This is a genomic window from Actinomadura sp. 3N508, from assembly GCF_044326375.1.
Lineage (GTDB): Bacteria > Actinomycetota > Actinomycetes > Streptosporangiales > Streptosporangiaceae > Spirillospora.
Genome location: NZ_JBIRAX010000007.1, coordinates 343185 through 398780, shown reverse-complemented (window position 1 = coordinate 398780; position 55596 = coordinate 343185). Strand labels below are relative to the sequence as shown.

The window sequence follows — 55596 nt, the reverse complement described above, 5'->3', positions numbered from 1 at the left end:
TGCTCGATCAGCGTGCTGCGTCCCGCCGCCGCGTCGGATCTGGTCATCGGGGCTCCTCGGGCTCCTTGACGTGCGCTCTTGACGTAGAAGACATCAGTCATATCATATCTGTCGTAATACCAGTTGTCCCAAGGGAGGGGTGCACATGGCCGGTTCGGCCGCGTCCGATGAGATCGCCCGCGGGCTCGCGGCGCGCGCGGCGGAGGCGGGGCTGGACGCCGTCGTCTGCCTGTCCCCGGAGAACGTCGCCTACGCCGCCGGGTTCGTCGTCCCGTCCCAGCCCCTCATGCGCTGGCGGCACGCGGCGCACGTCGTCACCACCGACGGCCGCGAGGCGATGGTCTGCGTCGACATGGAGGAGTCGACGGTCCGGGCCGCCCGCCCCGACCTGGAGGTCCGGGTCTGGGCCGAGTTCACCGGCGACCCGATGGCCGCGCTCGCCGGGCTGCTCCGCGACCTCGGCCTGTCCGCCGGGACGGTCGGCATCGAGCTCGGCTACCTCTCGGTGACCGACCACGGCGCCCTCTCCCGCGCGCTCCCCGGCACCACGCTGCGGGCCGCCGACGACCTGATCGCCCGCGCCCGGCAGATCAAGACGGCCCGGGAGCGGGAGCTGCTGACCCGGCTGTCGCGCATCTCCGACCGGGCCATCGGCGACGCGCTGCGCGCCGTGCGGGCGGGCGACACCGAGATGGACATCGCCGCCGCCCTCACCCGCTCCGTCTACGAGCAGGGCGCGCAGCAGTTCAAGCTGATGATCGTCGCCACCGGGGAGCGCAGCCAGCTGCCGAACGTCGGCCCGACCGACCGCGTCCTCAAGCCCGGCGACGTGTGCCGCGTCGAGATCTTCTCCGTCCTGGACGGCTACCAGGCGGGCGTCTGCCGCACCGCCGTGGTGGGCGACCCGCCGCCCGAGGCCGAGCGGATCTACCGGAACCTCGTCCGGTGCAAGTACCTCGTCCGCGAGTCGATCAAGCCCGGTGCCATCGCCCGCGACGTGTACGCGACGTTCCTCGCCGAGTTCGAGCAGCTCGGCATGCCGCCGATCGGCTTCGTCGGGCACGGCATCGGCGTCAACCTGCACGAGCGCCCCTACCTCGGCCCGTACGGCGACGAGCCGCTGCGGGCCGGGATGGTCCTCGGCATGGAGCCGCTCGTCTACCGCAGCGGACATGGCTTCGGCATGCAGATCAAGGACATGGTCGCCGTTGAGGACGCCGGATGCCGCCTGCTGTCGGACGTCACCGGCACCGACGAGCTCTTCAGGATCGAGGCGTGATGACCGAGACCATCCAGGGCGAGGACGTGGAGGACGTCGACGTCGAGAAGCTGAGCCGGGTCCGGAAGGTCATCGCCGCCCGGATGCAGCAGAGCCTCGCCGGGTCCGCGCAGCTCACGAGTGCCGTCGAGGTGGACTTCGGGCCGGTGATGGCCGCGCGGGCCGCGCACGGGGAGCGGTTCCGCGCCGTGCACGGCGTCTCGCTGTCGCCGCTCGCGGTGGTCGCGGCGGCCGTCTGCCGCGCGCTGCCCGAGCACCGGATGCTGAACGCCACCATCGACGTGGACGCGGGCACCGCCGCCTACCACCGCCGCGTCAACCTCGGCTTCGCGGTCGACACCGGCGCCGGGCTCATGGTGCCCAACGTCAAGGACGCCCACCTGCTGACCGTCGCGGGCCTGGCGCGCGGCATCGCCGACATCGCCGGGCGCGCCCGCGACCGGAAGCTGCGGCCGTCCGACGTGCAGGGCGGGACGTTCACCATCACCAACACCGGATCGCGCGGCTCCCTGCTGGACACCCCGATCCTCAACGCGCCCGAGACCGGGATCCTCGCGGTCGGCAAGGTCGAGCGCCGTCCCGTCGCCGTCGGGTCCGGGGCGGACGAGCGCGTCGAGATCCGCGACATGGCCTACCTGTGCCTGACCTACGACCACCGCCTCGTCGACGGCGCCGACGCCGCCCGGTTCCTCACCGCGGTGAAGGACGTCCTGGAGAGCCGCCCGATCTGGGCCGCCGACCTGGAGATCGGCGATGGCTGACCGGAGGGTCCTGGACCACGTCGGCATGTCCGTGCCCGACCTGGACGCCGCCGTCGCGTTCTTCACCGCGCACTTCGCGGCCCGGGAGGTGTTCCGGCTGCCGCGCGTCGACGGCGGCGCCGGACGGCTCGGCGCCCCGGACGACGCCGCGTTCGCCCTGGCCATGCTCGACATCGGCGGCGCCAGGGTCGAGCTGATCCAGTGGTGGTCGGTGGACGCGGCTGGGGTGCCTCCACGGGCGGATCTCCCGGGCGGCACCCATCTCGGCATCGAGGTGGACGACCTGCCCGGCACGCTCGCCGTGCTCGCCGCCGTCCCTGGCGTCGGCGTCGTGGGGCGGCCCGTCACGTTCGCGGAAGGGCCGACCCCCGGGATGTCCAACGCGTTCATCACCACTCCCTGGGGCGGGCTGATCGAACTGCTCGCGTGGGGACCGGGCTCGTAGTCACCATTCGATGAGGAGCCGCTGGGGCGCGCGGAAGGCGATGTTCGGGACGAACTCGAACCGCTGCGGATCGACCAGCCGCGCGTCCGGAAGGCGCCGGGTGAGGACCTTCAGCACCGTCCGGGCCTCCAGCCGCGCCAGCGGCGCGCCCAGGCAGAAATGGATGCCGCGGCCGAAGCTGAGGTGGTCCGAGGCGTTCTCGCGGTGGATGTCGAACGCGTCCGGGGCGTCGAACGTCCCGGGGTCGCGGTTGGCGGCGCCGAGCAGGAGCAGGAGCTGCGCCCCGGCCGGGACGGTGACGCCGCCGACCGTGACGTCGCGCAGCGCCCGCCGCCGCCACGCGACGACCGAGCTGTCGAACCGCAGGACCTCCTCCACGGCGCCGTCGATCAGGTCCGGGTCGGCGTGCAGCGCCCGCCAGGTCCCCGGCTGCTCCAGCAGCCGCCGCACCCCGTTCGTGATCAGGCTGGAGGTGGTCTCGTGCCCGGCGGTGAGGAACGCGAACAGCACGCTGCAGATCTCGTCGAGCGTGAACACCTCGTCGTCGCCGTCGCGGACCGCGAGGAGCGCGCTGGTCAGGTCGTCCTGCGGCGCCGCCAGCCGGTCGTCGACGAACGCCCGCAGGTAGTCCCAGAACCGCACCATCGCGGCGGCGAGATCCTCCTGCTCGGCGGCGGTGAGCCGGCCCCAGATGAACCGCACCCGGTTGCGCGCCCCTTCCCGGACGGTCGCGACGCCGTCCTCGGGGATGCCGAGCAGGTGCAGGATGACCCGCGCCGGCAGATCCTCCAGGAACGCGCCGACGAGGTCGTCGCCGGGACGGAGCCCCGCCACGGCGGCCTCCGCGCTCGCCGCGACGAACGGTTCGAGCCGCGCCACCCGCCGCGGCGTGAACGCCTTGCCGACGTTCCGCCGGAACCGGGTGTGACCGGGCCGGTCTTTGTTCCCGAGGGCGGGCACGAGCCCCCAGCCGCCCTCGGCCAGCACGCGCCGCGCGCCCTCGCTCAGCTCGGTGATCGGCTGGATCGTGTTGCCCGCCGAGTACGCGCCGGGCGCCAGGAAGATCGCCAGGATGTCCTCCCGCCTGCTCACCACCCAGTGGTCGATCAGCGCGGAGTGGAACACCGGGGCCGTCTCGCGGGCGAGCGCGAAGAACCCGTACGGGTCGTCCAGCATCGCGCCCGCGAACGGGTCGTAACCGGGGTCGGCATGGGCCTCGATCGCATGCATCAGCGGGCTCTCCAATCAGAAGGGAATGTCATGACGGAATTCGCGGGACAGGTCGCGGTGGTCACCGGCGGCGCGGGCGCGCTCGGCCGGTGCACGGCCCGGCGGCTCGCCGGGCTGGGCGCGACCGTGGCCCTGCTGGACGTCGCCGACCCGGCCGCCGCGGTCGAGGAGACCGGGGCGGCGTTCGGCGCCGTCGCCGACCTGTGCGACGAGGCCCAGGTGGACGGCGCGATCGGCGAGGTGCTGTCCAGGTACGGGCGCGTCGACGTCCTGGTCAACAACGCCGGGCTGCACGTCGGGGTGGACCGCGTGCCGTTCTGGGAGATCGGCGCGGACACCTGGGACCGGGTGGTGGAGAGCAACGTCCGTTCGGCCTTCCTGTGCGCGAAGGCGGTCGCGGCCCCGATGCGGGAGGCGCGGCGCGGGCGGATCGTGAACCTCAGCTCCGACACCGCCGTGTTCGGGATGGCGAACTTCCTGCACTACGTGACCGCCAAGGCGGCGATCGTGGGCATGACGCGGGCGCTCGCCCGCGAGCTAGGGCCGGCCGGGATCCCGGTGAACGCGGTCGCGCCCGGCGCCGTCCAGACCCCGGACGTCCTGGCGGCGCTCGGCCAGGACGGCTGGGACCACGTCGTCGGCGGCCAGTGCCTGACCGAGCCGATCACCAGCGAGGACGTCGCGCAGGCCATCTGCTACCTGTGCGGCCCGGCCGCGCGGATCGTGACCGGGCAGACCCTGCTGGTCAACGGCGGCGCCAACATGGGCGCCTTCTGAGGCGAGGTGGTTCCGGCGGCCCCGGCGTCCGTGCTCGGACCGCCGGGGCCGCCGGGGCTCAACCCGCGGGCAGGTACTGCGTCGTGAACGCCTTGGTGTAGTCGAAGTCCTTCGGGACGACGCCCGCCGACCCGAGCTGGTCGCGCAGGGTCTTCCACCGCTCGTCGGTCATCGACCCCGGGCTGGCGCCCAGGTAGCCGCCCTCCTTGATGGTCTTCGCGCCGAAGTCGAAGGTGGTGGGGTCGGTGTCCGGGTTGGTCTTCTGGATCAGCGCCTTCGCCTTGCCGGGATCGGCGGTGAAGTTCTTCCAGCCCTGGACGACCGCGGCGACCACCTGCTTCACCAGCTCCGGGTTCTCCTTGATCACCCGTTCGGTGGTGTAGAGCAGGTTGCCGTAGGGGTTGTAGCCGCCGTCCTTGGCGACGCTGAGCATCGCGAAGTCCTTCACGCCCTCCTTGCGCGCCACATGCGGCTCGGACGTGACGAAGCACTGCTGGACGAACCCCCGCTGCCGCTTGTAGTCGGCCAGCGAACCGGTGTTGTTGATCTCCTCGACCTTGTTCAGGTTGAACCGGTGCTTGAGGTAGTCCCAGTAGGGGCTGGGCGTGCGGGCGACCATGTGGCCGTTGAGGTCCTCGAACTTCTTGATGCCCGCGGGCTTGTGGAACATCATGCACTGCAGGTTGGTGTCGAAGCCCGCGGCGACGGCCACGATCGGCAGGCCGTTCTTGCGCGCGACGAGCACCTCGTCGGCGTTGCCCACACCGAACGTCGCCTGCCCGGAGGTGACCTGCGGGATCGTCTGGATGCCCGGCCCGCCCTGCTTGACGTTGATGGTGACGCCCGCGCCCTTGGCGGGCTGGTCGACGGCGGCCTGCCAGTACCCGCCCTGCTCCGCCTGCGCGAACCAGTTGGTCAGGATGACGGGGTCCTTGGTCGCCCCGCCGCCCGCGGCCTTCCCGGCGCATCCGGCGGACGCGGCCAGCAGCATCACCGCCGCGGCGGCCTTGATACCGATCTTTTTCATGAGAGTCCCTTTCGTTGTCGGCTCGGGTCTCCGGCTCGGGTGTCCGGCTCAGGTGTCGTCGCGCATGGCGGACTCGTGCCAGGAGCGCAGCAGCCGGTTGCCGAGGACGGACACGGTGAAGAAGAACGCGAAGCCCAGCAGCGTCGCCGCCAGCACCTCGGCGAACAGCAGGTCGGTGGCCAGCCGTGACTGCGCGAAGATGACCTTCACGCCGAGGCCGCCCTCCTGGCCGCCGGAGCCGATGATGAACTCGCCGACGATCGCGCCGATCACCGACAGCCCGGCCGAGACGCGCAGCCCGGCGAAGATGTTCGGCAGGGCGCCCGGCAGCCGCAGCTTGAGGAACTGCACCCGGCGCGGTGCCGTGTGCATCCGGAACAGGTCGAGGTGGTTGCGGTCGGCCGACAGCAGCCCGAGCAGCGTGTTGCTGAGGATCGGGAACACCGAGATCATGAACGAGATCACGATCACCGATGTCTGGTTGTAGCCGAACCACAGCACGATCACCGGCGCCACCGCGACGATCGGGACGGTCTGCAGCAGCACCGCGTACGGGTAGAAGCTGCGCTCCAGCGGTTTGGCCAGGCTCATCACGATCGCGCCGAACATCCCGACGACGATCGCGAGCAGGAACCCGGCCGCCGCCTCCACGAACGTGATCCGCAGGCCGGACAGCAGCGTTTCGGCGTTGTCGACGGCGGCCTGGTACACCGCGTTCGGGCGCGGCAGCAGGTAGTTGGTGGAGCCGTACACGGTCGCCGACAGCAGCCACCAGCCGCCGATGACCAGCACGAACACCAGCGCCGGCGGGCCGGCGGTGCGCAGCAGCCTGCCGCTCGACGAGCCTTTTCCGTTCGATGAGCCCTTACCGATCGACGAGCCCTTGCCGTTCAACGGGAGACCTCCCTCAGACAGGCGGCGACCTCGGCGCCGAGCGCCGAGAACTCCGGGGTTTCGCGCAGGGTGGGGGACCGCGGGTACTCGAAGGGGATCTCGAAGATCCGCGCGATCCGGCCGGGGCGCGGCGACATCACGACCACCCGGTGCGAGAGGTAGATCGCCTCGTAGAGGTTGTGGGTGACGAACACCGAGGTGAAGCCCTCGGCGCCCCAGATGCTCAGCAGCTCGTCCTGGAGGGTCTCGCGGGTGATCTCGTCGAGCGCCGAGAACGGCTCGTCCATCAGGAAGAACTTCGGGCGCAGCGCGAGCGCCCTGGCCAGCGACAGCCGCATCCGCATGCCGCCGGACAGGTTGCGCGGGTAGGACTTCTCGAAGCCGGCGAGGCCGACCATCTTCAGCGCCGCCGCGGCGCGCTCGACCCGCTCCTCCTTCGGGACGCCTTCAAGTTCGAGCAGCAGCCGGGCGTTGCGCTCCACGGTCCGCCACGGCAGCAGCGTGGGGTCCTGGAACACGAACGCCCGGCGGTGCTCGTCGGGGAGTTCGACCGTTCCCGCGCTGGGCTCGGTCAGCCCGGCGATGATGCGCAGCAGGGTCGACTTGCCGCAGCCGGACGGGCCGAGCAGGCTCACGAACTCGCCGCCGGCCATGTCGAGATCGACCGGGGCGAGCGCCTCGGTCCCGTTCGGGAAGGTCTTGGCCACCGCGCGCACGCGGAGCCGTGCGGCTGCGGACACCGCGGCCGGGGGCGGGGAAGCCTCCTGATGGGCCATGAGCCGTACACCGCCTTTCTGGAGTTGATCTCCTGTTACGGGTGGGACATCGGACGCGACCGCCCCGCGCGGGGGCGGCCACGTCCGGCGGTTCACTGGGACGGCAGGAACTTGGTCGTGAAGGCCCCCTTGACGTCGGTGGAGCCGGGCACGAGCCCGGCCTCGGCGACCTGGTCGCGGATCTTCAGCCACTGGGTTTCGGTCATGGCGCCGGGCGGGGTGGAGACCCAGCGCCCGGACCGCATCACCTGCGCGGCGAAGTCGACGACGCCGGGGTCGGTGTCCTTGTTGGCGGCGACGATCGCCTGCTTGCCGACCGCCGGGTCGGCGCGGAACGCGTCCCAGCCGCGCGCGACGCGCGCCACCACCGACTTGACCAGCTCCGGGTCGCGCTTGATGGTCTGCTCGGTGGTGAACAGCACGTTGCTGTAGGCGGCGTAGCCGCCCTGGTCGGAGATCGACAGCGTGGTGACCGGGACGCCGTCGCGCTTGAGGTAGAACGGCTCGGACGTCACGTAGCACTGCTGGACGAGCCCCTTGTCCTTCTTGAAGGCCGCCAGCGAGCCGGTGTAGTTGATCTCCTGGACGCGGTCGAGCTTGTAGTGCCGCTTGAGGTACTCCCACCAGGGGCGGCTCTGCACCCGCGCGACCTTGCGTCCGTCCAGGTCGGCGAAGCCCTTCACGCCCGCGCTCGCGTGCGCGGTCAGGCAGGTGATGTTGGCCCGGAACGGCGCGAACACCGCCACGATCGGCAGGCCCTCGCGGCGCGCGACGAGCAGGTCGTCCGCGCCGGTGGCCACCCCGAACACGGCCTTGCCCGCGGCGACCTGCGGGATCGTCTGGATGCCGGGGCCGCCGGGCAGCACCTTGATGGCGCGTTCCTCCGCCCCCTTGCCGGGCTTCTGCTCGGCCGCCTGGAAGTAGCCGCCCAGCTCGGCCTGGGGGAACCAGTTGGCGAGGATCGTGACCGGCCCGGACCCCTCCGCCGCGTCACGGGCGCAGCTCGCGGCCATGGGCGCGAAGAGCATCAGCGCCGCCACGGCGGCGGTCAGCCTCCGGCGGGCCGGATCGGGCGGTCGTCTCGGAGTGGTGGTCGGGGTCGGGGTCGGGCTCGGGGTGGTCGGGATCAGCGGCGGCTTGCTGGGACGCGGGAAGGCCATGCTTCCTCTCTCCGGCCGGCGGCACGGGAGACATCGGACGTCTCCACGGCGACTGGTATGACATGTACCACTGGCCTGATGTGTGATATGCATTGTCTAGGTCAGCAACCACTCCTTCGCAACCCCTCAAGGCATCGTTAACAAAGCCGTTACGGACGGTCCTGAATCCGCCCGGAAGGGATCAGCCCATGTCCGAAACCCGTCATCGCCCGGACTGGACCCCGCTTCGGCTCCCCGCCGCGGACCACTCCTTCTTCCGCGCCGGCGGCCCGGAACTGGTCACCACCGACCCGACGACCGGCGAGACGGTCGCGGTGCTGGCGACGTCCACGCCCGCCGACGTCGAAGAGCTGGTCGGGCGCGCCCGCGACGCGTTCCGCACCGCCAGGTGGCGCAACGACGGCGCGATCCGCGCCCGGGTCCTGTTCCGCTACGCCGAAGCGCTGCGCGCCGACGTCGACCGGCTCGCGACCCTGCTCACCCGCGAGCAGGGCAAGACGATCGGCGAGGCCCGCAACGAGGTGCTCGGCTCGGCCGAGATGGTCGAGTTCTACGCGGGCATGGCCCGTACCCTCTACGGCCGCTCGATCGCGCTCGGCGACCACGCCCACGGCGTGGTGCTGCGCGAGCCGATCGGCGTCGTCGGGATCATCACGCCCTGGAACTGGCCGCTCGTGCTGCTGGTGCGGGCCCTCGCCCCGGCCCTCGCCGCCGGGAACGCCTGCGTCGTGAAGCCCGCCAGCCTCACCCCGGCCGTCACCGTCGAGGCGCTGGCGCCGCTCGCCGCCGACCCCGACCTGCCGGACGGGATCCTCGGCTGCGCGGTCGGCTCGGGCGGCGTCACCGGCGACGCGCTCGTCGGCCACCCCGACGTCCACATGATCGCGTTCACCGGCGAGACCGGCACGGGCGTGGGCGTGATGAAGCGCGCGGCCGACGACCTGCGCAAGGTCTCGCTGGAGCTGGGCGGCAAGTCGCCGAACATCGTCTTCGCCGACGCCCGCATGGACAAGGCCATCGAAGGGGCCCTCAACGCCGTCTTCACCACCACCGGCCAGATCTGCACGGCGGGCAGCCGGTTGCTGGTCGAGGAGTCGGTGCGGGAGGAGTTCGTCGGACGTCTCGCCGAGCGGACGCGCGCGCTACGGCTCGGCGACCCGCTGGACCCGTCCACCCAGATAGGCCCGGTGGTGTCGCTCGGCCAGCAGCGCGAGGTCAACGAGTACATCGAGCTGGGCCGCAAGGAGGGCGACATCCTCGCCTCCGCGGAACTGCCCGGCGGCCTGCCCGAGGGCGCGTTCGTCGCGCCGACGCTGGTCGGCGGGCTGGCGCGCGACTCGCGGCTCGTCCAGGAGGAGATCTTCGGGCCGGTGCTGACCGTCCAGGGCTTCGCCGACGAGGACGAGGCCATCACGCTCGCCGAGGACACCGAGTTCGGGCTCGCCGCCGGGATCTGGACCACCGACCTCGACCGCGCCTGGCGGGTCGGCCGCGCGGTCAGCGCGGGCACCGTGTGGATCAACACCTACCACCACTTCTACGGCGAGGCCGAGGTCGGCGGGTTCAAGAAGTCGGGCCTCGGCCGCCAGCAGGGCGTCGAGGGGATCGCCGAATTCACCGAGACCAAGCACCTGAACTTCGACTCCAGCCCGACCCTCTGGTAACCACCCCGACCTTCCGGCAACCCGAGACTTAGAAGGAGAACGCCGATGCCGTTCGTCACCGTGCACCTGTGGGAGGGGCGCACCGTCGACCAGAAACGCGCGCTGACCAAGGCCATCACCGACGCGATGGTCGAGCACGTGGGGGCGCGCCCGGACGGGCTGCACGTGGCCATCCAGGAGTACCCGAAGGAGAACTGGGCCCGCGCGGGCGTCCTGGGCACCGACAGGACCGACGCATGAGCGGCGCGCACGTGCTCGACGCGCTGATCCCCGACAACACGGCGCTGCTCCTGATCGACATGCAGAACGCGTTCGTCCACGACGAGGGGACGCTCGGCGTCTCCGGTGTGGACGTCAAACCCGCGCAGGCGACGATCGAGCCGGTCAGGCGGCTGGCGGAGGCGTTCCGCGCGGCGGGGCTGCCGGTGATCTGGACGAAGCAGGTCCACCTCGAAGCCGACGCCGCGCGGGCCCGCAAGGTGCTGCCGTCCCACACCAGCAAGCGCAAGCGCGTGTCGGCGGTGTCCGGCTCCTGGGACGCCGCGTTCATCGACGAGCTGGCCGACCTCGCCGACGACCCGACCTACGTCGTCACCAAGCACAGGTTCGGCGCGTTCTACGAGACCCGGCTCCAGTCGCTGCTGGACATGCTCGGCGTCCAGGGCCTCTTCGTGGCGGGCGTGACCGCCAACGCCTGCGTGGAGACGACGCTGCGCGAGGCGTACCTGCGCGACTACGACGTCGTCGCCGTCACCGACGGGATCGCCGCCGTCCGGCCCGAGTGGACCGCCACGGCCGAGGCCGTGTGGGCGCAGTATCTCGGCGTCCTCGCCACCAGCGACGAGGTCGCCTCCTGGCTGGAGCGGGCCGCGACGCCGCGCGCGCTCCAGGTCCACCACCTGCTGCTGGAGGCGGTCGACCTGGACGCCTCCGTCGACTTCTACACCAACGTGCTGGGCTTCACCGTCCGCAAGCGCGAGGACTTCCGCGACGGGCGCCGCCTCGTCGTCACCCATCAGGGGCTCGGCCTCACCGAGGGCGGCACCGGCGCGGGCGGCACGCTGCAGCACCTGTGCTTCTCCGCGCGCGACGTCGACGGGATCGCCGAGCGCGCCCGCGCCGCCGGGCACCGCATCGTGCGCGGCCCGGGTCCCGGCCCGTACGGACACACCGTCTACGTCGCCGACCCCGACGGCCATGAGATCGAGCTCGCCGAAGTCGAACCGTCCACGCCCTGACCCCGGGGAGACCCCTTGAAGATCAACGACATCCAGGTCCACCTGGTGCGGCTGCCCGCCCGCCGCGACCACAACTGGGCCTCGAAGATGAACACGCCCATCGGGCACCACGCGATCATCGAGCTGACCACCGACGAGGGCGTCACCGGCTGGGGCGAGGCGCCCGCCGGCGGCACCTGGGGCGGCGCGCACATGCGGTACTACGGCGAGACGCCGGAGACCGTCCGGCACATCGTCCTGGACCACCTGCGGCACGCGGTCGTCGGCCTCGACCCCGCCGACATCGGCGTGCTGCACGCCCGCATGGACAAGGTGATCAAGGGCCACCCGTACGCGAAGGCCGCTATCGACGTCGCCTGTTACGACGCGGCGGGCAAGGCGCTCGGCGTCCCGGTGTCGACGATGCTCGGCGGGCGGCACCGCGACGGCATCGAGGTCGCGCACTCGCTCGGCATCATGGACCTGGACCGCTGCTACGCCGAGGCCGAGCAGGCCGTCGCCGAGGGCGCGAAGACCATCAAGTGCAAGACCGGCCTCGACCCCGACCGCGACGTCACGCTGGTGCGCGAGCTGCGCCGCCGACTGGGCGACGAGGTCAAGATCCGGGTGGACGGGAACGAGGGCTACGCCTCCGTCCACCAGGCGATCGAGGTGACCCGGCGGCAGGAGGAGCACGGCATCCTGCTGTGCGAGCAGCCCCTCGCGGGCGCCCGCGACCTGGCCCGGGTGGCGTCCGGCATCGGCAGCCCGGTCATGGCGGACGAGTCGGCCTGGACCGTCCACGACATCCTTGAGCTGCACGAGCTCGACGCGGCGGCGTGCTTCTCCTGCTACGTCACCAAGCCCGGCGGCCTGTACCGGGCGCGGCGGCAGGCCGAGATCGCCGAAGACCTCGGCATGTACTGCGACATCGGCGGCTCCATCGAGACCGGCATCGGCAACGCCGCCAACCTCCAGCTCGGCACCGCGCTGCGCATCGCGACGCTGCCGAGCGTCTGCCCGGTGTCCAGGCCCGCCGGGTCGGACGGCCCGGACATCGCCGGGATCTACTACCTCGACGACCTCATCACCGAGCCGTTCCGGTTCGTGGACGGGCAGGTCATGGCCCCCGACGGCCCCGGCCTCGGCATCGAGGTCGACCGCGCGAAGATCGACAAGTACCGGGTATGAGGGTCGCGGTGCTCGGGGCCGGGGCGGGCGGGCTCGCGGCCACCGCCGAGCTCACCCTCGCCGGGCATGACGTACGGCTGTGGAACCGCAACCCGATGACGCTGGCACCGCACGTCGAGCGCGGCGCCGTCGCGTACGCGGGTGTCTTCGGGGAGGGCGAGGCGGTCCCGGAGGTCATGACGACCGAACTGGCCGAGGCGCTGCGCGGCGCCGAGGCCGCGGTCGTCTGCCTGCCGAGCATCGCGCACCGCGCGCTGTTCGCGGACCTGGCCCGGCTGCCCGTCCAGGTCCCGATCGTGCTCAACCCCGGGCACACCGGCGGCGCGCTGCACGCGCGGGCCGTGTTCGCCGAGCACGGGACGAAGCTCCCGCCGCTCGCCGAGTTCTCCACGCTGACCTACGTGGCGCGCGTCCGCTCCGGGACCGTGGTCACGACGGGGCGGGCTGGAACGGTCCGGGCCGCGTGCCTGCCGGGCGGGGACGAGGCGCTCGACTGCGCGCTCCGGCTGTTCCGGGGGGCGTCACCGGTGCCGGACGTGCTCGCGTCCAGCCTGTCGAACGTGAACCTGGTGCTGCATCCGCCGGGCGCGGTGCTGGGCGCCGCCTGGGTCGAGGCGACGCAGGGCGGTTTCACCTTCTACGTCGAAGGCATGACGCCCGGCGTCGCCCGCGTCCTGGAGTCGCTGGACGGTGAGCGCCGCGCCGTGGCCCAGGCGTTCGGCCATGCGCTGCCGGGGCTGCTCGCCGAGATGACCGCGATCGGCACCGCCGACCCGGTCGCGGCGGAACGCGGCGACGTCGCCGGGGCCGTGCGCGGCGGGGCGGCCAACCGCGAGATCGCCGCCCCGGCCTCGTTCGCGCACCGCTACTACCGCGAGGACCTGCCGTACGGGCTGCTGCCCTTCACCGTCCTCGCCGGGATCGCGGGCGTGCCCGTCCCGACCGCGAACGCGCTGCTCACGCTGGGCGCCACCGCGACCGGCGAGGACCCGTCGGCCGAGGGCCTGACCGCCGCCCGGCTGGGGTTGGCGGGCCTGGACGCCGGCGGCGTCCGCGCCGTCGTACGAGCCTGAAAGGGACCCATGGAACTGTCACATCGAGTGATCGCGGTCGTCGGCGGCGACGAGCGCGAACGAGAGATCGCCAGGCTCGCCGCCACCACCGGCGCGACCGTCCGGGCCTACGGATTCCCCTGGCCGGACGGCGGGATCGAGGGCGTCGCCCGCGCGGCGACGGCGGCCGAAGCCTTGGACGGCGCCCACTACGCGCTGTTCCCCATTCCGGGGATCGCGTCCGACGGCGTCCTGTTCGCGCCCGCCGCTCCGGAGCCGATCCTGCCGGACGCCGCGCTGCTGTCCCGGCTCGCGCCCGGCGCGACGATCATACTCGGCGAGGCCGACGAGCGGCTCCGCAAGGCCGCCGCCGAGCACGACATCGCGCTCTCCGAGTACGAGCACGACACCGAGCTGATGCTGCTGCGCGGCCCGGCGATCGTGGAGGGCGCGCTGCAGCTCGCCATCGCCGAGACCGACGTGACGATCCACGCCGCCGACGTCGGCGTGGTCGGGCACGGCAACATCGGCCGCCTGCTCGCGCGGACCCTCGTCCTGCTCGGCGCGCGGGTGCACCTGTTCGCGCGCAACCCGGTGCAGCGTGCCGACGCGCTTTCGGCGGGCTGCGTCCCGCACCCGCTGGCCGAGCTGCCGGAGCGGGCCGCCGGGCTGCCGATGCTGTTCTCGACCGTCCCGACGCGGGTCGTCGACCGCGAGGTGCTGGCGGCGCTGCCCCCGGCGAGCCTGGTCATGGACCTGGCCGCGCCGCCCGGCGGCATCGACCTGGACGCCGCGCGGGCACTTGGCCACCGGGCGGTCTGGGCACGCGGGCTCGGCCGCCGCGCCCCCGTGACGGTCGGCGCCAGCCAGTGGTCGGGGATCTCCCGGCGTATCGCCGAGATCGAGGAGGGCAAGGCATGAAGGCTGATCTGGTCCTGCGCGGCGGGCGCGTCGTCACCCACACCGGCGAGTTCCACGGCGGTGTCGCGGTGCGCGGCGGGCGCATCGTCGCGGTCGGCGCGGACGGCGACCTCCCGGCGGGGACGCGGGAGATCGACCTCGACGGGCGCGTCCTGATGCCCGGCGTGATCGACCCGCACTGCCACCTCGGCGTCGACTACGACTACGACGAGGACATGCGCACCGAGACGGCGGCTGCCGCCAGCGGCGGCGTGACCACCGTCCTGCTCTTCGCGCGCAATCCGAACGGCGGCTACGTCGACTTCTACAAGGAGCGGCGGGCGCGCGGCGAGGCGCAGTCGAGCATCGACTTCGGGTTCCACTGGGGCATCCAGCGCGAGGAGCACATCGCCGACATCCCGCGGGTCGCGGCCGAGACCGGCGTCCAGTCGTTCAAGTGCCACATGGGCTACGAGCCCGGCAACCCGATCGGGATCCGCTCGTCCACAGACGCGTGGGTGTACGGGGCGATGCGCGAGGCGGCGAAACTGCCCAACGGCGTGGTCTCCGTGCACTGCGAGAACACCGAGCTTGCCGCGATGCTCAAGGAGGAGATGAAGGCCACCGGGCGACAGGACCTGGGCGCCTACACGGAATCGCGCCCGTCCTTCGTCGAGGAGGAGGCCATCGTCCGGGTCATCAAGCTCGCCGAGCTGACCGGCTGCCCGCTCTACATCGTGCACACCTCGGTCGGGCGCGGTCCGGAGATCGCCGCGCAGGCCCGCGCCCGCGGCGTGGACGTGACCGTCGAGACCTGCCCGCACTACCTGACCCGCACCGCCTACGACCCCGACCTGGACGCCCGCGCCAAGATCTCCCCGCCGCTGCGCGACCGGCACGAGCAGGACGGCCTGTGGCGCGCCCTCCTCGGCGGCAACATCGGCACGATCGGCACCGACCACGTCCCGTTCCGCAAGAACGGCGGCGACCTGTGGACGGAGAAGCCCGGCGTGGTGTCCTTCGCCTGGGAGCTGCCGCTGATGCTGCACCACGGGGTGCACGAGCGCGGCCTGCCGCTCAGCGACCTGGTGCGGATGAACTCCTACAACCCGGCCCGCCGGTTCGGGCTGCTTCCGCGCAAGGGCGCGCTCCAGATCGGCGCGGACGCCGACCTGGTCGTGGTCGACCTGGACGAGGAGCGTCCCGTCGTCCACGGCGGCAAGGGCACCTGCCTGTGGGAGGGACACCGGCTCAAGGGCTGGCCGGTCATGACGTTCTCGCGCGGCCGCCAGGTCTACGCCGACGGGAAGTGCGACGACTCCGAGCAGGGCAACGGCCGCTGCGTGAACGTCCCCGAATAACCGAACGAGAGGTGGCGCGGTGCTGCGCTCTGTGTCCATCGAGATGATGTGGCGGGACCGCCCGTACGCCGAACGGGCGCGGGCGGCCGGGGCCGCCGGGTTCGACCTGGTCGACCTCTGGGACCGCCGGACCAGCGACATCGACGCCGTCGCCGCCGCGTGCCGCGACTCCGGCATCGGCGTGAACGGCTTCTTCGGCAACCGCGACCGTCCGCTCTGCGACCCGTCCGGGCGGCAGGCGGTGCTGGACGAGATCGCCCGCTCCCTGGACGCCGCCGTCGCGGCCGGCGCCCGCCAGCTGCACGTGTTCTCGAACGCGATCAGCGAGGGCCGGGTCGTCCCGTCGCCGCCGCTCCCGGCCGAGACGCTGCACGGCGCCTGCGTCGAGGCGGTGTCGGCCGCGGCCGATCTCGCCCGGGGCAGCGGGGTGACGCTCGTCCTGGAGCACCTCAACACGGTGTTCCTGCCCGGATATCTGTGGGGCGACGTCCCGGCGGTCGTGACGGTCGCGCGCGAGATCGCGGACCCGGTGGTCGGGGTCGCGTTCGACGTCTTCCACCAGCAGCTGTGCAGCGGCCGGCTCACCGACCACCTGGAGGCCGCCGCGCCCTGGATGGCGCGGTTCGACTTCGCGGGCGTCCCCGGACGGCACGAGCCCGGCGCCGGCGAGGTCGACGCCGGGCACCTGCGCGGCGTCCTGGACCGGCTCGGCTGGGACGGGACGATCACGTTCGAGACCGTCCCCAGCGACGGCCGCCCCGAGACCGCCATCGCCGCGATCGACGAGTTCTTCCCGGCCGCGTGGTGCCGGGGCACGCGTGAAGGAGCCTGACATGGACCATCCGAACCTCGACGGGAAGGTCGCCGTCGTCACCGGCGCCGGGTCGTACACCGGACAGGGCGCGGCCGAGGCGCGGCTGCTGGCGCAGCACGGCGCGACCGTGGTCGTGACCGACCTGCCGGGCGGCGACGGGGAGAAGGTGGCCGCCGAACTGGCCCGCCCAGGACGCTTCCTGCCGCTCGACGTCACCGACGAGGCGGCCTGGAGCGAGCTCATGGCGACCGTGCGAGCCGACCACGGGGGCGTCGACATCCTGGTGAACAACGCCGGGGTGTGGCTCCACGCGGGCCTGGCCGACACCTCGCCCGAGCAGTACCGGCGGGTCGTCGAGGTCAACCAGACCGGCGTCTACCTGGGCATGTACGCGGTCGCGCCGCTGATGCGGGCGGCGGGCGGCGGCTCGATCATCAACACCTGCTCTACGGCGGGCCTCAAGGGCGGCGGCATGCCGTTCGCCTACGCCGCCAGCAAATGGGCCGTGCGCGGCATGACCCGCACCGCCGCGTGGGAGCTGGCCGCGGACGGCATCCGGGTCAACGCGATCTGCCCCGGCGTCATCGACACCCCGATGATCGAGGGCGGCGCGGAGAACCGGGCACGGCTGGCCGGGTTCATCCCGTCCGGGCGGCTCGGCACCCCCGAGGAGATCGCCGACCTGGTCGTGTTCCTGGCCGGGGACGGCAGCCGCTACATCTCCGGCGCCGAGATCGCCATCGACGCCGCGTTCACCGCCTGATGCCGGCGTCCTCCCCGCATTACGTGGTGCTCTGCCGGGACGTGCCCGATTCGGCCTCCCTGCGCCGGGCCGTCCTGGCGGAGCACCGCCGTTACGTGGACGAGCGCGCCGACCTGATCAAGCTGTCCGGCCCGCTCCTGGACGAGGACCGCGTGACCCGCCGCGGCCAGCTCTTCGTGCTGGAGGTCCCGGACCGGGAGGCGGCGGAGGCGTTCATCGCCGCCGACCCGTTCACCCGCGCCGGCGTCTTCGCCACCGTCGAGATCGACCCGCTGCTCCCGATCTTCGGCGACGGCCGCCGCACCTGACGGCCGCCGCACCTGACGGCCGCCGCTCCCGACGGCCGTCGCACCTGGCGGGCTCAGCTTCCCTGCTCCACCGGCTCCAGCCCGGCGGCCTGGTCCTTGACCGGCTCCTCCGTCCGCCGGTGGACGGGCTCGCTCCCGGCCGCGACGACCGGCCACCGCCGCCGCGCCACCGCCATGGAGGCCAGGTAGAGCGCGCCGACCGTCACCGCCGTCACGACGATGTTCAGGTACTGCGCCGGCACCGTCGTGTTGATGAAGTAGCCGGCGACCACCCAGAACAGCGCGATCCAGTTGAAGCCCCGCCAGTAGGCGTAGCGGGAGTCGGTGCGGAACAGGGCGGGCACGTCCAGCCGGGTCTTCAGCAGGATCGCGTAGTGGGCGACGAAGACACCGGCCATGGGCGCGAACAGGTCGGCCAGGTACTCCATATAGCTCGTGTAGTTGTCGACCAGGCCGGGTGCGAGCGAGGCGCCGAGGCCGATCACGCCGACGAACAGCGTCCCCCAGAAGCGGCCGATGCGGGAGAACAGCGTGGTGATCGCCAGCCCGGCCGTGTAGAGGTTCTGGACGTTGATCGTCCAGTTGTCCAGGACGATGTAGACGAGGATCAGCAGGAGCAGCCAGACCGCGCCCTGGGTGGCGGTCACGATCACGTCGAAGGCGTTGTCGCTGTCGCCCTGCACGGCCGCGACGGCGTACCCGCCCAGGAACGAGCAGATCAGCTGGCCGACGACCGCCGCCAGGAACGTGCCGATCCACATGTCGACGCGGGTGCGCGAGTAGCGGCAGAAGTCGGCCGCGTCGGTGAAGTTGGAGAACCACGCGGCGGCCATGCTGGTGGTCCACAGCGCGATCAGCGCGACCTTGCCGTGGCCGGTCCCGGCGAAGGAGAACACCGCGTCGGCGTGGAAGCTCTCCTTGGGATAGGTCATCAGCATGATGACGATGACCACGGAGAACGCGATCTTCAAAACGAACGCGACCCGGGACAGCGCCTTCAGCGAGCCGTACCCGACCGTCGCCACCAGGATCTGGAAGACGGCGAAGCAGACGATGATCAGCGACTGGGAGATCTCCCGGTCGAGCAGGGAGCGCAGCACCGCCGCGATCCCGATGCCGCCCGCGACGGTCTGGAACGCGAACCAGTACACGCTGGACACCGCGCGCAGCACCGAGGTGACGGCGGCGCCGCGCGTCCCGAACACCGCGCGCATGCTCACCAGGCCGGGGATGCCGTAGTCGACGCCGACGGTGGCGGCGACCAGGTAGGCGCTGAAGCCGACCACGATGCTGAGGAAGCCGGTGAGGGTCGCCTCCCACAGCGACATCCCGGCGGCGATCAGCGCACCGCTGATCACGATGGTGCCGGGGTTGACGACGAAGTTCAGGACCATGGCGAAGATGTCCCACCAGCGGACGGTCCGCAGCTCGTCCGGGACCACCTCGGCCCCGAACTGCTCGACCCGTTTCGGCTGGCGGTACCTCTTGGCAAGTGCGTCTTCGACGTGTTGTGAGTCCGTCATCTCCCCGCTCCCGCCCCTGGTCACATGTAATACATGTGCTGACCTTACCTATGTGGGTTGCGGGTGACAATGCCCACGGCACGCCGTTCACCTGCGACTTTAGGGTCGATGCCGGGAATGCCGAAACCGGCCGGTGCCGCGCACCGGCCGGTGAAAGGGGGCTGGCGGAAGGGCTCAGCCCTTGCCGGGAAGGTCCTCGTACCACTCGCGGATCGCCAGCATGTGCTTCTGCATGGCCTTGCGCGCCCGGGCCGCGTCCCGGCTCTTCAGCGCGGTCACGATGGCCTGGTGGTCGCGGATGGAGCGGGTGAGCTGGCCCTCGCGCGAGAACGTCGCGGGACGGGACTCGGTCATGACGTCGTTGAGCTCGCCGAGCAGCCGCGGCAGCAGCTCGCCGCCGGTGGCCCGCGCGATGGACAGGTGGAACTCCACGTCCAGCCGCGACACCTCGGCGAGGTTCGGCTTGTCCTGCGCGGCCGCAGCCTGGAAGACCTCCTGGGCCCGCTCGATCTCGGCCAGGCCCTCGTCGGTCGCGTGCTCGGCGACCTCGGCCGCGGCCAGCTCGTCGAGGGCGCCGCGGACCTTGTTCAGCTCGATGAGCTCGTCGCGGTGCAGCTCCAGGTACTTGGCGAACGGCTCGGCGTACTGCTCGTTGATGCTCTTGCGGACGAACGCGCCCCGCCCGTGCCGGATCTCGATGATCTTCATCGCCTCCAGGCCGGCGAGCGCCTCGCGCACGCTGACCCGGCTGACGCCGAACGTGTCGCACAGCACCCGCTCGGAGGGCAGCATGGCCCCGGCCGGGATGTCGCCGCGCTCGATCGCCCCCAGCAGCTGCTCGCGCACCTGCTGGGTCGGGCTCGTACGCTCGACCGCGGTGAACCCGCCCATGCCGGGGGACGCCTCGTACTTGGCGGTCATGACCTTCGCTCCTCCGCTGGGCGCGCCGCGACCTACGGACATGCGTCACTGGCGGCGAAAGCAGCATACCAGCACATGTGACATGTCAGGCCACTGCATTTCCAAGTCCCGGCCAACTTCGAGACAGGCCCTGGCCGGCGCCCGCGTCCAGCAGGTGGGCGACCACCTGCTGGTGGTTCGGGCCGCCGTCGCCGAGGATGATCGCCTCCAGCAGCGCGGTCCAGCCGAGGTCGTTCACGTGGTCGACCTTGATGGACGTCGTCCGCAGCACTTCCCGCACGTAGGCGGCGCGGCCGGATCAATCGATCGGCTGATGCGCGGCCCGCCGGGGCGGGCGAGGCTTGCGCCGATGCGGGACGGGGAGACAGGGGACGTGACCAGGACCGAAGGCCGGATCCGGCTGGCGATGCACGCCGGGTTCTTCCTGCTGCTGGCCGCGTCCGCGTCCCGGTTCGTGGCCGGGCACGGGCTGGACGGCGCCACGCCGCTGGTGCTCACGCTCACGGGGGTGCTCGGCGCCGGTTACGCGCTCGGCGTCGCCTTCTGGGACGCGCTCGGCCGCCACGGGCGCCTCGCCTGGCTGGGCGCCGTGGTCGCGTGCTGGCTGGCGCTGGTCGGCGCCGCCCCGAGCTTCGCCTGGTGCGCGGTCCCGCTGTTCTTCGCCGCGCTGCGGCTGCTGTCGCCGCGCGCCGCCATCGCCGCCGTCGTGGTGATCACCGGTGCGGTGATCTTCGCGGGCCTCTACCTCGCGGACCGCGTGGACCCGAGCCTGGTGCTCGCCCCGATCGCGGTCGCCGCGATGGCCGCCGTCATCTTCCTGGAGCTGCAGCGGCTCGTCGGCGAGCTCGTCCGCACCCGCGGCGAGCTGGCCGACACGCAGCGCGCGGCGGGCGTCCTGGAGGAGCGCGAACGGCTGTCCCGCGAGATCCACGACACGCTCGCGCAGGGCCTGGCCAGCATGGAGATCCTGCTCCAGGCGGCCGACCGGCAGTGGGACACCTCGCCGGCGGACGCCCGCCGCCATCTGCGGCAGGCCGCCGACGCCGCCGCCGCGAACCTTGACGAGGCGCGCCATTTCGTCTGGGCGCTGGCCCCGCCCGCGCTGGCGTCCGGGTCCCTGCTCGCGGCGCTCGGCGAGCTGGCCGGGGCCGGGCCGGAGGCGGGCCCGCGGGTACGGTTCCGGACGGAGGGGGACGAGTACCCGGTGGACGTCGAGGTGCAGGCCGTGCTGCTCCGCGTCGCGCAGGGCGCCGTCGCCAACGCGCGCGAGCACGCGGACGCGGCCACGATCATGATCACGCTGACCTTTCTCGACGACGCCGTGTCCCTGGACGTCGCCGACGACGGCACCGGGTTCGACCCCGGGGCGGCCGCGTCCGCCAGGGGACGCGGGTACGGGCTCCGCGCCATGCGGGACCGGCTCGCCGAGGTCGGCGGCTCCCTCGCGGTCGAGAGCGCCCCGGGCGCCGGGACGGTCATCGCCGCCACGGTCCCCCGTGAACGGGAGCACGGGGAGTGACCGTGGTCCGGGTGACGATCGTGGACGACCATCCCGTCGTCCGGGCCGGGCTGCGCGCCCTGCTCGGCGGCGAGCCGGACCTAGAGGTGGTCGCGGAGGCGGCGGACGGCGAGGAGGCGGTCCGGCTGGCCGGGGCCGTCCCGACCGACCTCGTCCTGATGGACCTGCAGCTCGGCGCGGGCATCGACGGCGTCGAGGCGACCCGCCGCATCCTCGCGCTGCCGGACCCGCCGCGTGTCCTCGTCCTCACCACCTACGACTCCGACGCCGACATCTCCCGCGCGATCGCGGTCGGCGCGGCGGGCTACCTGCTCAAGGCGGGCCCGCCGGACGAGCTGTTCCGCGGCATCCGCACGGCCGCGCGCGGCGAGACGGCGCTGTCGCCGGGGATCGCGTCCCGGCTGATGGACCGGATGCGCGAGCCCGCCCCGTCCCTCAGCCCCCGCGAGATCGAGATCCTCGAACTGCTGGCCGAGGGCCTGTCCAACCAGCGGATCGCGCGCCGCCTGTTCATCAGCGAGGCCACCGTCAAGACGCACCTGGTGCACATCTTCGCCAAGCTCGGCGTCGACACCCGCACGGCCGCCGTCACCGTGGCCGTCGAGCGGCGCCTCATCCGCCTCCCCGGCTGACCCGGGCCCGCCAACCGATGGGTCGATGCCCGTATCAACCCATCGGTTGATTTCGCCGTTCTCGTTTGCCGCCACCCATTTCCCGTGCTTAGTGTCCGCTGCACCGGCCGAAATCCGGCCGGACGCCGAATTCCCGAAAAAGGGAAGCCGGGGACCCAGGTTCGTTAGGGGTGAATCCGCTGGTCCGCCAGCGGTAGGGCCGTCTCCTGGCCCGAACCCGTCAGCTAACCCGGCAGGCGGAAAAGGAGAGGTGGACGCCGGTGCGAACGGGCATCCAGAAAACGATGAGAACGCGCGGCCGCCGCAGAATGCTGCTGATGGGTTCGGTGCTCGCCGCCGGGGTGATCACTCCCCTGGCCGTCACCGCAGGGACCGCGGACGCGCCCGAGACCGGCACCACGGCGGGGACCGCCGCCGCACCCGTCATCGAGAAGGCGGCCCCGCCCGAGGCGAAGGCAGAGGCGCCGCCCGCGGCCGGCGCCCGCCCTTATGGGGTGGACGTCTCGCACCACGACAAGGGATTCGACTGGAGCCGGCAGAAGCCCGGTTTCGGTATCGCTAAGGCCACCGAGGGCACCGCGCACAAGGACACGACCTTCACCCGCAACTGGACCCAGATCAAGCAGAACAGCCTGGTCAGGGGTGCCTACCATTACGGGCGTCCGCAGAACGATCCCGTCCGGGAGGCCGATCACTATCTCCGGGTGGTGACGTCCGCCGGGCTGGCGAAGGGCGACCTGCTCATCCTCGACCTGGAGACCACGGACGGCCGCTCGACGCGCGAGGTGAACGACTGGGCCAAACGCTGGCTGGAACGCGTCGAGCAGAAGACCGGCGTCAAGCCGATGTTCTACAGTTCCCGTTCCTTCGCGGAGGAGCACGGCAAGGGCCTCGGCGAATACCCGCTGTGGGTCGCGCACTATGGACGGTCTCCCGGCAAGGTCAGCGCGCCTTCGCCGTGGAAGCAGTGGACCATCCACCAGTACGCGGCCACCGACCACGACCACAACGTGTCCCGCCTGTCCGCCGACCAGCTCCGCCAGCTCGGCTACAAGGCCGCCTGACCTCTGAGGCCCGATGCGGGCGGTGGCGAAGAACCGCCGCCGCCCGCATCGCCATTTCCGGCAGGGCGTCACGGCCCAAAGAGCCGTGTCAACCATTCCCCCGGCTAGAGCCCCGTCAGGCATTCGGCCAGGCGGTCGATGACCGATGTCGAGTAGGCGCTGTCGGCGTCCGGGGTGACGATCGTGACCAGGAAGAGGTCCGTGCCGACGAGCGTGACCTCGTGGGGGGCGAATCCCAGGCCGTTGTCGCCGTACGGATTCTCCAGGACCCGGGCCCTGAGCCGTGGTACCCGGCAGGGCTCGAAGCTGATCATCAATGGGCCGGTGCCGGTGGGGGACAGGTGGTAGCCGTCCTCGTCCCACCTCTGGATCATCTCCTCGTCCTCGGCGACGAGCACTTCGGCCCGGCCGGTGGGGATCTCGCGGCCCGCGCCCCAGGGGCGGAAGGACGGGTCGTCCCCCGGCTCGACCGCGACGCGCAGGTCCGGCCGGTCCCGGTGCAGCCGGTCCAGGAAGCGTCGCACGGCGCGGGACGGGGATTGCGCGCAGACGAGCACGGTGTCGTATCCGGTGATCACCCTAGGATCCAACCCTGTTCCGGCGCCCGACGCGTCCCTTGGCATCTCGACCGCCGTCGTTTACGCACCCGGAATCCCGCCGCGGCTGCCCGCCGGGACACGCATCCCCGTCTGGCGGGACGGCACCCACCGCGTCCGGTGGCCGGAGGCCGCACGTCAGGATGGACGTATGGCTGACGAGATCACCGGCATCGTCGGGGCGGGCATCATCGGGCTGGCGCTCGGCCGGGAGATCGCCGCGCGCCGCCCGGGGACGCGCGTGGTCGTGCTGGAGAAAGAGGACCGCGTCGCCGTTCACCAGACCGGCCACAACTCCGGGGTCGTCCACGCGGGCATCTACTACAGGCCCGGCAGCCTCAAAGCGGAACTGTGCACGCGCGGCAAGGCCATGCTGCGCGAGTACTGCGCGGAGCGGCGGCTCCCCTACGACGAGTGCGGCAAGCTCGTCGTCGCCGTCGACGAGGCGGACCTCGCCCGCCTGGACGACCTCGAAGCCCGCGCCGGCGTGAACGCCGTCCCCGGCATGCGGCGCCTGGACGCGGCGGGCATCCGCGAGATCGAACCGCACGCGGCGGGCCTGGCGGCGCTGCACTCCCCGCACACCGCGATCACCGACTACACGCGCATCGCGGAGTCGTTCGCCGGCGACATCACGGGCGCGGGCGGCGAGATCCGGTTCTCCTTTCCCGTCACCGCGATCAGGCCCGCCGGTGCCGGGCTGGAGGTCGCGTCCGCCGAGCAGACCGTGCGGGTGGACCACCTGATCGTCTGCGCGGGCGTCCACTCCGACGTCGTCTCCGGCCTCGCCGGCGATGTCCCCGGGCCGCGGATCATCCCGTTCCGGGGCGAGTACATGACCGTCGTCCCGGAGAAGGCGCATCTGGTCCGCGGCCTCATCTATCCCGTCCCCGACCCGCGCTATCCGTTCCTCGGCGTGCACTTCACCCGGAGAGTGTCGGGCGAGGTCGAGGTGGGGCCCAACGCGGTCCTGGCGCTGGCCCGTGAGGGGTACCGCCGCGCGGACGTGTCGCTGCGCGACCTGCGCGGCATCGCCGGGTGGCCCGGCACCTGGCGGATGGCGCGGCGGCACTGGCGCACCGGTATCCACGAGATGCACGGCTCGGTGTCCAAGCGCGCCTACATGAAGGCGGCGCGGCGGTACGTGCCGGAGGTCGGCGCGGGCGACGTCGTCCGTGCCGGGGCCGGGGTGCGGGCCCAGGCGCTCGACCCCGACGGGAGCCTGGTGGACGACTTCCGCGTCCACCGGCTCGGCCGGGTGACCGCCGTGCGCAACGCCCCCTCACCCGCCGCGACCTCGTCCATGGCCATCGCCGAACACATCCTCGACATCATCGAAGGAAAGACTCCCCGTTGACGCTTCGGTGGTCAGGGCGTGCAGCACCGTGAGGGCGTCGTGCAGCGCCTCCACGTCGTGGGTCCGGATGTAGTCGATCCCCTGCGCGGCGGCGAAGATCTCGGCGGCGAGGGTGGCCGGGCCGACTCCGGCGATGTCGCGCCCGGTGAGCGCCCGCAGGAACGACTTGCGCGACGGCGACACCAGGACCGGGAGGCCGAAACGCTCCCTGAGCCGCCGGATCCGGGCCAGCACGGCGACCGAGGACTCGGCGTTGCTGCCCAGGAAGAAGCCGAGCCCGGGGTCGATGACGAGCCGTTCGGACGGGACGCCCGCGGCCCGCAGCTCGGTGAGGCGCCGGTCGAAGAAGCGGTCGATGCCCGTCCAGACCTCGGCCGGGTCGGTCTTCACGATCGTGGCCGGACCCTGGCGCTGGATCGAGTGCATGACGACGAGCGTGCACTCGGAGCCGGCCAGCGCGGGGTAGAGGTCGGCACTGGGAAAGCCCTGGATGTCGTTCAGGTAGGCGGCCCCGTGCTCGATCGCGAAGCGCTGGATGTCCGGGTGGAACGAGTCGACCGAGACGGGGATGCCGTCCTCGGCGAGGCTCGCCATCACCGGGGCGAGCCGCTCCCGCTGCTCGGCGGCGGTGACCGGCTCGGAACCGGGATGGCTGGCGGCGGGACCGAGCTCGATGATGTCGGCGCCGCCCGCGCGCAGGTCGTGCGCGTGTTCCAGGGCCTTGTCGGGGGCCAGGTGCAGGCCGCCGTCGGAGAACGAGTCCGTTGTCAGATTGACGATTCCGATGAGGCGCGGGCGGTCCGCGGAGCCGGGGAACCGAGGTACGTCGCTCATGGCCATGCCTCCAGGGTTTCGGCACCCAGGCGCACGGCACGACATCGCGGAAGGGGCCGCTCCCTGATGGTCGGTTCCATCCTCACACGCCAGTAACGGCCCGGCGTCAGAGTAGCAGCACGCCCTCAAAGCCGGACATTGTCCGCCCATTCGTTCAGGCGGGGTCGAATCGCCGTTCCGGCGGCGCGCCGGCGGGGTCGCCGAGGAGGCGCCGGGAGTCGCTTTCCAGGGCGCGGACGGACTTCAGCCGCAGCCCGGCGAGGCCCGTCGCGACCGACAGCAGGGCGGCCAGCAGCAGGATGAGCGCCATGCCCGACCCGGGACCGGTGCCGTCCACCAGCGGCCCGGCCACCGAGCCCAGCCCGCCCCGCATGCCCGGCTCGAAGACGTGGTCGGCCAGCGGACCCGCCGACAGCATCGCGATCGGGCCCGCCGACTCGGTGAGGATGCGCCGCGCCGCGAAGACCCGCCCCTGGAGGTCGTCCGGGACGATGGTGTGCCAGAGCGACTGGTGGGCGGCCAGCACTGCGGGCAGGATGAGGCCGGCGGCGAACGAGGCCGCGAACCACGCTGCCGGTTCGGTGGTGACCGCGAGCGGCAGCTGGCCCGCCAGCCCGGTGAGCACGAACCCAAGGAAGATCACTCGCCGCGGTGACCGGCCCGCGGTCCCGAACACGGTCGTCGCGAGGCTGCCGAGCAGGCCGCCGATCCCGGCGGCCGAGAGCGTCCCCGCCAGCACCGCGTTGCCCTCCGTCCTGGCCAGGATCATCGGCGCTTGCAGGACGCCCAGCATGCTGGAGAAGAAGAAGGCGAAGAAGCACAGCTGCAACGCGAGCAGTCCGCGCTTCCTTGCGATGTACCGGAACCCGAGCGTCAGATCCGACCGCCAGGCCGCCCGCTTCCCGGACGGGGCCGGGCCCGCCGGCATGCGCTTCTCGCCACGAACGGCCAGCAAGGTGACGGCGGCCACCGCGTAACTCAGGACGTCGAGCGCCAGGATCGTGGCGAGCCCGGCGGACTGGAGCAGCGCCGCGCCCAGCGCGGGAGCCCCGATCCCGGCCACGGACACGGCGAGCGACACCAGCCCGTTCGCGCGCGCGTAGTGCCGGGACGGCACCGTCACCGTGATCAGCGACATCATCGCGGGGAACTGCAGCGTGAGGCTCGCCCCCAGGGCGAGCATCGCCACATAGATGAACGCTGCCTGAAGGTCGCCCAGCCCGTACAGGCCCCAGAGGAACGCCATGACCAGCGCCCCGACCAGGTTGCTGAGCATCAGCGTGCGGTAGCGCCCCCAGCGGTCGGTGAGCATCCCGGCCACCGGGCTCAGGCCGACGACCGCGGCGAACGAGCAGAGTTCGAGCAGGGCGACCGGGGACGCCTGATGGCTGCGCTGCCAGAGCCACACCGTCAGCGCGAAGTTCGTCGTCGCGCTGGCGAGCTGGGAGATCGCCAGCCCGAACCAGACGATGCCGAAATAGGCGATGCCGTTCTCGCGCCGCCGCAGGCTCGATGTTCGGGCGAGACCCGCACGCCACCGGTGTAAACGGCGTCCATCATCTTCCCCGCGCACGTTTCCAGTATTTACACCGGTGGGCTCGTCCGGGCCGAAAAAGGGAATGCCCTGCCGTGCCGCGGTGGCACGGCGGCGAGCCTGATCGGCGCCGACCCGGCGAGGAGGCGGCCCTTCTGACGCCGTTCGGGGAGGAGGTCAACCTGGTCCTGCGGATGCGGGACGCCGTTTCGCTCCCCGCGCGACGGCTGCGTTGGGGCCGCGGACGCTCACGGTCCGGGGCGCGGAGCGGGCGGTGGACCTTCGGTCCCACGCGCTCGTCCAGGTCACCGGAGGATCCGGCGCCTGGTCCATCCAGGAGGTCCACGCCGCGACGCCCGGCGCCAAAAGTGGACTCGACCTGGTGGGCTGAACGTCGTCAGCAAGATCGTTCTGGGCGGGCGGTCATTTCCGATGGTGGCGGCTTTTCGGGTGTTCGCGGAGATCATAAACATATAACGGGTTCGTAGTAGATCTTCACAAGCGAGCAATGTGACGCTACCGTCCGGAAAGTTCCCGCCTGCTCCCACGCCGACGGTGGTTCGATGAACTCGATCGAGAACTTCCTGACCGATGTCAGCGGTTTCGTCTGGGGTCCTTGGCTGCTGATCCCGCTGCTCCTGTCCACCGGGCTCTACCTCACGATCCTGCTGCGCGGACTGCAGTTCCGGCATTTCCGCCTCGCGTTCTGGCTCGCGTTCTTCAAACGCAAGGAAGACGACGACGTCGACGGTGACATCGCGCACTACCAGGCGCTGACGACCGCGCTGGCGGCCACCGTGGGCGTCGGCAACATCGCGGGCGTGGCCACCGCCATCGCGCTGGGCGGTCCGGGCGCGGTGTTCTGGATGTGGGTGACCGGCCTGGTCGGAATGGCGACCAAGTACAGCGAGGCGTTCCTGGGCGTGCGGTTCCGCCGCGCCGACGCCGCCGGCGAGCAGAGCGGCGGCCCCATGCACTACCTCCGCGAGGGCATCGGGGGGCGCCTCGGCTGGTTCCTGGGCGGGTTCTTCGCCATCGCCGGCGCGATCGCGGCCTTCGGCATCGGGAACATGGTGCAGGCCAACACCGTGGCCGAGAACGTCGAGGACGAGTGGGGCCTGGCGCCCTGGGCCACCGGCCTGATCATCACCCTCCTGGCCGCGGCGGTCATCCTCGGCGGCATCAAGACCATCGGCCGGATCACCAGCGCCTTCGTCCCCGTAATGATCATCTTCTATGTCGTCGGCGCGACCGCGGTGCTGGCGTTCGAGATCGAGGAACTGCCCGGGGCGTTCGGGCTCATCTTCAGCGACGCCTTCTCCGGGACCTCGGCCACCGGCGGCTTCGTGGGCGCCGGGGTCGCCGCCGCGATCCGGTACGGCGTGGCGCGCGGGATCTTCTCCAACGAGTCCGGGCTGGGCACCGGCGGCATCGCCGCCGCAGCGGCCAAGACCACCCATCCGGTGCGCCAGGCGCTGGTGTCGATGACCCAGACCTTCATCGACACCCTCGTCGTGGTCAGCTTCACCGCGTTGACGATCATCGTGACCGACGCCTGGAAGACCGGCGGTGAGGACGACGCCGCCACCTTCACCGCCCGCGCCTTCGACGAGGGCCTGCCCGGCGACTGGGGCAGCGTGATCGTCACCATCGGCGTGCTGTTCTTCGCCTTCTCCACCGTGCTCGGCTGGTCCTACTACGGCGAGCGCTGCATGGAGTACCTGTTCGGCAGGCGCGCCGTCCTGCCCTACCGGCTGGTGTTCATCGTGGCGGTCTACGTCGGCTCGGTCTCCACGCTCACCGCGGTGTGGACGTTCTCGGACGTGATGAACGGGCTGATGGCCCTGCCCAACCTCGTCGGCCTGCTGATCCTCAGCCCGCTGGTCTGGCGCGAGACCCGCGCGTACTTCCAGCAGCATCCCACCGAAGAGCAGCCCACCGAGACCACCAAGTCCTGACCACCGGCCGCGCCCCTGGTCTGTGGGCGCGACCGCGCCCCGGAAAGGTCGTGGTGGATCCGCGGCGGTCCCCGCTAGAGTCGTAAGCCGGTGTGCCGGGAAGTCTGGTCGGCGATTCCCGTCCGATCGTCCCGGGGGATGCGCCGATGACCGCTCTGCTCACCGCGTTCGCGGCTCTGCTGCTGCTGGCCGTTCTGGTCTCGAGCTTGGCGAACCGTACGGTCCTGTCCACCGCGGCGCTGTTCCTGGTGGGCGGGTTCCTGCTCGGTGACGGTGTCACCGGGGTGGTGCCGGTCCGGCCCGGCGATTCGCTGGTCTACGGGCTGGCCGAGCTCGCGCTGTTCGCGGTGCTGTTCACCGATGGGATGCATGCCGGGTGGCCGGATCTGCGCAGCGCATGGCGGCTGCCGGGGCGGGCCCTGGGCTGGGGGTTGCCGCTGACCCTGCTGGTGACCGCCGTCCTGGCGCATTACGTGGTGGGCCTGGGCTGGGTGGAGTCGCTGCTGATCGCGGCGGTGCTCACCCCGACCGACCCGGTGTTCGCGGCCGCGCTGGTCGGCAACGACAAGGTGCCGCCCCGGCTGCGGCATCTGCTGAACGTCGAGTCCGGCGTCAACGACGGGCTGATCCTGCCGTTCGTGGTGCTGTTCCTGGCCATCGCCCAGGGCTCGGACGATCTGCATCTGGGCGAGCTCGGCTCCGAGCTCGCGCTCGGCCTGGTCATCGGCGTGGCCGTGCCGTGGGCGGCGATCATGCTGGAGCGCACCCGGCTGTTCGCCATCTCCGCCAAATACGAGCCGCTCAACGCGGTCGCGATCGGCCTGCTCGTCCTCGCGCTGGGCAAGGCCACGCACGGCAACCTGTTCCTGGCGGCCTTCGCCGCCGGTGTCACCGTCGCCACCATCGGCGACCGGCATCGTCAGGCGTTCGGGGAGTTCGGCGAGCTGGTCGCCGAACTGCTCAAGCTGGCCGCGCTGCTGATCTTCGGGGCGCTGCTGACCCCCGCGTTCCTCGGCGACGTCGGCTGGACGGGCTGGGTCTTCGCCGTGCTGGCCCTGGTGCTCGCGCGGCCGGTGGCGATCTGGGTGTCGTTCCTGCGTTCCGGGCTGACCGCGCGCGAGCAGGCCGCGGTGATGTGGTTCGGTCCCAAGGGGTTCGCGTCGGTGGTGTACGGGCTGCTGGTGCTCGAATCGGGCATCCCGGCCGCCGACCAGATCTTCCACCTCGTCGCGGCCACCATCGTCCTGTCGATCCTGGCGCACTCCTCCACCGACGTCGTGGTGGCGCGGGGCTTCGACGAAGAACGCGAGGTACCCGCCTGGTTCGGCCCGGTGCTCGACCGCGCCCGCACCCTGGTGCGCAGACCCGGACCGCCGAACGATCCGCCCACCGGACGACCCTCGTGATGATCGAAGCTCGCCATGCATGATGATCAGGAAACGCTCGACCTGCGGCCCGGTTCCGCGACGGTGCTGATCCTGCTGGCCGCCCTGAGCCTGGGCGGCGCGGGCACTGTCGCCGCGATCCTGGTCGGCGACGCCCCGACGGTGTTCGCCCCGATCGCGGGCGTGCTCTGGGCCACGTTGATCATCCTGGGGGCCGTGGCTTTGCGCACCTCCCGCATCGTCCTGACCTCCCACGAGATCGTCGTGCGGGGACCGTTCACCCATCAGCGCCGGTCACGTTCGAGTATCGCGAAGGCGGTACGCGCGACCATCCATGTGCCGAGAGGCGCCAACAGCAGCCTGTTCCTCCTCGATGCGGACGGCAGGCTGCTCGTCAGGATGAACGTCGACTACTACAACCGCGAGGACATAGACCGGTTGGTCAAGATGCTCGACGTTCCATGCAGCGGGCCGGACGCATTCCGCAACGCCAAAGAATTCGAGAGAACGTATCCGGGCACGCTGTCGTGGGTCGAGCGGCATCCTTATCGGATCGGGTTCGCGATCGCCGCCGTCGTGCTGGTGGCCCTGGCCGTGGCGGTGCTCGTCGCGTTGTGGTGGTCAGGCGGCCTTGCCTCGGGCGATGTAGGCGTTCATGTCGGTGAAGTCGAGGGTGACGTTGTACGGCTTGTAGAAGCCGTGGGAGAAGTGGGCCAGCACATCGAAGCCGTAGTCGGTGGGTGATCCGGCCCTTGTGCCCGCGGGCGCGAACGTGTCCGCGGGCGCGAAGCCGCCGGTGCCGCCGGACTTGCCCGCGTAGCAGTAGACGTGCCTGGCGGTGGCGTTGCCGAGGCGGACCTCCTTCGGGTAGCAGGGGTAGCTGACGACCGGCTGGCCGCCGGCGAAGGATTCCAGCGGGCGGTCGTAGTCCGTCCGGATCCGCAGCTCCTTCGCCGTTTCGACGGACATGGCCGCGGCCATCTCGCCGGTTCCGCCGATGTCCAGGGCCACCACCTGCGCTCCGGAGCCGGCGACGCTGCCCCTGCTGTGCAGCAGATGCTCGCGGGCCAGCCACAGCGGCAGGGGCTCGGCGCCTGCCCGGACGGCGTCGGCGCGTGCCTTCCTGGCCGTCTCGGGGGTCCGGCGGCGCAGGATCAGGGACCGGCCCGCATAGTCGACGGTGGTCAGGAAGTGGTACAGGACCCACGTGCCGATGATGCCGTCGTGTGTTCCAGCCGGTTCTTCTTCGTCCGACTTCGACCACTGCACGGGGACGTTGCGCAGTTCGATGCCGCCCAGGGTGAAGGAGTCCAGTACCCCGAAGTACTGCCATATGGTGCGGCCCGCGTATTCGATCTTCTGGCTGGCGACGGGGGTCAGCCCGGCTTCCTCGGCCACCTTCGCGGACATGCCCAGCCACCCGACACGGGTGTAGAACGTGAAGGTCTTCGGCGGCCCGCCGTTGACCGAGGCCTCCAGCAGCGGAAACGGGTCCATGCCCCGCCAGGGCAGCCGCGCGGTGTCGCCGTGGATCTGGTACGGCTCGCCGCGGACCGCCGCGAACCATCTGGCGTAGACCTCGTCGCCGGTCGCCCGCCAGTGGGGTACAGCGAGGGAGAGCTTGTCCTGGCGGGTGTAGCAATCGGCCAGGAACTGGTTGGTCTGCTTGTCGCCGGGTGCCAGGCCGAGGGCCGTTTTGAGGTAGCTCTCCGCTTCACGGAACCGGTTGGACAGTAGCCCGATATAGCCGCGCTGGCGTGCTGCGTGCACGTTCTTGGGGTCCTTCTTCAGGATCTCTTCGTAGGCGCGGGCGGCCTGCTCGAATTCCCCGGCCTTGAACAGCGCGTCGGCATCGCCGCCCGTGGGCTGCGCCGTGGCCGCCTCGCCCAGCAGCGGCATGGTCGCGGCGGCACCGGCCACCACCGCGGCCCCTCGGAGCAGCGAACGCCGGTCCAATTCCCTGTCATCGGCCACGGCCATCCCCTTTTCGTGATCGGTTCCGAAGCCGGGGCGCGGGCCCTCGGCACGAACCGCTGTGGTCCGTGGCTCCACTGAAGACGGGAGGCTGTTGCAGAGGCGTATGCGATTTTCCATACGCCCGCGATACTCGGCCTCAGGACGGGGTGGCGTTCAGGACGGTACGCGGTTGCCTTAGAAGTGGGGCGAAAGCTCTTTCGGCGGCGCCCACGAGAGCGGCATGCCGAAGGTCGCCTGTGGTGATCTCGATCTGGCCGGAGCGGGCGACGACGGAGGACGCCGTCAGCCCGTCGCGGACGAAGTCCTCGGCGGCTCGGTACAGGTCGGCCAGAAAGCCCATCAGCACCACGCGTTCCGGCGCGAGCGTGTTGACGAGGCTGGTCAAGCCCGTGATGAGGTGGCCGGCGGTGCCGCGGACCGCCTCCTGTGCGGCGTGGTCACCGGCTGCGGCGTCCTCGAAGATCTCGGCGACGGTGTCCGCGCGGCCGTGACGGCGTCGACCTGCGGCACGGAGCAGTGCACGCGAGTCGGCGTACATCTCCAGGCAGCCTCGCGCCCCGCACGGACATCGCAGGCCCTCTGGCTCGACGATGATGTGCCCGGCCTCCAGCGCGTTGCCGCCCCCGGTGAGCGGGATGCCCGCGTCGATGAACCCGCCGCCGATGCCGACGCGTTCGCTGTCCAGGGCCAGCATGCTCGCGGCGCCGCGGCCGGCCCCGTAACGGAACTCGGCCAGGACGGCCAGCGTGGCGCCCCGGCCCACGGCGACGGGGACGCTGATCGGTGCCAGGTCGGCCAGCCGTTGCGCGAGGGGGACCTCGTTCCAGCCCAGGTGCAGGGCGGACCGGACGAAGCCGTCGGGTTCCCTGATGAAGCCGGGCATCGCGATGCAGACCCCGGCGCACCGGCGCTCGGTCCGGCGGGCTGCGTCGGAGATCGCGTCCGCCAGTGCCGGTATGAGGGTGGCGGGGTCGGTGTCAGAGCCGCTCAGGGCATGTTCGCGAACGTGGCTGATGCCGCGGTCCAGGCCGACGAGGCCGACCGTTACGCGGTCCGCGTTCAGCTGGACGGCGATGGCCACGGGGCCGCCGGGATTCACCTCGACGACGGGAGACGGCCTGCCGCGTCCGGCCGAGGCGCCGGAGGAGCCGCGCCGCGGTTCGCCGATGCGGACCAGACCCAGCGCCGCCAGGTCGGCCAGGGCGGTGCCCACCGCACTCGGCGCCAGGCCGAGTTCGGCCGTGACCGCCGCGCGGGTCAGCGGGCCGCGCCGATGCAGCAGCGTCAGGACGCGCCCGCCCGCCGTCCCGCCGTCATCGCCGGTAGGCGGCATGCCGATCGCAACCAAGGAAGACCTCGTCTCCACGGGCTAGGATTTTCTTCTGCCAGAGAAGATAATATGAGTTGACCAGCTCGCGACGTACACGTCCCAGCAAGGGAGCCTCATGGTCATGATCTTCGCCAACGCCCGTGTAGTGACCCCCAAACGGGTGCTGGACCCCGGCTGGGTCGCGCTGGACGGTCACCGGATCTCGGCCGTCGGAGCCGGGGATCCGCCGCGGTCGGCCGACGCCGAGGTGCACGACCTCGGAGCGGCCTACGTGCTGCCCGGATTCGTGGACCTGCACATGCACGGCGGCGACGGCGCGCAGGTCACCACGGAGGATCCGCAGGAGATCCTGCGGGCGATCGCTTTTCACCGCCGTCATGGAACCACACGGACGCTGGCCAGCCTCATCACCTCACCGGTCGAGGAGATGGCGGCCGCGGCCCGCACGGTGGCCGCGCTCATGCGCTCGCCCGACCCGCTGCACCGGTCGATCGCCGGGATCCACCTCGAAGGGCCGTTCCTCAACCCGAACCACCGGGGCGCCCACCACAGCGACTACGTCCTCGCGCCGGACGTCAACGCGCTGCGGCACCTGCTCGCCAGCGGCGACGGCGCCGTCCGCACCGTCACCCTCGCCCCCGAGCTGGACGGCGGGATGGACCTCGTCCGCGAAGTCGTCGCCTCGGGCGCGGTCGTTTCGGTGGGGCACACCGACGCCAGCTACGACGAGGCGCACCGGGCGTTCGAGGCGGGCGCCAGCATGGCCACTCACCTGTTCAACGCCATGCGGCCGTTCCACCACCGGGAACCCGGCCCGGCCGTCGCCGCGCTCACTCACGACGACGTCACATGTGAGCTCATCAACGACGGCGTCCACCTGCACAGCGCGACGACACGTCTCGCGTTCGCCGCCGCGGGCGCCGAGCGCATCGCCCTGGTCACCGATGCCACCCCGGCGGCCGGGGTGAAGGACGGCCAGTTCAACCTGGGCCCGCTGCCCGTCCTCGCCCGCGACGGCAAGGTCACGCTGCTGGACGGCGTCACCAACGCGGGCAGCACCCTCACCATGGACCGCGCGCTACGGCACGCCGTGCGCTGCGTCGGGATCCCGATCACCCAGGCCGCCGTCGCCACCGCCACCACCCCGGCGCGCATGCTCGGGCTGGGGGACCGGACCGGAAGCATCGAGCCCGGCAAGGACGCCGACCTCGTCGTCCTGACGGATGATCTGCACGTCCGCACGGTCATCGCCAACGGCGCGGTCGTCCACGGAACGCCGGCGACGAGCACGGGCGCCTGACCGGGTACCGACGTTTCGCGGTGGTGGCCGGGGTACGTCGCGGGAGCAGGTGGCCCGCGAAGTCCCGGAGGGAGGCGCCGATGCGCGCCGTAGTGATCAACTGCACGCTGAAGCGTTCACCGGCGACCTCCAACACCCACGCGCTCGCCGCGGTGGTGGAGGACGCGCTGCGCGCGAGGGGTGTCACCGTGGAGAGCATCCGGGCCGTGGACCTGGACATCCCGCCGGGTGTGGAGACCGACCTGGGCGAGGGGGACCCGTGGCCGGCCGTGCACCGGTCGCTGCTGGAGTCGGAGATCCTGATCCTCGCGTCGCCGACCTGGGCGGGACAGCCGTCCTCGGTCGCCCAGCGGGTCATCGAACGGATGGACGCCATGCTGTCGGAGACCGACGACGACGGGCGGCCGGTCGCCTTCAACCGGGTCGCCGGTGTGATCGTCACCGGGAACGAGGACGGCGCCCACCATGTGATCAACAACCTGAGCGGGGCGCTGAACGAGTTCGGCTACACGATCCCGGGCCAGGCGTGGACGTACTGGAACCGGGGCCCCGGGCCCGGTCCGAGCTACCTGGAGACCGAGGAGGGCCGGGACTGGTCGCACAGCACCGGCCGGGCGATGGCCTCCAACCTGGTCGCCGCCGCCTCGGCGCTGGCCGCGAACCCGATCCCCGCCCCGCCGTCCTGACCCGTCGCACGCCGGTCGAAAGGCGGTCGGATGCGGGTGCTGGTGGCCGGGTGGCCTAGCTTTCTGCATGGTGAGGCCACGGCGGGTGACGTCCTGGCGATGGAGGCCGTGCGGCGGGGCCTCGCCGGCGCAAAGGTCGCATGCGACCTGGCGTGGAGTCCCGTCTTCAGGCCGGACGGTCTGAGCCTTGATCAGGCGGACCCCGGGCGCTACACCCACCTGGTGTTCGCCTGCGGGCCCCTGCGCGGTCCGCAGATCGAGGAGCTCCATCGCCGCTACGCGCGCTGCGTCAGGATCGCCGTCGGGGTCTCTGTCGTCGAGCCGGACGATCCGGCGGTCACGGGGTTCGACGCGGTCCTCGCGCGGGACTCGCCCTCGGCGGCGCCTCGGGCGGACCTGGCGGGGCTCGTCGACAGCCCGGCGGTGCCCGTCGCCGGTGTGGTGCTCGCGCCCGGCCAGGCCGAGTACGGGACGAGGCGGCGGCACCGCGGCGTCCACGAAGAGCTGACCGCGTGGCTCGCCGGCCGCGAATGCGCCCGGCTGCCCCTCGACACCCGGCTCGACCCGCGCGACTGGCGCATGTTCGCCACCGCGGCGGAGCTGGAGTCGGCCGTCCGCAGGCTCGACCTGGTGGTGACGACGCGGCTGCACGGGCTCGTCCTGGCGCTGAAGAACGGGATCCCCGCGCTGGCGGTGGACCCGGTCGCGGGCGGCGCGAAGGTGGCCGCGCAGGCGCGGGCCTGGTCGTGGCCCGCCGTCGTGACCGTCCCCGAGGCGGAGGCGACGCCGCTGCTCGATCCCGCCGAACTCGACCGGTGGTGGGAGTGGGCCCTGTCCCCGGACGGCAGGGCGCGAGCGACCGCGCCGCCTCCCGCCGACACGCTGGTCGGCGAACTGCTGGACGTCCTCGGCGGCTCCGGCTAGCCCGCGACCGCGTCGGCCGGGACCGGGCGGCGCAGTTCCCGGGCGAACCATTCGATCGTGGAGCGCAGCCCCTCCTCGACCGGGATCCGGGGCCGCCAGCCGAGCACGTCCTCGGCCAGGCTGGTGTCGGGACGCCGCACGCGCGGGTCGTCCGCCGGGCGGTCCACGAAGCGGATCCGGGACGGCGCCCCGGTCAGCTCGATGACCAGCTCGGCGAGGTCGGCCATGGAGATCTCGTACGGGCTGCCGATGTTGACCGGGCCCGGGTGCCCGGACGTCCCGAGCGCCAGGATCCCCCGGATGGTGTCGTCCACGTGGCAGATCGAGCGGGTCTGCGAACCGTCCCCCGTCACGGTGAGGTCCTCGCCGGTCAGCGCCTGCCGCAGGAAGGTCGGGATGGCGCGGCCGTCGTCCGGGCGCATCCGCGGCCCGTAGGTGTTGAAGATCCGGACGATCGCGGCGTCGAGACCGCGCGAGTGCCGGAACGCCGACGTCAGGGCCTCGCCGAACCGCTTGGCCTCGTCGTACACGCTGCGCGGGCCGATGGGGTTCACGTTGCCCCAGTACGTCTCGGGCTGCGGATGGACCAGCGGGTCACCGTAGACCTCGGACGTGGAGGCGAGCACGAACCGGGCGCCCTTGGCCTCGGCGAACTCCAGCGCGTTACGGGTCCCGAGGCTGCCGACCTCCAGCGTCTGGATCGGCAGCCGCAGGTAGTCGGCCGGGGACGCGGCGGAGGCGAGATGGAAGACGTGGCCGACCTCGCCCGGGATGTTCACCGGCTCGGTCAGGTCGCATTCCCGGAACCGGAAGTCGCGCCGCCCCATCAGGTGCGCGATGTTGCGGAACGTGCCCGTCAGCAGGTTGTCCAGGCACACCACGGAGATCCCCCGGGCCAGCAGCGCCTCGCACAGGTGCGAGCCGAGGAATCCGCAGCCTCCGGTGACGACGGCGCGTGGATGACTCATCGTGGTCCTCTCGTCGGTCCTCGCTCATGAGTTCACGAGCGCTTTCTCGGCGGCGTCGACGGCCTGGTCCGCGGAGATCTCCAGCAGGCCGGGGCAGGGGACGCGTCCGTGCGGGTCGCCGCGGTGTCCCGTCCACAGGACGTGGTGCTCGGCGCGGCCGGGCGGCGGTCCCCACCGGCCGGGCGGGGTCGGGCCGAACAGCAGCACCGAGGGCGTGCGGAAGGCGGTCGCGAGGTGGGCGACGCCGGTGTCGCCGCAGATGACCAGCCGGGCGTCCGCGATGAGGGCGGCCAGCTCCCGGAGTGGGGTGCGGCCTGAGAGGTCGGCGGTCTCGTCCAGCCCGGCGAGGCGAACGACGCGGCGCGCGAGTGCGGCCTCGCCGGGGCCGCCGGTGACGACGACGCGCTCGCCGCCGTCCCGCAGCGCGGACGCGACGGCCGCGAACCGGTCGGCGGGCCAGCGGCGCGCCGGGAACGCCGCGCCCGGATGGACGACGACGGCGCCCGGCGCGGGCGAGGGCGTGGCGGGCGCGGGCAGGTCCAGGTCGCCGGGGTCGGCGTCGAACCCGAACGCCGCGAGGAGCCTGCACCAGCGGGTCACTTCGTGCTCGTCCGGGTCCCAGCCGGGTCCGTCGCCGTATCCGGGGCAGGCGAACGCCAGCAGGCGGCGCGGTGCTGCGGACGCGAGGAGCCGGTGGCTCTGCGGGCCCCGGCCGTGCAGGTTGACGGCGACGTCCACGGGACCGGCGGGCGGGAGCGGGTGCTCCAGGCCGTCCACCGGCAGGACGCCGTCGACGGCCCCGGTCGCGCGGGCGAGCGGGCTGAGGACGGCCGGCGCGGCGAGCGTGATCCGCGCGCCGGGCAGCCCGCGCCGCAGGGCCCGCAGCGCCGGGACGGCGGTCAGCAGGTCCCCGAGCCCGAGGGCCCGGAGCACGAGCACCCGCCGGGGGCCTACGGCCACGACGGCTCGCGCGAAGGGCAGACGACCAGTTCGCGCACCTCGCACCCGGACGGCTGCGAGAGGACGAACGCGATGGTCGCGGCCACGTCCTCGGGACGGTTGAGCTCGGCGTCCGGGCCCGGCTTGTACTGCTCGGGACGGTCGTCGAAGAACGCGGTGCTCATCCCGCCGGGCACGACCATCGTGACCGCGACCCGCCCGGCCAGCTCGGTGGCGAGCGCGCGGGTGAACCCGACGACGCCGAACTTGGACGCGCAGTAGGCGGTGGCGTCGCTCACGGCCTTGAAGCCCAGCGTCGAGGCGACGGTGACGACCCGTCCACGGGGCTCGTTCTCCAGGTAGGGGAGCGCGGCGCGCACGACGGCTGCCGTGCCCAGCAGGTTGACCTGGACGACCCGTTCCCAGTCCTCGGCGGGGACCTCGCACAGCGTGCCGCACGCGTCGATGCCCGCGGCGGTGACCACGGCGTTCAGCCCGCCTGCCGCGCGGGCCAGGCCGTGCACCGCGTTCTCGGCGGAGCGGCGGTCGGCGAGGTCGGCCTGCATGTGCTCGACGTCGTCCTTCGGCGGGTACCGGTCCAGGACGAGCGGCCGCCCGCCGTCTTCGGCGACCTTCCGCGCGACGGCCGCGCCGAGCCCGGAGGCGCCGCCGGTGATGAGGACGTTCATGACGCGTTTCCCTTCGTGGTGGACAGCAGGCGTGTGGTGGAGCGCCCCTCCAGCAGCGGCAGCAGGACCACTTCACCGTCGTGGGCCCGGACCGTGTCGGCCTCGGGCAGGGTCGTCCCGGCGTAGTCGGCGCCCTTGACCCACAGGTCGGGGCGCAGCCGCTCCAGCAGCGGCGCCGGGGTGTCGTCGTCGAACACGATCGCGGCGTCCACGTCGCTGAGCGCCTCCAGCACCCGGACGCGGTCGGCGGCGGGCGTCACCGGCCGGGACGGCCCCTTGCGGCGGCGGACGGACGCGTCGGAGTTGACGCAGACGACCAGGCAGTCGCCGAGCCGCCGCGCCTGCTGGAGCAGGCTGACGTGGCCCGCGTGCAGCAGGTCGAAGCAGCCGCCGGTCGCGACGACCGTGCCGCCGGCGCGGCGGGTCCGCTCGACGACGTCCCACGCGTCCTCGCCCCGCTCGGGGACGAGCCGGGGCGTGCCGTCCTCGGCGAGCCGCGCCGCTACCGCCGCCGCGGCGCCCGCGCGGACGAAGCCCGACGCGTGGCCGACGCCCGCGGTGACGGCGGCGGCCAGGTCGGCGCCGTCGGCGAGCGCGCCCGCGGCACCGGCGGCGAAGGCGTCGCCCGCCCCGCACGCGTCGCCCCGCGCCGGCCGGGCGGGCGCCAGGAACGGCGCCTCCGAGCCGTCGCACAGCAGTGCCCCCTCGGCGCCGAGCGTGACCGCGACGCCGTCGGCGCCCCAGGCCCGGCCGAGGTGCCGGCCGCACCGCCCGGCGGCCGACAGCCCCGTCCCGGCGATGTCGGCGCCGTGCGCGGCGGCGAGCCGGGCCGCCTCGGCGGCGTTCGGGGTGAGCAGCCGGACGCCCGGCGGCGGCTCCGCGCCGCGCGGATGCGGGTCCCACACGACGGGGACGCCGCGCCGCAGCCCGCCGAGCCGCGCCCGGACGGCGCGGTGCCGGGCGACGCCGCGCCCGTAGTCGGCGACCAGCACCGCGCCGGCCCGCGCGATCGCCTCGGACACGCGCGGGCCGACGGGCCCGTCGAGCGCCTCGCCCTCCCCGGCGTCCAGGCGCGCCACCGACTGGCCTCCGGACCGGATGCGCATCTTGCAGGGGGTGCCGCCGTGCAGGTGGAAGGCGGCGACCTCCAGATGCCGCTCCAGCATCGCGCGCAGCCGCCGGCCCGGCTCGTCGTCGGCGAGCGCGGTGACCAGCACGACCTCGCGCCCGTCCGCCGCGGCCAGCAGCGCCGCGAGGCCCGCGCCGCCCGGCCGGGGCAGCTCCGTGGCGTGCTCGACGACCGGGACGGGCGCGTCCGGGCAGAGCCGGCTGCTGCTGCCGACGACGTCGATGTCGAGCAGCGCGTCGCCGACCACGACCAGCGGCGCGGAGCGGTCAGGCATGGCGCACCCCCAGCGCTTCGTCGGTCGCGCCGCACAGCAGGTGGATCGCGGCGAGATGGATCTCCTGGACGGTCGAGGCCGCCGCGGCCCGCACGGTGATCGCCTCGTCGCACGCGGCGGCGAGCGGGTTCGGCCCGGGCCCGGTGATCGCCCAGGCGGCCAGCCCGAGCCGGCGGGCCCGGTGCGCCGCGGCGATCACGTTGGGGCTGCGCCCGCTGGTCGACAGGCAGATCAGCACGTCACCCGGGCGGCCGTGCGCCTGCACCTGCCGCTCGAACACGCTGACCGAGCCGTAGTCGTTGCCGATCGCGGTGACCGCGGAGGTGTCGGCGTGCAGCGCGATCGCCGACAGCGGCCGCCGCTCGTTCTCGAACCGGCCGACGAACTCGGCGGTCAGATGCTGCGCCTCGGCGGCGCTGCCCCCGTTGCCGCAGGCCAGCAGCCGTCCGCCGGCGTCCAGGACGCGGGCGAGCCGGCGCGCCCACGCCTCGATCGTCGGGACCTCGGCGCGGAACCGCAGCGCGGCGTCGGCGAGCGACTCCAGCCGCCGGCCGTGCACGGTGGACGCGGGGGCCGGGGTACCTGTCTGCGCGGTCATCAGGCGGCCACCTCGCTCAGGACGGTGGCGTGCCGGTAGACCTCCGCCGTGCCGGCGGCGACGCGGGCCCAGGAGTAGCGGTCGCGGGCCCGGCCGGCTCCCGCGGACCCCATCGCGGTCCGCGCCGCGGGGTCGTCCAGCAGCCCGCGGATCGCGCCGGCGGCGGCCTCCGGGTCGTGCGGCGGGACGAGCCTGCCGGTGCCGCCGTCCACGACGGTGTCCAGATGCCCGCCGACCGCGGTCGCCACGACCGGGACGCCGCAGGCCATCGCCTCCAGCGGCACCATGCCGAACGGTTCGTACCAGGGCAGCGTGACCACCAGGCTCGCCGAGCGCAGCAGCGGCGGCACCTCGTCGCGGCCGAGCCGGCCGAGGAACTCCACCCGCCCGGTGACGCCCGCGTCCCGCGCGACCCGCTTGAGCCTGCGCACTTCGGGGTCGCCGTCGAGGCCGCCGCGGGCCGGGCCGCCCGCGACCAGCAGCTCGGTGTCCGGCAGCAGGGCCAGGGCGCGGATGGCGGTGTCGACGCCCTTGCGCTCGACGAGCCGGGACAGCACGACCAGCCGGTGCCGCCCGCGTCCGCCGGAGCCGGGGCCCTCGGGTGTGAAGAGGCTCAGGTCGACCCCGCACGGCACCACGCGGATGCGGTCGCGGGGCACGCCCATCCCGGTCAGCTCCGCGATCTCGTCCGAGCAGGTGGCGACGACGGTGGCGGCGGCGCGCCCGATCGCGCGCTCCAGCCGGACGCGGGAGGCGGGGCTGGTGTCCTTGCCGCCCTGGTGGCGGCGCTTGACGGTGCCGAGCGCGTGGTAGGTCTGCACGAGCGGGACGCGCGGCGCGCCCGCCGCCCGGGTCGCCTGGATCGCGGCGACGCCGCTCATCCAGAAGTGCGCGTGCGCCACGTCGGGCGGGTCGGCCGCCCAGCGCCGCTCCAGGTAGGTCCCGAAGTCGCGCATCCACGGCAGCAGGTCGTCCTTGGCGATGTGCTCGGGCGGTCCCGCCGGGACGTGCTCCACGGTCACGCCGGGCGCGAGCCGGACCCGGTCGGGCGGGCCCGGCGCGTCCCGCCGGGTGTAGACGGTGACGGAGTGCCCCAGCCCGCCGAGCTCGGCGGCCAGTTCCGCGACGAACACGTTCTGGCCGCCGGCGTCCGCGCCGCCGAGCCCCCGGCCCGCGGATCCGCGCGCGGCGGCGAGGGGACTGGCGTGCTCGGAGATCATGGCTATCTTCATCGCGTTACCTCCTGGAGAGTTCGGCGCCAGTCGCGCAGGAACCGCGGCAGGGCGTACCGGTCGCTGGCGTAGGCCCGCGCCTCCTTGCCCATCTGGCGGGCACGGGCCGGATCGGCGGTCAGGCTCCGCGCGGCGTCCGCCAGGGCGGTGACGCGCGTGGACAGCACCCCGGCCTCCGGCGGCACCGCCTCGATCGCCTCGGTCGTGGCGAGCGCCACCACCGGCAGGCCGAGCATCATGGCCTCGATCAGCGCGAGGCCGAGCGAGGTCCACCGGTAGGGGTGGACGTAGACGCGGCGGCGGGCGAGCTCGTCGTGCATCCTCGCCTGCGGCAGGTCCTCGAAGGTCCAGAGCGACTCGGGCGCGATGCCGAGCCGGCCGGGGACGCCGGTGACGTTCATCCCGAACAGGTCCAGGGGGACGGCGCCGGCCAGCACCGGGAGCAGGTCGGCGCCGCAGACGCGGCCGCGGCGCAGGGGATCGTTGATGACCACGCCGGCGCGCGGCATGTCGCCGGTGTAGCGGTGGCCGGGGTCGACGACGCCGTGCTCGATGACCCTGGTCGGGGCGCGGCCGCAGTTCCAGAACAGGTCGTTGAAGTGGGTGACGTGCACGACCGGGATGTCCGAGCGGTCGTGCAGGAAGTGCCGGCTGTCCGGGACGACCTCCTCGGGGCCCCCGGCGTCGGACGGGGTGCGGCGCGGCGTGTCGTGTTCGACGTAGACGGCGGGGACGTCGCGTCCCGGGCGGCGGCCGAGCCATTCCTCGGCGAGCCGCAGCTCGTGCGGGCGCTGCAGGACGACGGCGTCGACGTGCTCGCCGCGCAGCCGTTCCGGCGGCACCTCGACCGCGCGGCCGGGCCAGTGGAAGGTGTCGGCGCGGCCCTTCCCGTCCGGGCCCCGGTCCGGGACGACGGGGACGAGGGTGGTCTGCGGGCCGTGGACGAACGACGTCGCCCACGATCCGTGCACGTGCCACATCAGGACTCTCATCGGGCGGGCACCCCCTTCGCTCCGGCGGCGCGCTCCGCCTTGGCGACGATCTCCACGGCCGCCGCGACCTCGTCGGCGGTGACGGACGCCAGGCACGGATGCCCGCCGACCGGGCACTCGGTGGCGCGGGTGTCCCGGCACGGCGCCCGCTGGTCGCCGAGCAGCGCCAGCGGGACGCCGAACGGCGCCCACCGCGCGGCGGGCACGGTCGGCGCGAACAGCGACACCACCGGCGTGCCGACGGCCGCCGCGAGATGGGCGGGGCCGGTGTTGCCGGCGACGACGGCGCGGGCGCCCGCCAGCACGGACGCCAGTTCCGGCAGGCAGGTCCGGCCGCCGAGGTCGAGGCCGTCCTCGCCGGCGACGCGGGCGGTCAGCTCCTTCTCGTCCGCGTGCCCGGTCACGATCACCCGGTGCCCGGTCGCGGTCAGCAGCCCGACGGCCTCGGCGCAGTGTTCCGGCGGCCACGCGCGGGCGGGGACGGACGTGCCGGGGTGCACCACGACGTATCCGGGCCCGCCGGTGAGGTGGTCGACGCGGGGCAGCGGGCCGCGGATCCGCAGCCGGGTGTCGGCGGGCGGCGGGAACCCGGCGGCCTCCGCGAGGGCGAGCATGCGCAGCGGCTCGGGCACGTCGGTGTCCGGCCGGTGCCGCAGGTCGAGCAGGGACCCGGGGTAGTCCTCGCTGATGCCGCCGATCCACGGCGTTCCCGCGAGCCGCAGCAGCAGCGCGAGCGGCAGCGGCGACTGGTGGAACGAGGTCAGGATCAGCGCCCGGTCGAACCCCTTGATCGCGCCGAGGAGCCGGTCGATCGCGGCCCGCTCGACGGGCACGTGGCCGGGGTCGATCCAGGGGGCGCACCATTCGATGACCCGGTCGACGCCGGGCAGCAGGTCGGCGGCGGCGCGGCCGCGCGGCCCGCACAGCAGGACGACCTCGGTGGCCCGTTCCGCGACCGCCCGCACGGCGGGGCCGGCGAGCAGCACGTCGCCGATGTTGTCCTGGCGCGCGACGAGGACCCTCATCGGCGCCGTCATCCGCGCGGCCGTCCGCTGAGGACCAGGTCGATGGCCGCGTCCAGCGTCGGCGCCGTCTCGGCCGCCAGCGCGATCTCGGCGTCGAGGGTCCGGCCGGTCGGGACCAGGATGCCGCGCGCCCCGGCCGCCACGGCGGCCTCGATGTCGCGGCCGATGTCGCCGATGACGACGCAGTCCGGCGGCGGCACCCCGAGCCGCACGGCCGCGCGCTCGATCATCCCCGGGCGCGGCTTGCGGCAGCCGCAGCCGTCGCCGTCGTCGTGCGGGCAGAACTCCCACGTGTCGATGGGGCCGAGCAGCTCCTCGACGCGGGCGTTCACGCGCCGCACGTCCCCGGCCGTGATGCGCCCCTTGGCGACGCCCGACTGGTTGGAGACGACGCCGACGCGGACGCCGTGCCGCCGCAGCCGGTCGAGGGCGCGGCGCGCGCCCGGCATCGGCTCGACGCGCGCCGGGTCGCCGTTGTAGGGGACGTCCTTGATCAGCGTGTCGTCGCGGTCGAACAGCACCAGCCGCGAGGCGCCCCACCTGCGGGCCCGGCGGTGGACGGCGAGGCCCCGCAGCCGGTGCCGGATCGCCGCGGGCGGGATGACGGCGCTGGTGACCAGCATCGTCACCGCCTCGCCCGGCGTGCGGGGGCCCGGCCTGATCCGCTCGTAGGCGAACCGTCCGGTCAGCGCCGTCCAGGCGCCGCCCGCGATGCAGGCGACGACCACCGCGCGCCGGTCGCGGAACGCGATGGGGACGGCGGCCAGGGCCAGCAGGCCCGCGGCCGTGGTGAGCGCGTGCCGGCGCAGCAGGCCGCGCCCCTCACCGGCGCGGACGCGCCAGTGCCGGCCGTGTGCCCGCCACATCAGGATGTCGTCGGCGTTGCCCGCCTGCGCCCGCACCGACGCCCAGAAACCGGCCGGGCGGACCGGATGCGTCAGCCGGCGCCCGCCGGCGACGAGGCCGTGCCCGGCGTCCAGGGCGCGCAGCGCGAGGTCGGCGTCCTCCCGGTAGGCGCGGCGGAACCGCTCGTCGAACCCGCCGAGCTCGGCGAGCACGCCGCGGCGGTAGGCCATGTCGGCGGTGATCCAGTCGGCGGTCGCGAGCGCGGCGGTGTTGCGCTCCCAGTCCGTGGCGGCCCGCCCGGCCGGCAGCGGGACGGTGACGCGGCCCTGGCTGCCGCCCACCTCGGGCGGCAGGTTCGCGAGGTCGGCCGCCAGCCGCGCGGGCCAGTCCGGGCCGGGGACGACGTCGTCGTCCAGGAACGCGATCCACTCCGTCGTGGCGGCGCGCCACCCGGCGTTGCGCGCGGCGGCGGGCCCGCGGCCCCCGGAACGGATCACCCGGATCTCGGTACCGGCGGACACGGGTAGCGGGAGCGGCGCGCCGGGCTCGGGGCGGTCGTCCACGACGATGATCTCGTGCGGCGGCGTGCCCGCCCCCTCCCGCAGCGCGTCCAGGGTGACGCGCAGGCTCGGCCTCCCGATGGTGGGGATGACGACGGTGCAGTTCATCGGGCGTGCACCTCCCGGCGGCGGACCACGTAGGGGCCGATGGCGAGCAGGTCGACCGGGGCGGAGCCGAAGCACTCCAGCGCGTCGCGCGGGTCGTCCACCATCGGACGTCCGGCGGTGTTCAGGCTGGTGTTCACCACGACGGGCAGCCCGGTGCGGCGGCGGAACTCCTCCAGCAGGCGCGCCACGAGCGGCTCGCCGGCGGAGTCGACGGTCTGGATGCGGGCGGTGCCGTCCACGTGCACGACGGCGGGGATCCGCTCGCGCCACTCCGGCTTCACCCGGTGCACGAACAGCATGTACGGGCTCGGCAGCGGGCCCTCGAAGATCTCGGCGGCATGGCCGAGCGCGACCATCGGCGCGATCGGCCGGAACTGCTCGCGGCCCTTGACGTCGTTGAGCCGCTCCACGTTGTGCGCGTGCCCGGGATGGGCGAGGAGGGAGCGGTGCCCAAGCGCGCGCGGGCCGAATTCGGAGCGCCCCTGGAACCAGGCGACGATCTCGTCGCGCGCGAGCGCCTCGGCGACGGTGGCCGCGAGATCGTCCGGCCGCTCGTACGGGATCCTGGCGGTGTCGAGCCACGCGGCGATCTGCGCGTCGTCGAAGCGGCGGCCGAGGTCCGCGCCGGGCATGGCGGTCAGCGGATCGCCGCCGGACCGCGCCACGTGCAGCGCGGCGCCGAGCGCGGTCCCGGCGTCGCCCGCGGCCGGCTGGACCCAGACCTCGTCGTAGGGGCCGGCCGCGGCCAGCCGGGAGTTGGCGACGCAGTTCAGCGCGACGCCGCCGGCCAGCGCCAGGCGCCGGGAACCGGTCCGGCCGTGCAGCCAGGCCGCGAGATCCAGGAGCACCTCTTCGAGCCGTGCCTGGACGCTCGCGGCGAGGTCGGCGTGGTCCCGGGTCCACTCGCCGTCCGGCGCGCGGGCCTTGGCGAGGGCGCCCCAGTCGACCGGGGCGGCCGCGAAACCGCCGTCGCCGGTCGCCCCGACGTGCTCGCGCAGCTCGTCCAGGAAGCGCGGCTCGCCGTAGGACGCGAGCGCCATGACCTTGTACTCGTCGCTGGAGCGCAGGAAGCCGAGGTGCTCGGTGAGGTCCTCGTACATCAGCCCCAGCGAGTGCGGGAGCCGCTGCGCGGCCAGCGGCGCCAGCTCGCCGTGCTCGTACGTCCCGGCCAGGTGCGAGTGCGACTCGCCGCGGCCGTCCAGGACCAGCACGTCGCCGTCGCCGGGTCCGGGCGCGGCGAGCGCGGCCGACGCGGCGTGCGCCACATGATGCGGGACGAACCGGACGATCCCCGGGTCCAGCCCGGGGAGCGCGGTGGCGAGGAAGTTCGGGGCGCGCCGCGCGTACAGCGTCCGCAGCCGCTCCCACTGGACGTCGTGGCCGTCGAGCCCGGGCTCGACGAGCGACGGGTCGTAGGAGTAGGCGACGGCGTCCAAGGCGCCGGGCTCCAGCCCCGCCTCGTCGAGGCACCACCGGGCCGCCTTTTCCGGCAGTTCCCAGCCGGAAAAGGGCACGGGCCGCTTTCCGTGCTTGCGGCGGCTGAAACGCTCCTCCTCCGCGGCCGCGACGACGACGCCGTCCGACACCAGCGCGGCGGCCGGGTCATGGAAGATCGCATTGATTCCGAGCACGCGCATGGGACCCCGTTTCTGCGCAACGTCGGTGAGGAGGGGAGGCGGTGGATGCCTGCGTCCTAGGCACCGGGCTCCGTCGATGCGGAGTGAATCCCCTATAGGTCATTCGCCATTGCCGGGAACCGGGGACATAAACGGAAGTGAGTAGAAAGTTCTGATTTACCTGGTTATATGACTTTTGCCGCATGGGGCGGTTGGGGCCGGGTACCGGCCGGTCCATGCGCCTCACCGTCGTCGTCATCACCCGGGACCGGCGGCGCTCTCTCCTCGCCGTCCTCGCCCGCACCCGCGAGCTCACCGAACGCGCGCCGGTCATCGTGGTGGACAACGCGTCGCGGGACGGGACCCCCGGCGCCGTCGCGGCGGAGTTCCCCGACGTCACCCTGATCCGCTCGCCGCGCAACCTCGGCGCCGTCGCCCGCAACCTCGCCGCCGACCACGTCCGCACGCCCTACATCGCGTTCTGGGACGACGACACCTGGTGGGACCCGGACGCGCCGTCCCGCGCCGCCGACCTGCTGGACGCCCACCCCCGGCTCGCCGCCGTCACCGGCCGGATCCTGGTGGAACCCGGCGGGCGCGAGGACCCGATCGTGCCCGAGCTGCGGGACTCGCCCGTCCCCGGGCCGCCGTGGCTGCCGGGGCCCGCGCTCGGCTCGTTCCTCGCCGGGGCGTCGATGCTCCGGACGGAGGCGTTCCGCGAGGCGGGCGGCTTCTCCCCGCGGCTGTGGCTGGGCGGCGAGGAGGAACTGCTCGCCGCCGACCTGATGACGCTCGGCTGGGAGCTGTGCTTCGCCGAGGACGTCGTCGTGCACCACGAGCCGTCCCGGCTCCGCGACCCGCACCTGCGGCGCCGGCACGGCATCCGCAACACCCTGTGGTCCACCTGGCTGCGCCGCCCGCTGCCCGCCGCCGCCCGCCGCACCGCCCGGCTGCTGCGCACCCTGCCCCGCGACCGCGTCACCGCGGGCGCGCTCGCCGCGGCCGCCGCCGGGCTGCCCTGGGTCGCCCGCGAGCGCAGGACGCTCCCGCGCGACGTCGAGCACCGGCTGCGCACCCTGGAGACCGCCCAGCGTGAGTCCAAGGCCCGCCGCTACGTGAGCTAGAGCTAGGGGACACATGTCCGATGTGACGATCGTCGTCGCGACCCGCGACCGCGCGCCGGAGCTGCGCCGCAGCCTCGGCCACCACACGGCCCCGGTGATCGTGGCCGACAACGCCTCCTCCGACGGCACGCCCGAGGTGGCGGCCGCGGCCGGGGCGACCGTGCTGCGGCTGCCCCGCAACCGGGGCGCCGCCGCCCGCAACGCCGGAGCCCAGCACGCGACCAGCCGCTACATCGCCTTCGCCGACGACGACTCGTGGTGGGCACCGGGCAGCCTGGAACGCGCGGCCGAGATCCTCGACGCCCACCCCCGCACGGCGCTGCTCGCGGCACGCGTTCTGATCGGGCCGGAGGAACGCCTGGAGCCCGTCTCCGCCCAGATGGCCCGCTCACCCCTCGACCGCCCGGACGATCTCCCGGGCCCCGCCATCCTCGGCTTCCTCGCCTGCTCGGTCATCGTCCGCCGGGACGCGTTCCTCGACGCCGGCGGCTTCTCCGACGTCCTGCATTTCGGCGGCGAGGAGGAGCTGCTCGCCCTCGACCTGGCCGCTGCCGGACGGGGCCTCGCCTACGTGCCGGAACTGGTCGTCCACCACCATCCGTCCAGTGCGGGCCGGGACCCGGCCGCCCGCCGCCGGCGCCAGGCGCGCAACCGGCTCCTGACCGCGTGGCTGCGCCGCCCGCTCCCGGCGGTCGCCCGGACCGCCGCCGCCGCGCTCGCCACCCGGGACGGCCGCGCCGGGCTCGCCGGAGCGGTCCGCGCCCTGCCCGCCCTCGCCGGCGCCCGCCGCCCCGTCCCGCCCGCCGTCGAGGCCGCCCGCGCCCGGCTGACCGGCTACTGACGTTTCGGGATGGTGCCTGGGGAAGACCGCGGTGAAACGACTCGAAGGAGGCGGCGAACGTGAGCAGCCCTGCCGGGCAGAGTCAGCCCTACCCGGGCGAGACGTCGAAGATGGAGCCGCGGCCGCGCGACGAGATGCGCGGCTACGAGGGCCGGGGCCTGCTCGCCGGCCGGCGGGCGCTGATCACCGGCGGCGACTCCGGCATCGGACGGGCGGTCGCGGTGGCCTTCGCCAAGGAGGGCGCCGACGTCGCGATCACCTACCTGGAGGAGGACGCCGACGCGCGGCACACCGCCAAGCTGGTCGAGGACGAGGGCCGGCGCTGCCTGCGGTTCGGCGGCGACCTCGCCGACGAGCGCCACACCCGCGACGTCGTCGGACGCGCCGCCGAGCAGCTCGGCGGCCTGGACGTGCTGGTCCTGCACCACGGCACCCAGCAGCCCGTCGACGACGTCCGCGAGATCGACACCGCGCAGCTCGACCGCACCTTCCGCGTCAACGTGCACAGCCTCTTCTGGGCGGTCCAGGAGGCCCTGCCGCACCTGCCCGACGACGGGGCGATCGTCATCACCGGATCGATCAACGGGCTGCGCGGCAACACCAGCCTGATCGACTACTCGGCCAGCAAGGCCGCCGCGATGACCTTCGCGCACTGCATGGCCAAGGCGCTGATGGACCGCGGGATCCGGGTCAACACCGTCTCCCCGGGCCCGGTGTGGACGCCGCTCATCCCGGCGACGCTCGACGAGGACCGCGTCGAGGGCTTCGGTGAACAGGCCCCGATGGGACGCCCGGCGGACCCGGACGAGATCGCACCGTCCTACGTCTTCTTCGCGAGCCCGCGGCTGTCCTCTTACTACACCGGGCAGAACCTCGTCCCGGCCGGAGGAGAAATCCACCCCGGCTGACCACCGGGGCCTTAGCTCGCCGAGGGGGGTGGAGGACGCGAAGTCCTCCACCCCCCTCTGGGCGCCGGGTGGTGCTACTCGCCGGCCGCCTCGAAGATGCTGAACTCGACTCCCTGGTCGTCGACACAGTTGGCGAACCTGCCGGCGGGAATGGTCACCGGCTCGTCCGCGGTGCCGCCGAGCTCGCGGACGCGCTCGCTGGCGGCGGTCAGGTCGTCGACGCTGAAGTAGACGCGCGGGGACTTCGACTTGTCGCCGTGGGGGTTGCCGCCCATCGGGGTCGAGCCATGGATCATCGAGTAGCCCGGGAAGTTCCCCTCCTTGAACTTCCACCCGAAGAGCGACTCCCAGAACTTCGCCGTCGCCGCGGCGTCCTTCCCTGGCAGGTCGAAGAAGACGATGTCGCCACTCATGGTGCTCTCCTCATCCGTGTTGGTGCGATCTGACATGACACGGCCGGAGGTGTCGCTTCCGGCCTGGTGCGTCCGGCGCCGGCGAGGCCGATGGGAACGGCATGCGCTCGAAGCGCCAACGTTGACCTTCCCTCGACAGCCCACGATATCTTCATATAAGCTGACAGTCATTAGCTTCTACAATCTAGGATGTAGCCGATCAGTCACTGTGTCAAGGCGGATGGCAACCGCGCCAGGTGGTGGCGCTGCGGGCCAGAAATGATCAACGGCTCGCGCTCTCACGTACGGCGCCCCGCCGGTTTCGGCGGGCCCGTGTTGCCCGGCGAGCAGAGACCGGAAGGGCCGCAAGCCCCGGCAGAGTGGGCACGTATTACGCTCTGGCCAGTGACCGAACGTCTTGGAACCTCATGATTACCCTCACTGAGCGTAGGCAGAGCTGAATATGACTGACATGAACCGAGCGGACGTGAACCCCGACGGATCGCCGACCCTGCCTCCCAACTTCGCGGGGTCCATCGGCTTCCTGCTGAACAAGGCCGGTCAGCTCCTGACGGCGCAGTTCGAGGCGGAGCTCGCTCCGTACGGGCTCAGCGCGCGGAGCTGGGGGGTCCTCCGGTTCATCGAGGTCAACGGCGCCCAGTCGCAGCAGCACATCAGCGAGCAGCTGCGCATCGACCGGTCGACGATGGTGAACCTGGTCGACGACCTGGAGCAGCGGGGCTACGTCGTCCGGCTGCGCGACCGGCAGGACCGCCGCCGCTACGCGGTGACGCTGACCGAGTACGGGACCCGCCAGCTGCGCGGTGGCCTCGACGCGGTCGAGGAAGTGGTGACGGCCCGGTTCCTCAAGGACGTCAGCGAGCAGGACCGCGAGCGCCTCGTCTCCATCCTGCAGTCGCTGGTCTTCCCCGCCGGCGTCGCGCCGTCCGTCGCCGGCTGACCGAACAGCCCGGGTCGCCCCCACGCCGGCCCCGCCCTCTCTGGGCGGGGCCGGCGTGGGGGCGAGGTGACTACCGCTTGTGCGCGACGAGCAGCACCGCGGGCACCAGCACCCGGCCCTTGTCGTCCGTGCCGAGAGCCGCGTCGGCGAGCTCGGGCTTCAGCAGCGCCGAGATGGTGGACGGCTCCAGCCGGTCGATCGACCAGTCCTTCTCCACGAGCGTGCCGAGCTCGTCCTCGCTGAACAGCGTCGGGCCCTTCGGCATCACGGCTGATGCCTCCCGGGAGAAGGTGAGGATCGACAGCGTCGCGTCGTCGGTGGTGGACTCGGCGAGGCAGGCCAGGTAGTCCGCGCGCCGCTCGTCCGCGACGGCCGGGATCGTGCCCGAGTCGATGACCGCGCGGAAGCGTCCCTCGTAGCCCTTCAGCGCGGTCAGGTCGGCCACCTCGAACGTGACCGAGACCTTCTCGTCCGCGGCCGTTCGCTTCGCCTCCGCGATGGCGGTCGGGGCCGAGTCGAGCCCGACCACCGTGTAGCCCAGCCGGGCCAGGTACACGCTCGTGACGCCGATGCCGCAGCCGGCGTCCAGGACGTCGCTCCGGAACACCCCGGCCGGCTCGAGCTCGGCGAGCTTGGGCTGGGGCTCGCCGATGTTCCACGGCACCCAGGGCACGTTCTGTGCGGACTCCCGGCCCTGGTAGACGGCGTCGAAGTCGGTCTTGTGCTGCATGACGAGATCTCCTTTCGGTTTTCGAGCAGTTCGGTTCTCGCGCGGTTCGGTTTCGAGCGGTTCGCCTTGGCTGTGGAGCGGTCGCCGACGGGCCGGTCAGGCCGGCCGGAGCACCGGGGCCGGGTCGATGCCGAGGTCGGAGAGGATCGTCGGCACCGCGGCACGCGCGCCGCAGTTCGCCCCGCCGCCCGGGTGCGTCGAGGCTCCGACGAGGAAGAAACCGTCGGCCGGCAGCCGGTGCCCCATGCCCGGCATCGGCCGGTTCCCGAGGTACTGGTGGAGCTGCTGCCCGAGGTGGCTCGCGTCGCCGCCGGGCCAGGAGCTGTTGAAGCGGGCCGCGTCGAGCGGGGACTTGACGCTGCGGGACAGCACCTTCGTCGCGTCCATGTTCGTGGTCAGCTTGCAGAACGTCGCGAAGATCTCGTCGAAGATCTCCTCCTTGCGCTCGTCCCAGCCCGGCCCGTCCAGGTCCATCGGGGCGTACCCGAGGAGGTACAGGGTGTGCTTGCCGTCGGGCGCCCGCGTCGGGTCCCAGACGCTCGCGGTGACGGCGCTCGGCATGTCGATCACCGGCGTGCCGTATTTCAGGCCGTCGAACGCCTGGCGGAGCTCGGGCAGCGGCAGCGCGAACTCCTGGATTCCGGCCCGGGTCACCTCGTCGCCGGCGGCGAACTCCGGCGCCTCGCTGAGCGCGAGATGGCCGACCAGGCAGCTGAAGGCGGTCCGCTTGCCGCGCAGCGCCTTCGCGTCCCACTCGGGTCCGAACCGGTGGTCGACCATCTCCGGGATCTGGCGGATGTTGAGGTTCGCCACGACGGCCCGGGACGCGGTGATCTCCTCGCCCGTGCCCAGCCTCACCCCGCTCACCCGGTCGCCGTCGAACAGGAAGCGGTCCACCGGGACACCGGTCCGCACCGTCCCGCCGAGGTCGGTGAACGCCCTGGCCAGGGCCATGGAGAGGGCCCCGGATCCGCCGACCGGGAAGCCCACGCCGTAACGGTGCATGGTGGGCACCATCGCCAGCAGGAACGCGCCGGTGCCGCCCTCCTCGGGGGCGCAGATGAGCTCGGAGACCCAGCGCGCGAGTGCGGCCTTGATCTTCGGGTGCTCGAACCATTCGTCGATGACGTCGAGGTAGCTCATCATCAGCAGCCGCGTCATCTCCCGCCCCGGCTCCGTCTGGCCCAGCAGCGCGAAGAGCTCGCCCACCGGCAGCGGGGGCTGGAACATGCCGTCGACGAGCATGTCCAGCAGCCCGTCGGCGAACTTGTGGAAGCGCAGGTAGTTCTGCGCGTCCACGGGCGAGATCGTGGCGATGGTCTCCGCGGTCCTGCCGGGGTCCCGGTAGAACGCGATGTGGTCCCCGTCCGGGAAGGCCACGGCGATGGCGGGGTCCGGGAAGACGTACTCGAGCCCGTGCCGCGCGAGCAGGCCCAGCTCGTCGTTCCTGATGAGCGGGTTGAGCTGCACGAACACATGGGCGATGGCGTGCAGGTCGTGCCGGAAGCCGGGCAGGGTGACCTCCTCGGTCACCACCCCTCCGCCGACTTCGTCGCTCGCCTCAAGCACGGCGACGTCGAGCCCGGCTCTGGCCAGGTAGGCCCCTGCCGTGAGCCCGTTGTGGCCGCCTCCGACGACGATCACGTCATGGTCTGGCATCGATCGCTCCTTCTCGGCTGAGCCGGTCCGGCCGGACCGGCTGGATCGCGGGGGGTTCGACAGTTCTGGCAGCGAGTGGCGGACCGTATCGATGTCCCGGCCCGTTTCGATCAGGCTTTGGGCGCATATCGGATGCCCAGGTCAGCGGTGTCGCGCAGGCCGATACCCCGGGCCCAGTGCGCCGGAGCTCCCGGCGGCCAGGCATTGGCGTCGACTCCGCGGACGATTGCGGCGAAGCGGCGAGTCGTTGTAGGTACTGATGGTCAGGACACCATATTGACCAACGAAGGATAATCTGTAAACCTGATGACCGCAGCACACCAACGGGGGCGTCGCACCCAACGGAGGGCTCAGGTGTCGATCGAAACGTCGTTCGTCTACCCCGGACAAGGCAGTCAATTCGTCGGGATGGGGGCCGGCCTGCTGGAGGAACGGCCCCCGCTAACAGCGGTGTTCGAACACGTGGAAGCCGTCACGGGACGCCCGCTGATCGAGCCGATGCTGCACGGTCCGGAAGACCGGTTACGCGAGACCGGGACGGCCCAGCTCGTCCTGTTCGCGTTCGGTATCGCCATGACAGAGGCCCTCGCCGAGCAGGGCATCGCGCCCGAGCTGGTCGCGGGTCACAGCCTCGGCGAGTTCACCGCCCTCGTCGCGGGTGGCTGGCTCGGGCTGGACGAGGCCGCCGCGGCCGTGGCCCGGCGCGCGGACGCCATGGCCCGCTGCTGCCGGGAGCGGGCCGGTGCGATGACGGCGGTCCTGGCCACCGGCCCCGGCGAGGTCGCCGAGGTCCTGGCGCGGTACCCCGGCCGATGCGACGACGGGCGCCCGGGCACCGCCGTCATC

The 55596-nt window shown here is 72.7% G+C and carries 53 protein-coding genes, 2 pseudogenes and 2 riboswitches (2 of these 57 running past the window's edge); of the genes and pseudogenes, 28 read left to right on the top strand and 27 right to left on the bottom strand.

All coding sequences use genetic code 11. The features are described from left to right. Positions 1 to 47, bottom strand: partial view of an amidohydrolase family protein gene (locus ACH34S_RS26185; protein WP_395955441.1) — the start only. The gene continues 1408 nt to the left of window position 1, outside the view; the window shows 47 of its 1455 coding nt (coding positions 1-47); its start codon is at positions 45 to 47; the stop codon falls past the left edge of the window. Between the two features lie 98 nt (positions 48 to 145). On the opposite strand from ACH34S_RS26185, the gene ACH34S_RS26180 reads away from it, so the two are divergent. The 3 genes from ACH34S_RS26180 to ACH34S_RS26170 are packed head-to-tail and all read left to right on the top strand — an operon-like array spanning position 146 to position 2485. Beyond that, the gene (locus ACH34S_RS26180; RefSeq protein ID WP_395955440.1) at positions 146 to 1279 is read left to right on the top strand and encodes a M24 family metallopeptidase; all 1134 of its coding nucleotides are present in this window, start codon (positions 146 to 148) and stop codon (positions 1277 to 1279) included. Beyond that, a complete protein-coding gene (locus ACH34S_RS26175; RefSeq protein ID WP_395955439.1) occupies positions 1279 to 2040 on the top strand; it encodes a 2-oxo acid dehydrogenase subunit E2 in 762 nt (253 codons plus the stop codon). Before ACH34S_RS26180 ends, ACH34S_RS26175 begins: the two co-directional genes overlap by 1 nt. Then, entirely contained in the window at positions 2033 to 2485 is a 453-nt protein-coding gene (locus ACH34S_RS26170) for a VOC family protein (RefSeq protein WP_395955438.1), read from the top strand. Before ACH34S_RS26175 ends, ACH34S_RS26170 begins: the two co-directional genes overlap by 8 nt. Here the strand turns inward: ACH34S_RS26170 and ACH34S_RS26165 are convergent, their stop codons facing one another. After that, entirely contained in the window at positions 2486 to 3715 is a 1230-nt protein-coding gene (locus ACH34S_RS26165) for a cytochrome P450 (protein WP_395955437.1), read from the bottom strand. 30 nt (positions 3716 to 3745) lie between these two features. On the opposite strand from ACH34S_RS26165, the gene ACH34S_RS26160 reads away from it, so the two are divergent. Further along, on the top strand, positions 3746 to 4492 hold the full coding sequence (locus ACH34S_RS26160; RefSeq protein WP_395955436.1) for an SDR family NAD(P)-dependent oxidoreductase: 747 nt from the start codon (positions 3746 to 3748) through the stop codon (positions 4490 to 4492). A gap of 58 nt (positions 4493 to 4550) precedes the next feature. Here the strand turns inward: ACH34S_RS26160 and ACH34S_RS26155 are convergent, their stop codons facing one another. The 4 genes from ACH34S_RS26155 to ACH34S_RS26140 form a co-directional block, all read right to left on the bottom strand. After that, on the bottom strand, positions 4551 to 5519 hold the full coding sequence (locus ACH34S_RS26155) for an ABC transporter substrate-binding protein (RefSeq protein ID WP_395955435.1): 969 nt from the start codon (positions 5517 to 5519) through the stop codon (positions 4551 to 4553). Positions 5520 to 5567: 48 nt separating this feature from the next. After that, positions 5568 to 6413 (bottom strand): ABC transporter permease, encoded by an 846-nt coding sequence (locus tag ACH34S_RS26150; RefSeq protein ID WP_395955434.1) that lies wholly within the window; start codon positions 6411 to 6413, stop codon positions 5568 to 5570. Continuing rightward, complete coding sequence (locus ACH34S_RS26145; protein WP_395955433.1) at positions 6410 to 7189, bottom strand: ABC transporter ATP-binding protein; 780 nt, start codon at positions 7187 to 7189, stop codon at positions 6410 to 6412. Before ACH34S_RS26145 ends, ACH34S_RS26150 begins: the two co-directional genes overlap by 4 nt. A gap of 92 nt (positions 7190 to 7281) precedes the next feature. Beyond that, a complete protein-coding gene (locus ACH34S_RS26140; RefSeq protein ID WP_395955432.1) occupies positions 7282 to 8349 on the bottom strand; it encodes an ABC transporter substrate-binding protein in 1068 nt (355 codons plus the stop codon). A gap of 188 nt (positions 8350 to 8537) precedes the next feature. Here ACH34S_RS26140 and ACH34S_RS26135 point away from each other — a divergent pair, with 188 nt between their 5' ends. The 10 genes and pseudogenes from ACH34S_RS26135 to ACH34S_RS26090 all read left to right on the top strand — a co-directional run bounded on the left by ACH34S_RS26135 (position 8538) and on the right by ACH34S_RS26090 (position 17619). After that, entirely contained in the window at positions 8538 to 10013 is a 1476-nt protein-coding gene (locus tag ACH34S_RS26135; RefSeq protein WP_395955431.1) for an aldehyde dehydrogenase family protein, read from the top strand. A 42-nt stretch (positions 10014 to 10055) separates the two neighbouring features. Beyond that, positions 10056 to 10253: pseudogene (locus ACH34S_RS26130) on the top strand (2-hydroxymuconate tautomerase); the annotation flags it as partial. Next, positions 10250 to 11251 carry an isochorismatase family protein gene (locus ACH34S_RS26125; protein WP_395955430.1) on the top strand — a complete coding sequence of 334 codons (1002 nt, stop codon included), beginning with the start codon at positions 10250 to 10252 and terminating at the stop codon, positions 11249 to 11251. The pseudogene ACH34S_RS26130 and the gene ACH34S_RS26125, both read left to right, overlap by 4 nt. Before the next feature lie 15 nt (positions 11252 to 11266). Then, complete coding sequence (locus tag ACH34S_RS26120; protein WP_395955429.1) at positions 11267 to 12421, top strand: mandelate racemase/muconate lactonizing enzyme family protein; 1155 nt, start codon at positions 11267 to 11269, stop codon at positions 12419 to 12421. Continuing rightward, positions 12418 to 13494: an NAD/NADP octopine/nopaline dehydrogenase family protein gene (locus ACH34S_RS26115; protein ID WP_395955427.1), complete on the top strand. Its 1077-nt coding sequence runs from the start codon at positions 12418 to 12420 to the stop codon at positions 13492 to 13494. The genes ACH34S_RS26120 and ACH34S_RS26115 overlap by 4 nt, the downstream gene beginning before the upstream one ends. 9 nt (positions 13495 to 13503) lie before the next feature. Further along, complete coding sequence (locus tag ACH34S_RS26110) at positions 13504 to 14394, top strand: dipicolinate synthase subunit DpsA (protein ID WP_395955426.1); 891 nt, start codon at positions 13504 to 13506, stop codon at positions 14392 to 14394. Further along, positions 14391 to 15734 (top strand): dihydroorotase family protein, encoded by a 1344-nt coding sequence (locus ACH34S_RS26105; RefSeq protein ID WP_395955425.1) that lies wholly within the window; start codon positions 14391 to 14393, stop codon positions 15732 to 15734. The genes ACH34S_RS26110 and ACH34S_RS26105 overlap by 4 nt, the downstream gene beginning before the upstream one ends. A gap of 19 nt (positions 15735 to 15753) precedes the next feature. Beyond that, positions 15754 to 16566 (top strand): TIM barrel protein, encoded by an 813-nt coding sequence (locus tag ACH34S_RS26100; protein ID WP_395955424.1) that lies wholly within the window; start codon positions 15754 to 15756, stop codon positions 16564 to 16566. 1 nt (position 16567) lies between these two features. Next, the gene (locus ACH34S_RS26095; protein ID WP_395955423.1) at positions 16568 to 17311 is read left to right on the top strand and encodes an SDR family NAD(P)-dependent oxidoreductase; all 744 of its coding nucleotides are present in this window, start codon (positions 16568 to 16570) and stop codon (positions 17309 to 17311) included. Beyond that, a complete protein-coding gene (locus tag ACH34S_RS26090; protein ID WP_395955422.1) occupies positions 17311 to 17619 on the top strand; it encodes a YciI family protein in 309 nt (102 codons plus the stop codon). Before ACH34S_RS26095 ends, ACH34S_RS26090 begins: the two co-directional genes overlap by 1 nt. 53 nt (positions 17620 to 17672) lie before the next feature. Here the strand turns inward: ACH34S_RS26090 and ACH34S_RS26085 are convergent, their stop codons facing one another. The 3 genes from ACH34S_RS26085 to ACH34S_RS26075 form a co-directional block, all read right to left on the bottom strand. Further along, positions 17673 to 19142, bottom strand: coding sequence for a purine-cytosine permease family protein (locus ACH34S_RS26085; protein ID WP_395955421.1), 1470 nt, complete (start codon positions 19140 to 19142; stop codon positions 17673 to 17675). A gap of 174 nt (positions 19143 to 19316) precedes the next feature. After that, positions 19317 to 20063 (bottom strand): FadR/GntR family transcriptional regulator, encoded by a 747-nt coding sequence (locus ACH34S_RS26080; protein WP_395955420.1) that lies wholly within the window; start codon positions 20061 to 20063, stop codon positions 19317 to 19319. 85 nt (positions 20064 to 20148) lie between these two features. Further along, on the bottom strand, positions 20149 to 20334 hold the full coding sequence (locus ACH34S_RS26075) for a hypothetical protein (protein ID WP_395955419.1): 186 nt from the start codon (positions 20332 to 20334) through the stop codon (positions 20149 to 20151). 102 nt (positions 20335 to 20436) lie between these two features. Here ACH34S_RS26075 and ACH34S_RS26070 point away from each other — a divergent pair, with 102 nt between their 5' ends. The 3 genes from ACH34S_RS26070 (at position 20437) to ACH34S_RS26060 (ending at position 23278) form a co-directional block, all read left to right on the top strand. Further along, positions 20437 to 21582: a sensor histidine kinase gene (locus ACH34S_RS26070; RefSeq protein ID WP_395955418.1), complete on the top strand. Its 1146-nt coding sequence runs from the start codon at positions 20437 to 20439 to the stop codon at positions 21580 to 21582. A gap of 2 nt (positions 21583 to 21584) precedes the next feature. Next, positions 21585 to 22214: a response regulator gene (locus ACH34S_RS26065; RefSeq protein WP_395955507.1), complete on the top strand. Its 630-nt coding sequence runs from the start codon at positions 21585 to 21587 to the stop codon at positions 22212 to 22214. A gap of 113 nt (positions 22215 to 22327) precedes the next feature. Continuing rightward, positions 22328 to 22469, top strand: a riboswitch (cyclic di-AMP (ydaO/yuaA leader). A gap of 62 nt (positions 22470 to 22531) precedes the next feature. Then, entirely contained in the window at positions 22532 to 23278 is a 747-nt protein-coding gene (locus ACH34S_RS26060) for a glycoside hydrolase family 25 protein (RefSeq protein WP_395955417.1), read from the top strand. A gap of 104 nt (positions 23279 to 23382) precedes the next feature. Here the strand turns inward: ACH34S_RS26060 and ACH34S_RS26055 are convergent, their stop codons facing one another. Then, the gene (locus ACH34S_RS26055; protein WP_395955416.1) at positions 23383 to 23856 is read right to left on the bottom strand and encodes a hypothetical protein; all 474 of its coding nucleotides are present in this window, start codon (positions 23854 to 23856) and stop codon (positions 23383 to 23385) included. Between the two features lie 169 nt (positions 23857 to 24025). Here ACH34S_RS26055 and lhgO point away from each other — a divergent pair, with 169 nt between their 5' ends. After that, positions 24026 to 25231 carry an L-2-hydroxyglutarate oxidase gene (gene lhgO, locus ACH34S_RS26050; RefSeq protein WP_395955415.1) on the top strand — a complete coding sequence of 402 codons (1206 nt, stop codon included), beginning with the start codon at positions 24026 to 24028 and terminating at the stop codon, positions 25229 to 25231. On the opposite strand, the pseudogene folP reads toward lhgO, so the two are convergent. Then, a pseudogene (gene folP, locus ACH34S_RS26045) lies at positions 25232 to 26065 on the bottom strand (dihydropteroate synthase); the annotation flags it as partial. Positions 26066 to 26081: 16 nt separating this feature from the next. Next, positions 26082 to 26172: riboswitch (ZMP/ZTP riboswitch) on the bottom strand. Between the two features lie 47 nt (positions 26173 to 26219). Next, positions 26220 to 27638, bottom strand: a complete 1419-nt coding sequence (locus ACH34S_RS26040) for an MFS transporter (RefSeq protein ID WP_395955414.1) — start codon at positions 27636 to 27638, stop codon at positions 26220 to 26222. A gap of 524 nt (positions 27639 to 28162) precedes the next feature. Here ACH34S_RS26040 and ACH34S_RS26035 point away from each other — a divergent pair. After that, positions 28163 to 29557, top strand: a complete 1395-nt coding sequence (locus ACH34S_RS26035; RefSeq protein ID WP_395955413.1) for an alanine/glycine:cation symporter family protein — start codon at positions 28163 to 28165, stop codon at positions 29555 to 29557. Between the two features lie 146 nt (positions 29558 to 29703). After that, positions 29704 to 30963, top strand: a complete 1260-nt coding sequence (locus ACH34S_RS26030) for a cation:proton antiporter (protein ID WP_395955412.1) — start codon at positions 29704 to 29706, stop codon at positions 30961 to 30963. Between the two features lie 600 nt (positions 30964 to 31563). On the opposite strand, the gene ACH34S_RS26025 is transcribed toward ACH34S_RS26030, so the two are convergent. Then, positions 31564 to 32916 (bottom strand): aspartyl protease family protein, encoded by a 1353-nt coding sequence (locus ACH34S_RS26025; RefSeq protein WP_395955411.1) that lies wholly within the window; start codon positions 32914 to 32916, stop codon positions 31564 to 31566. 139 nt (positions 32917 to 33055) lie between these two features. Further along, positions 33056 to 34267 carry an ROK family protein gene (locus ACH34S_RS26020; RefSeq protein WP_395955410.1) on the bottom strand — a complete coding sequence of 404 codons (1212 nt, stop codon included), beginning with the start codon at positions 34265 to 34267 and terminating at the stop codon, positions 33056 to 33058. 103 nt (positions 34268 to 34370) lie between these two features. Between ACH34S_RS26020 and nagA the strand changes: the two genes are divergently transcribed. The 3 genes from nagA (at position 34371) to ACH34S_RS26005 (ending at position 37159) form a co-directional block, all read left to right on the top strand. Further along, positions 34371 to 35549 carry an N-acetylglucosamine-6-phosphate deacetylase gene (nagA, locus tag ACH34S_RS26015; RefSeq protein WP_395955409.1) on the top strand — a complete coding sequence of 393 codons (1179 nt, stop codon included), beginning with the start codon at positions 34371 to 34373 and terminating at the stop codon, positions 35547 to 35549. Positions 35550 to 35629: 80 nt separating this feature from the next. Continuing rightward, the gene (locus tag ACH34S_RS26010; RefSeq protein ID WP_395955408.1) at positions 35630 to 36235 is read left to right on the top strand and encodes a flavodoxin family protein; all 606 of its coding nucleotides are present in this window, start codon (positions 35630 to 35632) and stop codon (positions 36233 to 36235) included. A 30-nt stretch (positions 36236 to 36265) separates the two neighbouring features. Further along, entirely contained in the window at positions 36266 to 37159 is an 894-nt protein-coding gene (locus tag ACH34S_RS26005; RefSeq protein WP_395955407.1) for a polysaccharide pyruvyl transferase family protein, read from the top strand. Here the strand turns inward: ACH34S_RS26005 and ACH34S_RS26000 are convergent. From ACH34S_RS26000 to ACH34S_RS25955, 10 genes are read right to left on the bottom strand one after another with little or no spacing between them, the layout of a single operon-like run. After that, positions 37156 to 38127, bottom strand: coding sequence for an NAD-dependent epimerase/dehydratase family protein (locus tag ACH34S_RS26000; RefSeq protein WP_395955406.1), 972 nt, complete (start codon positions 38125 to 38127; stop codon positions 37156 to 37158). The two genes, ACH34S_RS26005 and ACH34S_RS26000, sit on opposite strands and share 4 nt — an antisense overlap. Positions 38128 to 38151: 24 nt before the next feature. Continuing rightward, positions 38152 to 39087, bottom strand: coding sequence for a glycosyltransferase family 9 protein (locus ACH34S_RS25995; protein ID WP_395955405.1), 936 nt, complete (start codon positions 39085 to 39087; stop codon positions 38152 to 38154). After that, positions 39078 to 39755 carry an SDR family oxidoreductase gene (locus tag ACH34S_RS25990; RefSeq protein ID WP_395955404.1) on the bottom strand — a complete coding sequence of 226 codons (678 nt, stop codon included), beginning with the start codon at positions 39753 to 39755 and terminating at the stop codon, positions 39078 to 39080. The genes ACH34S_RS25995 and ACH34S_RS25990 overlap by 10 nt, the downstream gene beginning before the upstream one ends. Continuing rightward, a complete protein-coding gene (locus ACH34S_RS25985; RefSeq protein ID WP_395955403.1) occupies positions 39752 to 41158 on the bottom strand; it encodes a PfkB family carbohydrate kinase in 1407 nt (468 codons plus the stop codon). Before ACH34S_RS25985 ends, ACH34S_RS25990 begins: the two co-directional genes overlap by 4 nt. Then, positions 41151 to 41756, bottom strand: a complete 606-nt coding sequence (locus ACH34S_RS25980) for an SIS domain-containing protein (RefSeq protein ID WP_395955402.1) — start codon at positions 41754 to 41756, stop codon at positions 41151 to 41153. Before ACH34S_RS25980 ends, ACH34S_RS25985 begins: the two co-directional genes overlap by 8 nt. Continuing rightward, the gene (locus tag ACH34S_RS25975) at positions 41756 to 42988 is read right to left on the bottom strand and encodes a glycosyltransferase (RefSeq protein ID WP_395955401.1); all 1233 of its coding nucleotides are present in this window, start codon (positions 42986 to 42988) and stop codon (positions 41756 to 41758) included. Before ACH34S_RS25975 ends, ACH34S_RS25980 begins: the two co-directional genes overlap by 1 nt. Further along, positions 42985 to 43980 (bottom strand): glycosyltransferase, encoded by a 996-nt coding sequence (locus ACH34S_RS25970; RefSeq protein WP_395955400.1) that lies wholly within the window; start codon positions 43978 to 43980, stop codon positions 42985 to 42987. The genes ACH34S_RS25975 and ACH34S_RS25970 overlap by 4 nt, the downstream gene beginning before the upstream one ends. Then, positions 43977 to 45005, bottom strand: coding sequence for a glycosyltransferase family 9 protein (locus ACH34S_RS25965; RefSeq protein ID WP_395955399.1), 1029 nt, complete (start codon positions 45003 to 45005; stop codon positions 43977 to 43979). Before ACH34S_RS25965 ends, ACH34S_RS25970 begins: the two co-directional genes overlap by 4 nt. 8 nt (positions 45006 to 45013) lie before the next feature. Beyond that, positions 45014 to 46519: an HAD-IIIA family hydrolase gene (locus ACH34S_RS25960; protein WP_395955398.1), complete on the bottom strand. Its 1506-nt coding sequence runs from the start codon at positions 46517 to 46519 to the stop codon at positions 45014 to 45016. After that, positions 46516 to 48156: a carbamoyltransferase gene (locus tag ACH34S_RS25955; RefSeq protein WP_395955397.1), complete on the bottom strand. Its 1641-nt coding sequence runs from the start codon at positions 48154 to 48156 to the stop codon at positions 46516 to 46518. Before ACH34S_RS25955 ends, ACH34S_RS25960 begins: the two co-directional genes overlap by 4 nt. A gap of 215 nt (positions 48157 to 48371) precedes the next feature. Between ACH34S_RS25955 and ACH34S_RS25950 the strand changes: the two genes are divergently transcribed. From ACH34S_RS25950 to ACH34S_RS25940, 3 genes are all read left to right on the top strand, one after another. Further along, entirely contained in the window at positions 48372 to 49259 is an 888-nt protein-coding gene (locus tag ACH34S_RS25950; protein ID WP_395955396.1) for a glycosyltransferase family 2 protein, read from the top strand. A gap of 13 nt (positions 49260 to 49272) precedes the next feature. Continuing rightward, on the top strand, positions 49273 to 50100 hold the full coding sequence (locus ACH34S_RS25945) for a glycosyltransferase family 2 protein (protein ID WP_395955395.1): 828 nt from the start codon (positions 49273 to 49275) through the stop codon (positions 50098 to 50100). Between the two features lie 110 nt (positions 50101 to 50210). Next, complete coding sequence (locus ACH34S_RS25940) at positions 50211 to 51008, top strand: SDR family oxidoreductase (RefSeq protein WP_395955506.1); 798 nt, start codon at positions 50211 to 50213, stop codon at positions 51006 to 51008. A 74-nt stretch (positions 51009 to 51082) separates the two neighbouring features. Here the strand turns inward: ACH34S_RS25940 and ACH34S_RS25935 are convergent, their stop codons facing one another. Further along, the gene (locus ACH34S_RS25935) at positions 51083 to 51421 is read right to left on the bottom strand and encodes a VOC family protein (protein WP_395955394.1); all 339 of its coding nucleotides are present in this window, start codon (positions 51419 to 51421) and stop codon (positions 51083 to 51085) included. Positions 51422 to 51872: 451 nt separating this feature from the next. On the opposite strand from ACH34S_RS25935, the gene ACH34S_RS25930 reads away from it, so the two are divergent. Further along, on the top strand, positions 51873 to 52361 hold the full coding sequence (locus tag ACH34S_RS25930; protein WP_395955393.1) for a MarR family winged helix-turn-helix transcriptional regulator: 489 nt from the start codon (positions 51873 to 51875) through the stop codon (positions 52359 to 52361). 70 nt (positions 52362 to 52431) lie between these two features. On the opposite strand, the gene ACH34S_RS25925 is transcribed toward ACH34S_RS25930, so the two are convergent. Then, complete coding sequence (locus tag ACH34S_RS25925; RefSeq protein ID WP_395955392.1) at positions 52432 to 53091, bottom strand: class I SAM-dependent methyltransferase; 660 nt, start codon at positions 53089 to 53091, stop codon at positions 52432 to 52434. 96 nt (positions 53092 to 53187) lie between these two features. Beyond that, positions 53188 to 54750 (bottom strand): phytoene desaturase family protein, encoded by a 1563-nt coding sequence (locus ACH34S_RS25920; RefSeq protein ID WP_395955391.1) that lies wholly within the window; start codon positions 54748 to 54750, stop codon positions 53188 to 53190. Between the two features lie 354 nt (positions 54751 to 55104). Between ACH34S_RS25920 and ACH34S_RS25915 the strand changes: the two genes are divergently transcribed. After that, on the top strand, positions 55105 to 55596 hold the 5' portion of the coding sequence (locus ACH34S_RS25915; protein ID WP_395955390.1) for an ACP S-malonyltransferase. It continues 462 nt past the right edge of the window; only the first 492 of its 954 coding nucleotides appear in the window; it begins with the start codon at positions 55105 to 55107; the stop codon falls past the right edge of the window.

Coding starts and splice junctions, on each gene's coding strand:
- ACH34S_RS26090 (WP_395955422.1), top strand. CDS start 17,311: ATGCCGGCGTCCTCCCCGCATTACGTGGTGCTCTGCCGGGACGTGCCC.
- ACH34S_RS26165 (WP_395955437.1), bottom strand. CDS start 3,715: ATGCATGCGATCGAGGCCCATGCCGACCCCGGTTACGACCCGTTCGCG.
- ACH34S_RS25970 (WP_395955400.1), bottom strand. CDS start 43,980: ATGAGAGTCCTGATGTGGCACGTGCACGGATCGTGGGCGACGTCGTTC.
- ACH34S_RS26110 (WP_395955426.1), top strand. CDS start 13,504: ATGGAACTGTCACATCGAGTGATCGCGGTCGTCGGCGGCGACGAGCGC.
- ACH34S_RS26115 (WP_395955427.1), top strand. CDS start 12,418: ATGAGGGTCGCGGTGCTCGGGGCCGGGGCGGGCGGGCTCGCGGCCACC.
- ACH34S_RS26035 (WP_395955413.1), top strand. CDS start 28,163: ATGAACTCGATCGAGAACTTCCTGACCGATGTCAGCGGTTTCGTCTGG.
- ACH34S_RS25955 (WP_395955397.1), bottom strand. CDS start 48,156: ATGCGCGTGCTCGGAATCAATGCGATCTTCCATGACCCGGCCGCCGCG.
- ACH34S_RS25950 (WP_395955396.1), top strand. CDS start 48,372: ATGCGCCTCACCGTCGTCGTCATCACCCGGGACCGGCGGCGCTCTCTC.
- ACH34S_RS25975 (WP_395955401.1), bottom strand. CDS start 42,988: ATGAAGATAGCCATGATCTCCGAGCACGCCAGTCCCCTCGCCGCCGCG.
- ACH34S_RS25935 (WP_395955394.1), bottom strand. CDS start 51,421: ATGAGTGGCGACATCGTCTTCTTCGACCTGCCAGGGAAGGACGCCGCG.
- ACH34S_RS25925 (WP_395955392.1), bottom strand. CDS start 53,091: ATGCAGCACAAGACCGACTTCGACGCCGTCTACCAGGGCCGGGAGTCC.
- ACH34S_RS26135 (WP_395955431.1), top strand. CDS start 8,538: ATGTCCGAAACCCGTCATCGCCCGGACTGGACCCCGCTTCGGCTCCCC.
- ACH34S_RS26140 (WP_395955432.1), bottom strand. CDS start 8,349: ATGGCCTTCCCGCGTCCCAGCAAGCCGCCGCTGATCCCGACCACCCCG.
- ACH34S_RS25945 (WP_395955395.1), top strand. CDS start 49,273: ATGTCCGATGTGACGATCGTCGTCGCGACCCGCGACCGCGCGCCGGAG.
- ACH34S_RS25940 (WP_395955506.1), top strand. CDS start 50,211: ATGGAGCCGCGGCCGCGCGACGAGATGCGCGGCTACGAGGGCCGGGGC.
- ACH34S_RS26180 (WP_395955440.1), top strand. CDS start 146: ATGGCCGGTTCGGCCGCGTCCGATGAGATCGCCCGCGGGCTCGCGGCG.
- ACH34S_RS26105 (WP_395955425.1), top strand. CDS start 14,391: ATGAAGGCTGATCTGGTCCTGCGCGGCGGGCGCGTCGTCACCCACACC.
- ACH34S_RS26005 (WP_395955407.1), top strand. CDS start 36,266: ATGCGGGTGCTGGTGGCCGGGTGGCCTAGCTTTCTGCATGGTGAGGCC.
- ACH34S_RS25965 (WP_395955399.1), bottom strand. CDS start 45,005: ATGAGGGTCCTCGTCGCGCGCCAGGACAACATCGGCGACGTGCTGCTC.
- ACH34S_RS25930 (WP_395955393.1), top strand. CDS start 51,873: ATGAACCGAGCGGACGTGAACCCCGACGGATCGCCGACCCTGCCTCCC.
- ACH34S_RS25920 (WP_395955391.1), bottom strand. CDS start 54,750: ATGCCAGACCATGACGTGATCGTCGTCGGAGGCGGCCACAACGGGCTC.
- ACH34S_RS25985 (WP_395955403.1), bottom strand. CDS start 41,158: ATGCCTGACCGCTCCGCGCCGCTGGTCGTGGTCGGCGACGCGCTGCTC.
- ACH34S_RS26095 (WP_395955423.1), top strand. CDS start 16,568: ATGGACCATCCGAACCTCGACGGGAAGGTCGCCGTCGTCACCGGCGCC.
- lhgO (WP_395955415.1), top strand. CDS start 24,026: ATGGCTGACGAGATCACCGGCATCGTCGGGGCGGGCATCATCGGGCTG.
- ACH34S_RS25990 (WP_395955404.1), bottom strand. CDS start 39,755: ATGAACGTCCTCATCACCGGCGGCGCCTCCGGGCTCGGCGCGGCCGTC.
- ACH34S_RS26010 (WP_395955408.1), top strand. CDS start 35,630: ATGCGCGCCGTAGTGATCAACTGCACGCTGAAGCGTTCACCGGCGACC.
- ACH34S_RS26175 (WP_395955439.1), top strand. CDS start 1,279: ATGACCGAGACCATCCAGGGCGAGGACGTGGAGGACGTCGACGTCGAG.
- ACH34S_RS26060 (WP_395955417.1), top strand. CDS start 22,532: ATGGGTTCGGTGCTCGCCGCCGGGGTGATCACTCCCCTGGCCGTCACC.
- ACH34S_RS26080 (WP_395955420.1), bottom strand. CDS start 20,063: ATGACCGCCAAGTACGAGGCGTCCCCCGGCATGGGCGGGTTCACCGCG.
- ACH34S_RS26170 (WP_395955438.1), top strand. CDS start 2,033: ATGGCTGACCGGAGGGTCCTGGACCACGTCGGCATGTCCGTGCCCGAC.
- ACH34S_RS26000 (WP_395955406.1), bottom strand. CDS start 38,127: ATGAGTCATCCACGCGCCGTCGTCACCGGAGGCTGCGGATTCCTCGGC.
- ACH34S_RS26085 (WP_395955421.1), bottom strand. CDS start 19,142: ATGACGGACTCACAACACGTCGAAGACGCACTTGCCAAGAGGTACCGC.
- ACH34S_RS25980 (WP_395955402.1), bottom strand. CDS start 41,756: ATGACCGCGCAGACAGGTACCCCGGCCCCCGCGTCCACCGTGCACGGC.
- ACH34S_RS26125 (WP_395955430.1), top strand. CDS start 10,250: ATGAGCGGCGCGCACGTGCTCGACGCGCTGATCCCCGACAACACGGCG.
- ACH34S_RS25960 (WP_395955398.1), bottom strand. CDS start 46,519: ATGAACTGCACCGTCGTCATCCCCACCATCGGGAGGCCGAGCCTGCGC.
- ACH34S_RS26155 (WP_395955435.1), bottom strand. CDS start 5,519: ATGAAAAAGATCGGTATCAAGGCCGCCGCGGCGGTGATGCTGCTGGCC.
- nagA (WP_395955409.1), top strand. CDS start 34,371: ATGATCTTCGCCAACGCCCGTGTAGTGACCCCCAAACGGGTGCTGGAC.
- ACH34S_RS26145 (WP_395955433.1), bottom strand. CDS start 7,189: ATGGCCCATCAGGAGGCTTCCCCGCCCCCGGCCGCGGTGTCCGCAGCC.
- ACH34S_RS26030 (WP_395955412.1), top strand. CDS start 29,704: ATGACCGCTCTGCTCACCGCGTTCGCGGCTCTGCTGCTGCTGGCCGTT.
- ACH34S_RS26160 (WP_395955436.1), top strand. CDS start 3,746: ATGACGGAATTCGCGGGACAGGTCGCGGTGGTCACCGGCGGCGCGGGC.